This window comes from uncultured Roseobacter sp. (assembly GCF_947495025.1).
In the GTDB taxonomy this organism is placed as follows: Bacteria; Pseudomonadota; Alphaproteobacteria; order Rhodobacterales; family Rhodobacteraceae; genus Roseobacter.
In genome coordinates this window covers 854,861-912,293 of sequence record NZ_CANLXG010000001.1, presented here as the reverse complement: position 1 = coordinate 912,293, position 57,433 = coordinate 854,861, and the positions used below count along the sequence as shown (strand labels likewise).

At 60.0% G+C, this 57,433-nt stretch carries 51 protein-coding genes and 2 riboswitches (2 of these 53 cut by a window edge); of the genes, 20 read left to right on the top strand and 31 right to left on the bottom strand.

Features of this window, described 5'->3' with window-relative positions:
• Positions 1–185: the 5' portion of a LacI family DNA-binding transcriptional regulator gene (locus Q0792_RS04395; RefSeq protein WP_298836803.1), read on the bottom strand. It extends 844 nt beyond the left edge of the window; only the first 185 of its 1,029 coding nucleotides appear in the window; the start codon lies at positions 183–185; the stop codon falls past the left edge of the window.
• A 96-nt stretch (positions 186–281) separates the two neighbouring features.
• Between Q0792_RS04395 and Q0792_RS04390 the strand changes: the two genes are divergently transcribed.
• Genes Q0792_RS04390 through Q0792_RS04370 form a run of 5 tightly spaced genes read left to right on the top strand, consistent with a single transcriptional unit; the run spans position 282 to position 6,213 of the window.
• Positions 282–1,793, top strand: coding sequence for a tripartite tricarboxylate transporter permease (locus Q0792_RS04390; RefSeq protein WP_298836801.1), 1,512 nt, complete (start codon positions 282–284; stop codon positions 1,791–1,793).
• Positions 1,790–2,260: a tripartite tricarboxylate transporter TctB family protein gene (locus Q0792_RS04385; RefSeq protein WP_298836799.1), complete on the top strand. Its 471-nt coding sequence runs from the start codon at positions 1,790–1,792 to the stop codon at positions 2,258–2,260. Before Q0792_RS04390 ends, Q0792_RS04385 begins: the two co-directional genes overlap by 4 nt.
• Before the next feature lie 39 nt (positions 2,261–2,299).
• Entirely contained in the window at positions 2,300–3,268 is a 969-nt protein-coding gene (locus tag Q0792_RS04380) for a tripartite tricarboxylate transporter substrate binding protein (protein WP_298836797.1), read from the top strand.
• A gap of 57 nt (positions 3,269–3,325) precedes the next feature.
• The gene (locus tag Q0792_RS04375; protein WP_298836795.1) at positions 3,326–4,729 is read left to right on the top strand and encodes an aldehyde dehydrogenase family protein; all 1,404 of its coding nucleotides are present in this window, start codon (positions 3,326–3,328) and stop codon (positions 4,727–4,729) included.
• Positions 4,726–6,213 (top strand): class I adenylate-forming enzyme family protein, encoded by a 1,488-nt coding sequence (locus Q0792_RS04370; protein WP_298836793.1) that lies wholly within the window; start codon positions 4,726–4,728, stop codon positions 6,211–6,213. Before Q0792_RS04375 ends, Q0792_RS04370 begins: the two co-directional genes overlap by 4 nt.
• 4 nt (positions 6,214–6,217) lie before the next feature.
• Here the strand turns inward: Q0792_RS04370 and Q0792_RS04365 are convergent, their stop codons facing one another.
• The 5 genes from Q0792_RS04365 to Q0792_RS04345 all read right to left on the bottom strand — a co-directional run bounded on the left by Q0792_RS04365 (position 6,218) and on the right by Q0792_RS04345 (position 11,272).
• The gene (locus tag Q0792_RS04365) at positions 6,218–6,949 is read right to left on the bottom strand and encodes a cytochrome b561 domain-containing protein (RefSeq protein WP_298836792.1); all 732 of its coding nucleotides are present in this window, start codon (positions 6,947–6,949) and stop codon (positions 6,218–6,220) included.
• A complete protein-coding gene (locus Q0792_RS04360) occupies positions 6,949–7,821 on the bottom strand; it encodes a carbohydrate ABC transporter permease (protein ID WP_298836790.1) in 873 nt (290 codons plus the stop codon). The genes Q0792_RS04365 and Q0792_RS04360 overlap by 1 nt, the downstream gene beginning before the upstream one ends.
• Positions 7,821–8,738: a carbohydrate ABC transporter permease gene (locus tag Q0792_RS04355; protein ID WP_298836788.1), complete on the bottom strand. Its 918-nt coding sequence runs from the start codon at positions 8,736–8,738 to the stop codon at positions 7,821–7,823. Before Q0792_RS04355 ends, Q0792_RS04360 begins: the two co-directional genes overlap by 1 nt.
• 78 nt (positions 8,739–8,816) lie before the next feature.
• Positions 8,817–10,154: an extracellular solute-binding protein gene (locus Q0792_RS04350; RefSeq protein ID WP_298836786.1), complete on the bottom strand. Its 1,338-nt coding sequence runs from the start codon at positions 10,152–10,154 to the stop codon at positions 8,817–8,819.
• A 35-nt stretch (positions 10,155–10,189) separates the two neighbouring features.
• Positions 10,190–11,272, bottom strand: a complete 1,083-nt coding sequence (locus Q0792_RS04345) for an ABC transporter ATP-binding protein (RefSeq protein WP_298836784.1) — start codon at positions 11,270–11,272, stop codon at positions 10,190–10,192.
• A 195-nt stretch (positions 11,273–11,467) separates the two neighbouring features.
• Here Q0792_RS04345 and Q0792_RS04340 point away from each other — a divergent pair, with 195 nt between their 5' ends.
• Positions 11,468–12,481 (top strand): LacI family DNA-binding transcriptional regulator, encoded by a 1,014-nt coding sequence (locus Q0792_RS04340; protein ID WP_298836782.1) that lies wholly within the window; start codon positions 11,468–11,470, stop codon positions 12,479–12,481.
• A 102-nt stretch (positions 12,482–12,583) separates the two neighbouring features.
• Positions 12,584–15,124 (top strand): EAL domain-containing protein, encoded by a 2,541-nt coding sequence (locus Q0792_RS04335; protein WP_298836780.1) that lies wholly within the window; start codon positions 12,584–12,586, stop codon positions 15,122–15,124.
• Positions 15,125–15,322: 198 nt separating this feature from the next.
• Here Q0792_RS04335 and Q0792_RS04330 read toward each other — a convergent pair whose 3' ends face one another.
• From Q0792_RS04330 to Q0792_RS04320, 3 genes are read right to left on the bottom strand one after another with little or no spacing between them, the layout of a single operon-like run.
• Entirely contained in the window at positions 15,323–16,648 is a 1,326-nt protein-coding gene (locus tag Q0792_RS04330) for an HlyD family type I secretion periplasmic adaptor subunit (RefSeq protein ID WP_298836778.1), read from the bottom strand.
• A 1-nt stretch (position 16,649) separates the two neighbouring features.
• Positions 16,650–18,740 carry an ABC transporter transmembrane domain-containing protein gene (locus tag Q0792_RS04325; protein WP_298836775.1) on the bottom strand — a complete coding sequence of 697 codons (2,091 nt, stop codon included), beginning with the start codon at positions 18,738–18,740 and terminating at the stop codon, positions 16,650–16,652.
• A complete protein-coding gene (locus Q0792_RS04320) occupies positions 18,740–20,419 on the bottom strand; it encodes an ABC transporter transmembrane domain-containing protein (RefSeq protein ID WP_298836773.1) in 1,680 nt (559 codons plus the stop codon). Before Q0792_RS04320 ends, Q0792_RS04325 begins: the two co-directional genes overlap by 1 nt.
• Positions 20,420–20,641: 222 nt before the next feature.
• Between Q0792_RS04320 and Q0792_RS04315 the strand changes: the two genes are divergently transcribed.
• Positions 20,642–23,233, top strand: a complete 2,592-nt coding sequence (locus Q0792_RS04315; RefSeq protein ID WP_298836771.1) for a PA14 domain-containing protein — start codon at positions 20,642–20,644, stop codon at positions 23,231–23,233.
• A gap of 201 nt (positions 23,234–23,434) precedes the next feature.
• On the opposite strand, the gene Q0792_RS04310 is transcribed toward Q0792_RS04315, so the two are convergent.
• Positions 23,435–24,322: a LysR family transcriptional regulator gene (locus Q0792_RS04310; protein WP_298836769.1), complete on the bottom strand. Its 888-nt coding sequence runs from the start codon at positions 24,320–24,322 to the stop codon at positions 23,435–23,437.
• Positions 24,323–24,421: 99 nt separating this feature from the next.
• Between Q0792_RS04310 and Q0792_RS04305 the strand changes: the two genes are divergently transcribed.
• Positions 24,422–25,498: an SMP-30/gluconolactonase/LRE family protein gene (locus tag Q0792_RS04305; protein WP_298836767.1), complete on the top strand. Its 1,077-nt coding sequence runs from the start codon at positions 24,422–24,424 to the stop codon at positions 25,496–25,498.
• A gap of 3 nt (positions 25,499–25,501) precedes the next feature.
• A complete protein-coding gene (locus tag Q0792_RS04300) occupies positions 25,502–25,819 on the top strand; it encodes a muconolactone Delta-isomerase family protein (RefSeq protein WP_298836765.1) in 318 nt (105 codons plus the stop codon).
• A gap of 45 nt (positions 25,820–25,864) precedes the next feature.
• Here Q0792_RS04300 and Q0792_RS04295 read toward each other — a convergent pair whose 3' ends face one another.
• Entirely contained in the window at positions 25,865–26,773 is a 909-nt protein-coding gene (locus Q0792_RS04295; RefSeq protein WP_298836763.1) for a LysR family transcriptional regulator, read from the bottom strand.
• Between the two features lie 187 nt (positions 26,774–26,960).
• On the opposite strand from Q0792_RS04295, the gene Q0792_RS04290 reads away from it, so the two are divergent.
• The 5 genes from Q0792_RS04290 to Q0792_RS04270 all read left to right on the top strand — a co-directional run bounded on the left by Q0792_RS04290 (position 26,961) and on the right by Q0792_RS04270 (position 32,431).
• The gene (locus Q0792_RS04290; protein WP_298838610.1) at positions 26,961–27,974 is read left to right on the top strand and encodes a D-cysteine desulfhydrase; all 1,014 of its coding nucleotides are present in this window, start codon (positions 26,961–26,963) and stop codon (positions 27,972–27,974) included.
• Between the two features lie 34 nt (positions 27,975–28,008).
• Complete coding sequence (locus Q0792_RS04285) at positions 28,009–28,974, top strand: glycine betaine ABC transporter substrate-binding protein (protein WP_298836760.1); 966 nt, start codon at positions 28,009–28,011, stop codon at positions 28,972–28,974.
• A 99-nt stretch (positions 28,975–29,073) separates the two neighbouring features.
• Positions 29,074–30,129 (top strand): glycine betaine/L-proline ABC transporter ATP-binding protein, encoded by a 1,056-nt coding sequence (locus Q0792_RS04280; RefSeq protein ID WP_298836758.1) that lies wholly within the window; start codon positions 29,074–29,076, stop codon positions 30,127–30,129.
• A complete protein-coding gene (locus Q0792_RS04275; protein WP_298836756.1) occupies positions 30,126–31,682 on the top strand; it encodes a proline/glycine betaine ABC transporter permease in 1,557 nt (518 codons plus the stop codon). Before Q0792_RS04280 ends, Q0792_RS04275 begins: the two co-directional genes overlap by 4 nt.
• Positions 31,679–32,431, top strand: a complete 753-nt coding sequence (locus tag Q0792_RS04270; protein WP_298836755.1) for an alpha/beta hydrolase — start codon at positions 31,679–31,681, stop codon at positions 32,429–32,431. The genes Q0792_RS04275 and Q0792_RS04270 overlap by 4 nt, the downstream gene beginning before the upstream one ends.
• Here the strand turns inward: Q0792_RS04270 and cobF are convergent.
• The 7 genes from cobF to cbiE all read right to left on the bottom strand — a co-directional run bounded on the left by cobF (position 32,407) and on the right by cbiE (position 38,563).
• Entirely contained in the window at positions 32,407–33,147 is a 741-nt protein-coding gene (gene cobF, locus Q0792_RS04265; RefSeq protein ID WP_298836753.1) for a precorrin-6A synthase (deacetylating), read from the bottom strand. The genes Q0792_RS04270 and cobF overlap by 25 nt on opposite strands.
• Positions 33,148–33,210: 63 nt before the next feature.
• Positions 33,211–33,888 (bottom strand): energy-coupling factor ABC transporter permease, encoded by a 678-nt coding sequence (locus Q0792_RS04260; RefSeq protein ID WP_298836751.1) that lies wholly within the window; start codon positions 33,886–33,888, stop codon positions 33,211–33,213.
• Positions 33,889–33,943: 55 nt separating this feature from the next.
• A riboswitch (cobalamin riboswitch) is annotated at positions 33,944–34,125 on the bottom strand.
• 57 nt (positions 34,126–34,182) lie between these two features.
• Positions 34,183–34,902 (bottom strand): uroporphyrinogen-III C-methyltransferase, encoded by a 720-nt coding sequence (cobA, locus tag Q0792_RS04255; protein WP_298836749.1) that lies wholly within the window; start codon positions 34,900–34,902, stop codon positions 34,183–34,185.
• The gene (locus Q0792_RS04250; RefSeq protein ID WP_298836747.1) at positions 34,899–36,215 is read right to left on the bottom strand and encodes a cobyrinate a,c-diamide synthase; all 1,317 of its coding nucleotides are present in this window, start codon (positions 36,213–36,215) and stop codon (positions 34,899–34,901) included. Before Q0792_RS04250 ends, cobA begins: the two co-directional genes overlap by 4 nt.
• Positions 36,208–37,002 (bottom strand): precorrin-4 C(11)-methyltransferase, encoded by a 795-nt coding sequence (gene cobM / locus Q0792_RS04245; RefSeq protein WP_298836744.1) that lies wholly within the window; start codon positions 37,000–37,002, stop codon positions 36,208–36,210. The genes Q0792_RS04250 and cobM overlap by 8 nt, the downstream gene beginning before the upstream one ends.
• The gene (locus tag Q0792_RS04240) at positions 36,999–37,367 is read right to left on the bottom strand and encodes a cobalamin biosynthesis protein (protein WP_298836742.1); all 369 of its coding nucleotides are present in this window, start codon (positions 37,365–37,367) and stop codon (positions 36,999–37,001) included. The genes cobM and Q0792_RS04240 overlap by 4 nt, the downstream gene beginning before the upstream one ends.
• Positions 37,364–38,563 (bottom strand): precorrin-6y C5,15-methyltransferase (decarboxylating) subunit CbiE, encoded by a 1,200-nt coding sequence (gene cbiE / locus Q0792_RS04235; RefSeq protein ID WP_298836740.1) that lies wholly within the window; start codon positions 38,561–38,563, stop codon positions 37,364–37,366. Before cbiE ends, Q0792_RS04240 begins: the two co-directional genes overlap by 4 nt.
• On the opposite strand from cbiE, the gene Q0792_RS04230 reads away from it, so the two are divergent.
• A complete protein-coding gene (locus Q0792_RS04230; RefSeq protein WP_298836739.1) occupies positions 38,562–39,317 on the top strand; it encodes a cobalt-precorrin-6A reductase in 756 nt (251 codons plus the stop codon). The two genes, cbiE and Q0792_RS04230, sit on opposite strands and share 2 nt — an antisense overlap.
• Here the strand turns inward: Q0792_RS04230 and cobJ are convergent.
• From cobJ to Q0792_RS04195, 7 genes are read right to left on the bottom strand one after another with little or no spacing between them, the layout of a single operon-like run.
• The gene (gene cobJ, locus Q0792_RS04225) at positions 39,290–40,042 is read right to left on the bottom strand and encodes a precorrin-3B C(17)-methyltransferase (protein WP_298836737.1); all 753 of its coding nucleotides are present in this window, start codon (positions 40,040–40,042) and stop codon (positions 39,290–39,292) included. The two genes, Q0792_RS04230 and cobJ, sit on opposite strands and share 28 nt — an antisense overlap.
• On the bottom strand, positions 40,039–40,764 hold the full coding sequence (locus Q0792_RS04220; RefSeq protein ID WP_298836734.1) for a precorrin-2 C(20)-methyltransferase: 726 nt from the start codon (positions 40,762–40,764) through the stop codon (positions 40,039–40,041). Before Q0792_RS04220 ends, cobJ begins: the two co-directional genes overlap by 4 nt.
• Positions 40,761–41,390: a precorrin-8X methylmutase gene (locus Q0792_RS04215; RefSeq protein WP_298836732.1), complete on the bottom strand. Its 630-nt coding sequence runs from the start codon at positions 41,388–41,390 to the stop codon at positions 40,761–40,763. Before Q0792_RS04215 ends, Q0792_RS04220 begins: the two co-directional genes overlap by 4 nt.
• 1 nt (position 41,391) lies before the next feature.
• Positions 41,392–42,531, bottom strand: coding sequence for a precorrin-3B synthase (locus Q0792_RS04210; protein ID WP_298836730.1), 1,140 nt, complete (start codon positions 42,529–42,531; stop codon positions 41,392–41,394).
• Positions 42,528–45,788 (bottom strand): cobaltochelatase subunit CobN, encoded by a 3,261-nt coding sequence (gene cobN, locus Q0792_RS04205; RefSeq protein ID WP_298836728.1) that lies wholly within the window; start codon positions 45,786–45,788, stop codon positions 42,528–42,530. The genes Q0792_RS04210 and cobN overlap by 4 nt, the downstream gene beginning before the upstream one ends.
• Before the next feature lie 6 nt (positions 45,789–45,794).
• On the bottom strand, positions 45,795–46,847 hold the full coding sequence (gene cobW / locus Q0792_RS04200) for a cobalamin biosynthesis protein CobW (protein ID WP_298836725.1): 1,053 nt from the start codon (positions 46,845–46,847) through the stop codon (positions 45,795–45,797).
• Positions 46,840–47,217 carry a DUF1636 domain-containing protein gene (locus Q0792_RS04195; RefSeq protein WP_298836723.1) on the bottom strand — a complete coding sequence of 126 codons (378 nt, stop codon included), beginning with the start codon at positions 47,215–47,217 and terminating at the stop codon, positions 46,840–46,842. The genes cobW and Q0792_RS04195 overlap by 8 nt, the downstream gene beginning before the upstream one ends.
• Positions 47,218–47,305: 88 nt before the next feature.
• A riboswitch (cobalamin riboswitch) is annotated at positions 47,306–47,499 on the bottom strand.
• An 86-nt stretch (positions 47,500–47,585) separates the two neighbouring features.
• Here Q0792_RS04195 and cobO point away from each other — a divergent pair.
• Complete coding sequence (gene cobO / locus Q0792_RS04190; RefSeq protein ID WP_298836721.1) at positions 47,586–48,194, top strand: cob(I)yrinic acid a,c-diamide adenosyltransferase; 609 nt, start codon at positions 47,586–47,588, stop codon at positions 48,192–48,194.
• A gap of 444 nt (positions 48,195–48,638) precedes the next feature.
• Here cobO and Q0792_RS04185 read toward each other — a convergent pair whose 3' ends face one another.
• The 5 genes from Q0792_RS04185 to Q0792_RS04165 are packed head-to-tail and all read right to left on the bottom strand — an operon-like array spanning position 48,639 to position 53,084.
• Entirely contained in the window at positions 48,639–49,370 is a 732-nt protein-coding gene (locus Q0792_RS04185; RefSeq protein WP_298836719.1) for an MBL fold metallo-hydrolase, read from the bottom strand.
• Positions 49,371–49,373: 3 nt separating this feature from the next.
• Entirely contained in the window at positions 49,374–50,414 is a 1,041-nt protein-coding gene (locus Q0792_RS04180; RefSeq protein ID WP_298836717.1) for an ABC transporter ATP-binding protein, read from the bottom strand.
• Positions 50,411–51,181, bottom strand: coding sequence for an ABC transporter permease (locus Q0792_RS04175; protein ID WP_298836715.1), 771 nt, complete (start codon positions 51,179–51,181; stop codon positions 50,411–50,413). Before Q0792_RS04175 ends, Q0792_RS04180 begins: the two co-directional genes overlap by 4 nt.
• Positions 51,181–52,032, bottom strand: a complete 852-nt coding sequence (locus Q0792_RS04170) for an ABC transporter permease (RefSeq protein ID WP_298836713.1) — start codon at positions 52,030–52,032, stop codon at positions 51,181–51,183. Before Q0792_RS04170 ends, Q0792_RS04175 begins: the two co-directional genes overlap by 1 nt.
• Entirely contained in the window at positions 52,029–53,084 is a 1,056-nt protein-coding gene (locus tag Q0792_RS04165) for an extracellular solute-binding protein (RefSeq protein WP_298836711.1), read from the bottom strand. The genes Q0792_RS04170 and Q0792_RS04165 overlap by 4 nt, the downstream gene beginning before the upstream one ends.
• A gap of 121 nt (positions 53,085–53,205) precedes the next feature.
• Here Q0792_RS04165 and Q0792_RS04160 point away from each other — a divergent pair, with 121 nt between their 5' ends.
• Positions 53,206–53,823, top strand: a complete 618-nt coding sequence (locus tag Q0792_RS04160) for a TetR/AcrR family transcriptional regulator (RefSeq protein WP_298836709.1) — start codon at positions 53,206–53,208, stop codon at positions 53,821–53,823.
• Positions 53,824–53,850: 27 nt separating this feature from the next.
• On the opposite strand, the gene Q0792_RS04155 is transcribed toward Q0792_RS04160, so the two are convergent.
• Positions 53,851–54,633 (bottom strand): GntR family transcriptional regulator, encoded by a 783-nt coding sequence (locus tag Q0792_RS04155; RefSeq protein WP_298836707.1) that lies wholly within the window; start codon positions 54,631–54,633, stop codon positions 53,851–53,853.
• A 138-nt stretch (positions 54,634–54,771) separates the two neighbouring features.
• Between Q0792_RS04155 and Q0792_RS04150 the strand changes: the two genes are divergently transcribed.
• On the top strand, positions 54,772–54,966 hold the full coding sequence (locus tag Q0792_RS04150; RefSeq protein ID WP_298836705.1) for a hypothetical protein: 195 nt from the start codon (positions 54,772–54,774) through the stop codon (positions 54,964–54,966).
• Between the two features lie 141 nt (positions 54,967–55,107).
• Positions 55,108–57,433, top strand: the 5' portion of a protein-coding gene (locus tag Q0792_RS04145; RefSeq protein WP_298836703.1) for a DUF3604 domain-containing protein. It continues 2 nt past the right edge of the window; 2,326 of the gene's 2,328 nt are visible here — the first part of the coding sequence; it begins with the start codon at positions 55,108–55,110; only part of the stop codon is in view: it crosses the right edge, with 1 base visible at position 57,433.

Sequence of the window (57,433 nt, the reverse complement as noted above, 5' to 3'; positions counted from 1 at the left end):
TGCATCGTCTGTGCGGCGCGGTTGCGGATATACCCGAGTTCACGGACCGCGCGATCAATCTTTTTGCGAGTCGCGGGTTTGACCTGGTCGGGGTGATTGAAACTGCGTGAAACCGTGGAAATCGATACGCCGGATCGCCTGGCAACTGCGAATATATCAACTTTTTTCGGTTTATCTTCAGGCATATGAGGGGTGTTTTTCAGCGCTTTATGAAAACATTTGCAAAACTATTTTCATTGCTTACGGTTTTGAGTCAAGAGCGGGCATCCGCGGGGGGCGCAGTGGAATTCATCTTTTACTTCGGGGACGTTTTCACGCCTGTGAATTTTGGCCTGCTGTTGCTCGGCACCATCGGCGGGCTGATCCTGGGGGCAACACCCGGGCTGTCACCGACAATGGCCGTGGCACTTCTTATCCCGTTTACGTTTCAGCTGGAAGCGGCGCAGGGTCTGATCCTTCTGGGCGCGGCCTATACCTCGACAGTCGCCGGAGGCGCGGTTTCCGCAATCCTGCTGAAAATTCCCGGCGCTCCGGCCAATATCGCCACGACCCTTGACGGCCACGCCATGGCGCAGAAAGGGGAAGGTGCCCGCGCTTTGCAGCTGTCCTTTCTGGCCTCTGCTGTGGGTGGTATTTTCGGGGTGCTCCTCCTGATTTTTCTGACACCGGTGCTTGCGCGCTGGGCGCTGGCCTTCGGGCCAAGCCACCTCTTCTGGCTGGCCATTCTGGGCGTCACCGTGATCGGCTCGCTTGATTCGCGGTCGGTGGTCAAAGGGCTGCTGTCGGGCTGCATCGGTCTGTGGCTCGCGACGATCGGGTTCGATGATATCATGGGCGCTCAGAGGTTCATCTTTCACCCCTCGCTGGGGGGCGGGATCAACATCATCGCGGCCCTGATCGGGCTGTTTGCCATTCCGCAGGTGATCACGATGTTTGCGCGTGGGCGCCGGCAGGACGGTGCCGAAGTCATGAGGGTGCAGAAGCACCCCATTGGCGCGGCAGTCTCGGAGCTTCTGCGCAACCGCCGGGCTGTGGGGATCGGTACCATGACCGGTTCTGTCATCGGCCTGATCCCGGGCGTCGGCGGACAGATCGCCGGGCTTGTCGCCTATGACCAGTCCAGAAAGTTCAGCCCGGACAGGGAAAAGTTCGGCTCAGGCCACCCTGAGGGCCTGATTGCGGCCGAATCCGCGAACAACGCGATGGTCGGCCCGTCCCTTGTGCCGCTGCTGACCCTGTCCATTCCGGGCTCGCCTACTGCGGCTGTTTTACTGGGCGGACTGCTGATCCACGGCATTTTTCCGGGCACGGACCTTTTTGACAACCACCCTGATGTGGCCTGGACATTCATCAACTCGATGCTGATTGGTCAGGTGCTGATGTGCATCTTTGGTCTTTATGTAGCCGGTCTGGCCGCCAGAGTGGCACAGGTGCCGCAAAGCGTCATGGCCGCGGTGGTTCTGGGACTGGCCGTCTTTGGCAGCTATTCGGTTCAGTCCAGTATGGGGGACGTCTATGTCATGGCCGGACTGGGCGTGATGATGTATTTCCTCGAACGTTTCGGTTTCTCGGCGGCACCCCTGGTTCTGGGCCTCATTCTGGGCCCGATCGCCGAAGCGAACTTTATCCAGGGCAGCATGATCGCAAATGCGACTGATGGTGTGATGCCATATTTCTTCGGCGGATCGCTGAATATCTTCCTGATCGCCGTGGTTATTGCCTCGGTCTTTTATTCGGCGTGGATGGAACTGCGCAGCCGCCGCTACACCTCGAAAGAGGAGATCATGGCATGAGCGAAATGAGCCTGCCGCGTGTTCAGCACATTATCGGCTCGGGTATTGTGGCCGCTGTCGGGATCTGGGTGACATATGTCAGCTACACGCAGCAACCGTCCGAGGCATTTCTGTTTCCAAGGCTGATTTCGACGGTTTTTGTCGTGCTCGCCCTCTGGACGTTCTTCAAAGCCTGTCTGGGCCGGACGAGGGTAGGCAACGGGATCAGCGCGCGCCAGCTGACCAACCTGCTGCCGGGACTGGTCATTGCGCTGGTCTATATCTTCTGGGCGGCCAGAGGGCTGGGGTTCTACACTGCCACGGCAATCGCCTTTTTCATTCTGCTGAGCCTCTACGATCCCGCCCCGCACGGGCTGGTGAAGTCGTGGGTAAAGCGTGTCATCATCACGGCCTGTTTCATGGCCGTTATGTACGGTCTCTTTGCGGTGTTGCTCAAGGTATACACCCCGCGGGAGATCCTTTTCTGAACCGCGCAAAGCGGCAGAATTCTGATGGGAGGAAGAAACATGAAGAAACTACTGGCAGGGGCTGCAATCGCCCTCGCGGGTCTCTCGACCACAGCGGTCGCGGATGGCCACGCCAATTACCCGGAGCGGCCGATCATGATGATGGTCAGCTATGGCGCCGGGGGCGCTACGGACTTTCAGGCCCGTATCGTCACCATGACGGCAGGAAACGAGGATGCTCTTGGTATGCCCATTGCGATCCTCAACAAACCCGGTGCGGGGGGGCGTGTCGGCTGGAACTGGCTGGCGTCCCAGGCGGACGCGGATGGCTACACACTGGGTGCCTACAACATCCCGCATTTCATCGCGCAGTCGATCAAGGGGGGCGTCGAATATTCGGCTGACAGTTTTGAGCCGATAGCCAACTGGGGGGCGGATCCCGCCGTTCTGGTTGTGGGTGCCGACAGTGAATTCAACACTCTCCAGGATGTGGTTGATTTTGCCTCTGCCAATCCGGGGAAGCTGACAACTTCGGGTGCCGGGCTGTTTGTGGGACACCATATTGCGGCGCTGCAGATGGAAAAGGCGGGCGGCTTTTCGATGGCATATATTCCGACGAAAGGCGGTGGCGCAGCGGCAATGAAAGCCGTGATTGCCGGCGAAGTAATGGCCGGCATCAACAACCTCAGCGACGCATTCCGTGCGCGTGAAGCGGGCAATGTGAAAATTCTGGCCGTTGCCGACCTTGAACGCAACGCGTTCCTGCCGGATGTACCGACGATGAAAGAAAGCGGACTGGACGTCGATAATTCCTCGGTAAACTTCCGCGGGATCATGGTGCCCAAAGGCACGCCCCAGGGTGTGATCGACAAACTGGCGGAAACCGTACCGGCGATGTTCGAAAACACGCGGGTTGCGGGCAAAATGAAAGCGGGCGGCTCGCCCATGCATATCATGACACGCGACGAGGTGCTTGAGATGTGGGCGGCACGCGAAGTAACGCTCCGGGAACTACTCGCCGGCCTCTGATCCGGCAATGCCCCATCCCGGTGTCCGGGGTGGGGTCTGCACAACAGGAATGATACAATGAACGCTCCGGATGACCTTGCCGAAACGGACCTTGTGGTGGCGCGCGCGCGCGCAGCACAGAAGGATTACGAGGCGAACGGTTCTCAGCAAAGGTATGACAGAGCCGCACTCGCCGCCGCGTGGGCAATCATGGAGCCAGAACGCAACAGACGTCTGGCGGAGCTGTCTGTTGAGACAACCGGGCTTGGGAATGTGCCCGACAAGATTATGAAAAATCACAGGAAAACACTCGGGCTGATGCGGGATATCGCGGGTCAGAAAACCTGGGGCGTGATCAGCGAAGATGACGCGACCGGGATAACCCGGATTGCGCGGGCCATGGGTGTGATCGGGGCTGTGGTCCCCTCGACCAACCCGGCGGCGACGCCGGCCAATAATATCATCAACGCGCTGAAGTGCGGGAATTCGATTGTCCTGTCGCCGTCCCCCAAAGGGGTGCCGGCCTGCGTTGCGCTGCTGGACTGTGTGCACCGCGAGTTCCAGAAAATCGGCGAGGACTGCAACCTTGTTCAGATGATACCGGGTCAGGGCAGCAAAGAGAAAACCCAGCGCCTTCTGGAAACGGCGGATCTGATCGTGGTGACGGGATCACAGAATAACGTAAAACGCGCTTATACGTCCGGGACACCGGCGCTGGCGGTCGGGGCCGGCAACGTGACAGTCATCGTGGATGAGACCTGCGATCTCGACGCTGCTGCGGAAAAAATCCGCGCCTCCAAGACCTTCGACAATGCGACGTCCTGCTCGTCAGAGAACGCGCTGATTGTGGTCGATGCGGTTTATGATGATTTTGTCGCTGCGATGGCCCGCGCAGGCGGGGCCGTCGTGCACAATGAGGCGCGGGTTGTCGACGCTCTGTGGCCCGGCGGCCATCTGAACCGGGATGTGATCGCACAGGACGCAGACCGGATGCTTGCCGCTCTGGGCATAACAGACGACGTGCCCGCAGGAACGGAATATATCGCCGTCGAAACCACTGGCATAGGTCCGCAGCATCCCCTTTCGGGGGAAAAACTGTCCCGCGTCGCCGCGCTTTACCGTGCGGCGCATTTTGAGGATGCGGTGGCGCTGGCTGGCCGCATTCTTGCATACCAGGGGGCGGGACATTCGGTCGGACTGCACACCAGCGTGCATGACCGCGCGATTGTTCTGGGACGTGCCGTGCCCACCTGCCGTGTCATCGTCAATCAGGCGCATTGCTTTGCCACGGGCGGGGCATTCAACAACGGCATGCCGTTCTCACTGTCGATGGGGTGCGGGTCGTGGGGTGGAAACTCCATTGATGACAATCTGCACTGGCGGCACTTTATGCAGACGACAAAGATCGTGCGTGAGATCCCGGCCGATGAACCGGACCTCGAAGACATTTTCGGCGATTACTGGGATGCAGCGGGCAGATGAAAGCTGACCGCCATACACCTCCTGGCGGTACTGTGCGCGACTGGCTGGATCACCGCGCGTCGGGTGACAGGACAGCATTTGTTTTCACTGATGATAACGCGCCGCTCAGCTGGCCGGACCTTGTCGCAGCCGCCCGCCACATTGCGCTGGCGCTGACAGCTGCCGGGACACGGCGCGGCGAGAGTGTCGCGATCCTTCACCCCAACGGACGTGCGGGTGTTCTGGCGTTCTTTGGCGCCGTTTACGGCGGCTTTCGCGCCACCATGATCAACCTCGCAGCCGGAAACGACGCAATCGCATACGCGCTGGAGCATTGTGAGGCGCGGGTCGCGCTTGTCCACGACAGCGTTGCCGGGGTATTTGAGGCGACACGCCCCGCGCATATGACGCGTTTTCAGGTTCCGGAAACGTCACCTGATGCCGAACTGCACGCGGTGTCGCCCGGTGATCATGCGCTTCTGATGTATACCTCTGGTACGACGGGCCGGCCAAAGGGGGTGGTGCACACCCAGTCGAGCCTGCTGGCAGGGGGGTGGACCGCAACGGTTGCACATGATCTTTCACCTGCCGATCGCGGTTTCTGCGTTCTGCCGATCTGCCACATCAACGGGTTGTGCGTCTCCTTGATGGGTGCGCTTGTGTCCGGCGGGTCGGTTGCCATGTGCCCGAAGTTCTCCGCCAGCCGGTTCTGGGAGCAGGTGGCCGAGACAGGGGCAACCTGGTTTTCGGTGGTCCCCACGATCATTTCCCATCTGCTGCACAGCGAAACCCTTCCGGACGATGGCACCCGTACCCGGCTGAGGTTTGCGCGCTCGGCTTCCTCGGCGCTTGCACCGGATGTGCAGACTGCTTTCGAAGAGCGCTTCGGTGTCCCGGTCATTGAAACCATGGGGCTGACAGAAACGGCGGCCCAGATCCTGTCCAATCCCTTGCCCCCGGCCGAGCGCCGTATCGGATCGCCTGGCATTGCCTGGGGCAACGACGTGTCGGTTCTGACCCCGCAGATGGCTGAATGCGCACCCGGAGAGGAGGGCGAGATCGTTGTCCGCGGCCCCAGTGTCATGCTGGAGTATCTCAAGAACCCCGAGGCAACCTCGCAGACGTTCTACGGTGACTGGCTGCGTACGGGCGATCTGGGACGCAGGGATGCAGACGGTTATCTGTTTGTGACCGGTCGTCTGAAAGAGCTGATTATCAAGGGCGGTGAAAACATCGCGCCCCGCGAGATCGACGAAGCGCTTTATTCACATGGCGATGTTATAGAGGCGGCTGCTTTCGCGCGTCCCTGCAAGACTTACGGAGAACGCGTCGAGGCAGCAGTGCGCGTGCGGGACGGCTCCGGGCTGTCTGATGGCGAGCTGATCAGGATCTGCATCGAAAAACTGGGCAGGTTCAAGGCACCTGAGCGCATCCATTTTCTGTCCGAACTGCCCAAAGGACCCTCGGGCAAGATACAGCGTCTCAGGCTTGCTGATCTGATCTGACAGATCAGGCAGAGCCGGGCATGTCGTTGTTTTTCGACCGGCGTGACACCCCGAGGCCGATCGGCTTGCGCTGGTTTCCGGGCAGGCGCGGATCCGGCCCCCAGATCGCCTGATAGGTGTCGACCGCCATGCCGCGCCTTTGCAGAAACACCGATACCAGCAGAAGCGCTGCCCACCAGAGCACGAGGCTCAGCCACATCCAGTTTGGCGCATTAGCCTGCCATAACCCGGTCAGGATGGCCGCAACAGCAAAGGCAAGTGCCACGTAACCTGCTGATTTATGTATGTATTCAAAGATGAGACGGCGCGGTGTCATATCGAAATGATCGCCCCGCAGCGTGCCGTCCGGTGAAGGGTCAGTCGGGCCGCCCTTGGTGCCGCGCAGGATGCCGCCGGTGATCTGAACCAAAGCCAGAGCCAGGGCCGCCCAGCCGATCAGTGAATGCGGTCCGGGTCGGAACGTGATCGTGCCTGCGTTCAGGATAAGCCACAGGCCGACGATCATCAGCGCACATGCGGTATACTGGCAGATACGGTGCGTGTTCCACCAGACGTGGTTGTCCAGCGCACGGGGCCAGTCCTGACCGGGCAGAACCTTGAAATAGCGGGCAACAAAGATGCCAAAAGGGACCAGAACACCCCATGCCAGCACCATGGACCGTGCATGCCAGCTCAGATAGCCACCCACGTCATGGGCCACGGCAGGGTCCACAGGTGCAAGCAGCCACTCCAGCATCAGCCCTTGACCGCTCCTGCGGTCATACCCGTGATGATCTGACGCGAGGCCACAAAGGTAAAGATGATCGGCGGGATGGCCAGCAGCATGCCGGTCGCCATGATCACGCCCCAGTCGATGTCAAACTCGGTCATGGAGTTCACGATTGTCACGGGTACAGTCCGGGAATTCCGGTCGGCCAGCGCATTGGCCAGCAGAAACTCGTTCCAGGCGACGCGGAAGGTAAAGATCGCCGCAGCAGCAAGGCCCGGTTTGATCAGCGGCAGGACGACCAGAAAGAACACACCAAAGGGACCCGCGCCATCCATGCGGGCGGCTTCCTCCAGCTGGATCGGGACCTGAACGATAAAGCTCTGGAGGATCCAGATGACAAAGGGCAGGTTCATCGCGACATAGACCAAGATAATACCCGCCCGTGTCCCGTCGATCTGGAACTGGAACGTCCAGATTCCGAAGACAGGCACCAGCAGCACGGCAGGTGGCACCATGCGCATGCCAAGTGTGGCAAGCGATACCGTGTCCCGCCCCATAAAGCGGAACCGCACAAGTGCATAGGCGGCCATACAGCCGATCACCAGTGTCAGAACGGTTGAGACCAGCGCGATGATCAGCGAGTTGACCAGCGCCCGCCCGAAGGTCTTGTCGCAGTAGTCGATGTGCGGCGCCTCGTACCACAGAAAGTCGCAGAGCGCGGTTTCATAATTGCGCAGTGTGGGCATAAAGAGCAGCGACGAGGTATCCGACATGATGTCGACGTTGAGCTTGAGCGATGTCATCAGCATCATCGCAATCGGCCCGACGGACATCACCACCAGGGCGACCAGCAAGGCATAAAACGCCGGGTTCTGACGGTCATAGGTCTTGTCTGCCATTACAGATCCTCCTCGGCGGCGGCGCGCAGACGCGCGGCGCGCACCTCCATCGCCTTGTTGTAGAAGAACATGCCAAAGGTCAGGACCATCAGCAGAATGAGCAGGAAGTTCGACATGGCCGCCGCCTCGCCCAGTTCGCGGAACTCTGAGGCGGTGCGCGAGATGCGCAGCGACAGGATTTCGGTCGACAGACCCGGCCCGCCGTTGGTCAGTACCAGGATCACCTCCAGCACCTTGAAGGCGTCAATGAGGCGCAGCAGCAGTGTCACGATCAGCACAGGCAGCATCAGCGGCAGTTTGATGTAGATGACCTGCTGCCAGCCGGTGGCGCCATCAATGCGTGAGGCCTCCATCGCAGACTGGGGCAGGGACTGGAGCGCGGCCAGCGACAGGATAAAAATAAACGGGGTCCACTGCCAGACGTCGGCGATCACCACCGAGGCAAAGGCCCAGTTGCCGTCCGACAGCCATGGGACTGGGTCCAGGCCCATTGATTTCAGGGTGCGGTTAAAGATGCCGACGGTCGGGTGGTACATGTAGCGCCACATCAGACCCACAACGATGGGCGCGATCATCATCGGCAGAATAAAGAGAGTGCGCAGCAACGACATGCCGCGGATGTTCCGGTCAAGCAGCAGGGCAAGACCAACGCCAAGAAACATCTCGAGGGTCACAACGACGGCCGCGAATTTGATGGTGACCCAGAAACTTTCCAGAAAGGCAGCATCGCCCAGCAGGTTAATGTAGTTCCGAAGACCTACAAACTCGGCCTCTCCGATGCGCTGGCTGGGGTTCCAGTCCAGAAAACTGGCATAGACCATGTAGCCGATGGGGTAGAGCAGGGCGATGCCCATGATGATCGCGGCAGGGGCCAGAAAGAGATATGGCGTGAGCCTGTTGACGTTTGCGGTCTGCATGTCACGGGTCCATCGGTGCAGGGTGGGGGTGCCGGGCCGCAGATTTTACGGCCCGGCGGGGCTCCTGGGAGGGAGAGCTTACTGCCAGGTGTAGTACCCGGCCTCATCCATGATGGCGCGGGCACGTTCGGCCACACCGTTCAGCGCTTCCTGCGGTTCCAGACCCTCGGTCAGCACCTGGCTCATAGTTGTCCCGATGTCGGCATTGATCTTGCCCCATGTGGGGATGATCGGACGCCAGTCGGGGTCAGCGTACTTCAGCGCTTCGCCAAAGGTCGCGGAGTATGGGTATTTGGCGTTCAGCTCTGCGTTCTCATAGGTAGAGAAGCGCGAGGGGTTACCACCCGCCATCGCCACCATCAGATCACCCTTTTTCGAGGTCAGCCACTGCATCAGCAGGAAAGCGGCCTCTTTGTTCTGGGCGTTTTTCGGGATGGCGATGCCGAAACCACCGGTCTGGCTGCCGCGGCGGACACCTTCGGGGTGCAGCGCGTAACCGACCTTGCCGGCAACCTTGGATTTGCTCGGGTCCTCAAACCCCGCAGCAAAGGCAATGCTGTCCATGAACATCGCGGCCTGACCCTGGCTGAAGGCAGCGGCGGCTTCGGCGGGACCGAATGTCTGGCTGCCTTCGGGGCCACAGTCCACGATGGTTTTCAGAGCGTTTGCAGCTGCAACACCGGCTTCATTGTTGATGATCGGCTCCCAGCTGTCGTCGAATACCCGGCCGCCCAGCGGGGCAAGGTGCAGCAGGAATGCGTGGCTCGCCTGGTGGCCGGATGCCGCGCGGGAGGCCATGCCGCCCATGCCTGGCTCAACTTCCGGGATTTTGCAGGCCGCGTCCAGCAGGTCATCGTAGCTTTCCGGCACGCCGATGCCGTGCTTTTCAAAGATGTCCTTGCGGTAAGCGAGAACGGATGTCTCGGAGCCGAAAGGAATGCCGTAGGCCGAGCCCAGCTGCCCTGGCAGATAACCTTTCTGACCACCGGCGACGCCGATGTTCTCAACGTAACCCGAGATCAGGTCGGCCTGGTCATAGTTGGGATCCGCCAGAGCGGGGTTCATGAAGTATTTGGCCAGGTTTTCCAGCTGATCCGCATAGATGTAGTCCGCCTTGGAGAAGACCACATAGGCGATCATGTCATAGTCGCCTTCGCTCTTGGTCAGCTCCAGCGTCTGGCGCTCGCGCATCTTGAGATACTGCAGCTGGTCAACTTCGACCTCGATGCCGGTCTCTTTGGTGAACTCCGGGATCACCTTCATCATGGCGTTATAGTGGGGGTGTGCGGGCACGTTGATCACAAGCGTGGTGCCCGCGTAGGGCGCATAAGGCCCGCCATGCCCGTCAGCCAGCGCCATGCCGGCCATTGAAACGGAAACGGCTGTCCCCGTCAGGATTGATTTGAGTGATAGCATTCGTCAGTCCTCCCTGATGCTGTTCTTTTGATGTGTCAGAGCCTGAGCCCCGACGTCTTGTCGAAAATCATGAGTTCGTCCGTGAGGACGCCAAAAGTCTGGGTCCCGCCTGATCTGACTGGGGCGGCACTCTGGGTCTCGACCAGCACGTCCGTCCCGCCGCAACGTGTGACAAGAACAGACTGTGCGCCGAGGTATTCTGAAACCACGACGCGCAGCTCTATCGGAGCGCCAAGAGTGACATCCGTTGAAAAGCTCGACGGGCGCAGTCCCAGCGTAATATTGCGGTCCGGCGCATTTTTCGCTCGTGCACTGATCTCGGCATCCAGCGGCAGGTGAAACCCGTCGCCGCGAACCCACACAGCGCCCTGTTCTTCGACCAGTTCGCCGTCCAGGAAATTCATTGTGGGGGAGCCGATAAAGCCTGCCACAAACCGGTTTCGCGGCGATTTAAACAGTTCCTCGGGCGATCCCTGCTGCTGGATCAGCCCGTCGCTCATCACGACAATCCGGTCGCCCAGCGTCATTGCCTCGACCTGGTCATGGGTCACATAGACCATGTTTTTGTCGATCGTATCGCGCATCTCGGCCAGTTCGGCGCGCATTTTACCGCGCAGTTTGGCGTCCAGATTGGAAAGCGGTTCGTCAAAGAGAAAAGTACCGGCATCCCGGACCAGTGCGCGGCCCATCGCAACGCGCTGACGCTGGCCGCCTGACAGTTCGGCCGGCTTGCGGTCAAGCAGATGCGCGATGTTCAGCATTTCAGCGACACGCTGAACTTTTTCGTCAATCTCACCCTTCGGAACCCGCGCCAGCCGCAGGGCAAAGGACATGTTTCTGGCAATGTTCATATGCGGATAAAGCGCATAGTCCTGAAACACCATGGCCAGGTCCCGTTCCTTGGGGTCCAGCCGGCTTATCGGCCGCTCATCAAAGTAAATCTCGCCGCCCGAAAGCGTCTCAAGGCCCGCGAGCATGCGCAGCGTTGTGGATTTGCCGCATCCCGACGGACCGACGAGAACTGTAAATTCGCCGTCATCCAGTTCCAGATCAAACGGTGGCAGGACCTCGGTTGCGCCATAGCTTTTGGCGACCTGATCGAACACAATTCTGGGCACGTCGTTCTCCCCCCGGTGCGCATCACCGGCGCCAGGATGTTCAGGCCCGCCGGTCTCTGCAGAGTGCATGCCGGTGGCAAATTCGGGAAGGACAAAAACTGAAAACTACGTTAACGTTAACGTAAACGATACCTCAGGTATCTGATTGTACTCGCAAAAATGAAGCAGACAGGTGCCGTTATGAAAGGAGAGCCGATGCCGCGCCGCAAAGGGCCCACGAAAATAGAGGACGTCGCACGACGGGCCGGGGTCAGTGTGATGAGCGTCTCCCGCGCTATCCGCGGCGTTGAGGGCGTGTCTGAAAAGACCCGTGCCGATATCCTCAAAGTCGCCCGGCAGATGAAATATATGCCCAACAGTGCCGCGCGTTCACTGGTGGTTTCAAACTCTAATCTGATCGGGATATCATTGCCCACATTTGCCGGAGAGGTTTTCGCCGAGATCCTGAACGGGATGCGGCAGACATTCGACAGCGCCGGTTATTCCAGTGTGATCGATACAACCGAGTACGACCCGGAGGCCGAACTGGCCTGGGTTCGCAGGTTACTGTCCTGGCAACCCGCCGCCATCATCCTGACGGGCGTTGATCACCATCCTGAGACGCGGGAACTTCTGCGGGCCTCCCCCATTCCGGTACTGGAGATCTGGGATCATACGGATGATCCGATCGATATCTGCGTCGGGATTGATCATTTCAGAGCAGGTCGCATGATCGGAGACCACGCAGCGGAACTTGGATACCGGCGGCCTGCTTTTGTCAGCACGCCGCTGGGGCACGACAAACGCGCCGATGCCCGCCTCGAGGGCATACGCAGTGTATACCGTCCTGATGCGGGGTACAGGGTCGCAGCAGCGCGGCCACCGCTTGGGAATGCTTTTGTAACCGGTTTTGACGGGACAGCGACCCTGCTGGATCAGGACCAGCCGGATCTCATCTGCTATCTCAATGATCATATGGCCTTCGGGGGGCTGATGTGCTGTCAGGCGCGGGGATTGCGGGTGCCGGACGACATCGGCATCGTCGGGTTCAACGGGCTTGATCTTGCCAGTGTTCTGCCGATGAAGCTGACGACAATCCGTACGCTCAGACGTCTGATGGGCATTACCGGGGCACGTAATCTGCTGGCGCGCATAAATGGTGTGCCGACCGAACGCAGCAAGGTTCTGCCGCTGCAGTTTGAACCTGGCCAGACCACACGGAAACAGTAGTGTTCCGGCACTTTCGGGCGCAGAAAACCCTTAGACTTTTAAATGATAACCCGGTTTTAAGCGGCGGGCCGGTACCAGAAAGCAGGTATCGAGGACGCCGTTTTGAGTAACGCAGACCGCGAAAAGAGCCAGGAACGCGCGGCAGCATTGCTCAATGCTGTGGCGTTTCCTGCTTTTCTGGCAGATGCCGCGCTCAAAATACGCGAGGCCAACGCGGAAGCGGCCGAGGTTCTGGGGCTGCCATCGAGAAGCAACCTCCGGGGGGCCGACCTGAGATCGCTGTGCTGTCCGACCGCAGGATGCCCGTCGGAAACAGATCTGGCCGGTGTCTGGGATGGTACCTGCGGAGACTGCATTGCCCTTCTGGTGGGGCCGCCCGCGCAGCCTCCGGTGCCTTTTCGTGTGCGTGCCTACCGTGATGCGGATGAAGAAGGTCATCTCTTCCTGTTTCAGGCCCGAACAGAAGCCAGTAGCGAGACGGCAGCAGCACGGGTTATCGAACCCAAAGACGTCGTTGAGCCGGACGCCGACAGCCTGGCCGAAGGCGAATGGCGATGGCGAACTGCTGTGCACAGCGCAAATCAGGGTATCTGGGACCACGATTTCGAAAACGACCGGCACTACGTTTCGTCCGGCTGGCGTCAGCTGCGCGGCATGGGGCAGGACGCGCCCATTCCCACAAATAATGACACCTGGCTGGAGACGATACATCCTCAGGACCGGGACCATATTATCGAGGAATGGCGCAAGCTCGAAGCTGGTGAGACAGAGGTCATCAACTACAAATTCCGACAGCGGCACAGCGCCGGCCACTGGGTCTGGATCTTCAGCAATGGCATGGTTGTCCGGCGTGATGCTCAGGGCCTGCCTGCGCGGATTATCGGAACAGATACCGACATCTCGGACATCAAAGCGGGAGAAGCAGAGAGCCAGCATATGGCGCAACGGCTTGAAATCGCTATGGACGCTGCCGGAATGGGCCGCTGGGAATATGATGTCGGAGCAAAGTATGCATTCTGGGACGACCGTCTGCTGGAACTTTTCGGGTTGCCCAAAGGGCAGAACATCGTAGACGCGGATGCCTGGGCGTCGACCATCCACCCGGAAGACCGCGAGGCGGTCGACAGCCTGTCTCAGCAGTGTCTGCGCGAAGAGAGAGACATCGCCACAGATTACCGGCTTCTCCTCAAAGATGGTGCGGTACGCCATATCAGAACCCGCGGAAAATATGTCAAATCACCCGAGCGCGGGGCGCGGTATTATGGTGTCAATTTCGACGTTACAGCTGACTACGTGCGCGCACAGCAGCTCGAAGCCGCCAGAGCTGAACTGGAGTACGAAAGCCGGCACGACGCGTTGACCGGCATGGCGAACCGCCGGTATCTGGACGATTTTTTCAAGGCACTCATTGAGCAGACAAGCGCTGGCGGGGCGAGGATTGCAGTCCTGCATTTTGACATTGATCATTTCAAACAGATCAATGACACCCTCGGCCATGACGCGGGGGATGCCACGCTGCGTCATGCGGCACAACTGTTGCAACGACTGTTGCCGGAGAATGCGCTGGTCGCACGCGTTGGTGGGGACGAATTCGTCGCGCTGGTGCCCGACGCGCCCGACGATGATCAGCTCAGCCAGACGGCCGACAGGATCATCGCGGAAATGGCAAAGCCTTATATTTACCAGTCACAGCAGTGCAACATCGGGACGAGTATCGGCATCGCAGTGTCTGAGACCGGCCAGTCTCTTGGCCATTCATTGTTTATTGATGCTGACATTGCGCTTTATCAGGCCAAAAAAGCGGGCAGGGGCCGCCGGAGGTTCTTTGACACGGCCATGCGTGAGGAAGCAAAAAGACGTAAGAATTCCTTTGACGCGTTGCTGGCCGGATTTGATCAGGGTGAGATCACCTGTCACTACCAGCCCCAGTTTGATGCAAGGACACTGGAGGTAACCGGCCTTGAAGCGCTTGTTCGATGGGAAAGTTCTGAATTCGGCCTGCTGATGCCGGACGAGTTCCTTGGAATGGCGGAAGACATGGGGCTTGTGTCTCAGTTCGATGAGCTGGTTCTCAACAAAGCGCTTGAGGATATCGCTCAGTGGGAGGCTGCGGGGACCCTCGTGCCAAAGGTGTCGGTGAATGTGTCCGCTCACAGACTGAACGATCCGTCTCTCGGGGATCGCATCAGCAAACTTGATGTCCCGCGTGGACGGTTGTCTTTTGAGTTGCTGGAATCTGCCTTTCTCGACTCCAAAAACGATGTGATCGAGCAGAACCTGCGTCTGATAGAGCAGATGGGAATTGATATCGAAATCGATGATTTCGGGAGTGGTCACGCATCGATTGTCAGTCTGCTGCAGATCGCGCCCAGAAAACTGAAAATCGACCGCTTGCTGGTCCAGCCTATTGTGGATTCTGATCGCCAGCGGGCTCTTGTCGAAACCATCATCCAGATCGGGCGAATGCTGGAGATAGAAGTGGTGGCCGAGGGCGTTGAAACAGACAGGCATGTGTCGATCCTTCAGCGCCTCGGCTGCGGGTATCTTCAGGGATACGCGCTGGCCTATCCGATGAGCGCGCAGAAAACAGGGGCTTTTCTGCTGGAGAGACAGGACCCCGACGCACAGGCCGTTCGGGCATGACACCCTGAAATATAGCGAAATCTGTGAGTTATGCGCCGGATCCGACGGGAGGCGCAGGAAAAATACTTTGGCCTTGCCGGGTCCTGACCTTCAGCGCTTTCCAGCGCCACCCTTGTCAACCTGACAGGTCTGGCGAAAAATCGGGCTACTTTTTTGCTCAACCAGACTTTGCTCAGGTCCCCTTTTCGGGAAGCCGGTTCAACGCTCTCCGAACGCGCTTTCCAGAGACCTGTAAACCGGCTTGGCAAGGTAGGCCATCATGCTGCGCTGGTCAGTCACAACTTCCGCAACACCTGCCATGCCAACCCGTACAGGCCTTTGCAGGTTTCCCTTGCCGATTGTCAGGCTGTCCAGTGACACAATTCCCCTGAAATAGGTGGATCCGTCAGTCGGGTCAGTCACGATATTGGGGGAAAGACTTGTGATGCGGCCGGTTATTTCACCGTAACGCCGTGCATCGAATGTTGTCAGCTTGAGGGATACTCTGTCGTCCACCTGGATGTGCCCGATGTCTGCCTCGCCAATCCTCAGCTCAGCCACAAGATTTTCATTTGACCCAACGAGTTCAAACAGCGTGCTGCCTGCTTCTATCACTTCTCCGGTTTTCGGGAAATCCACAGCCTGGATGACACCTGCGACTGGTGCCCTGATAGACAACTCTTCTCTCTGGCTTTCCAGCGTAGCCAGTTGTGTTGCCAGCTGGTCCTGCTCCTGCTGCAGCGCAAAAAGCTCCGTGAGTGTCTGTTCACGCAGTGCAAGATCCCGTTCAAGCGGCTTGTCCCTCGATTCCGCGTAGTTTGCCTTGTTCGTGGCCAGTTCGATGCCGGCTTCGATCAGCCTTCCGCGCAATTCGTCGAGGGACTGCTGTTCTGCTTCCAGCCGGATCCTTGTGATGCTGCCAGACTCAAAAAGCGTTGCAAGTCTGTCGACTGATGCTTCTTTTTCTTTCACACGACCGGCCATCAGCCTCTGTGCCTCTTCCAGCTCTGTGATTATCTCTCGCAGGCTTTGTGCCCGCCCGCGCGCAATTTCCTTCTGAAGATCGTGAAGCCATACACGTGACCTTGCGTAGTCTCTCACGTCGGCAGGCGCAGTCCCGTCCCGGTCAGAAGATGCATCGGGTTCATCCAGATATGACAGTATGCTTTCCAGCGTCGTAATCCGTGAGGTCAGCGCCTGTTTCTGCTGTGTCACAAAGCGAATGTTCCGGTCCAGTTCGGGAGACTGCAGGCTCGCCAGAACCTGACCGGCTGCGACCGTCTGACCTTCTCGGACATGCACTGTCCGGACAATCCCTTCGTTGATGCTCTCAACCTGATGCGCGCGGCCCAGGGTCGTAATTTCCCCTGGTGCGCGTGCGAGTTCCGGTACAGTCGTCACGATTGACAGAACAACAGCTCCCGCAAGAAAAGCACTCAGCGTGAACACGACCATGGACGAGACCATCGGTGCCCTGTTTTTTTCGCGGAAGGACTTGCGGGCGAAAATCCCGCTTTTTGGCTGTTTGTCAGAACGGGCGGACATTTCAGTTTTCCCTGTTTGCTGCGATGAGTGCGTTGATTTTTCTGCGACCTGCCGTTCCGGTATCGTTGGCTACAATCCGCCCTCCGGACATATAGATGCATCTGTCTGCCATGTTGACGTATTCTGGTTCATTGGACGCGACGATCACCGTATGACTTCCCCGGAGGGTGTTCAGGTAGGACGAGAGCGCCTGTTTGCGCAGGTAATCAAGACCTGCGCCGGGGTCGTTCAGCAGATAGACTCTGGCTGGTCTTATAAATGTTCTGACGAGAGCGAGACCGCGCGATGTGGATGTCGGAAGAGACTGTCGGTATTTTTCAGTCAAACGGGTGTTCAGGCCATCAGTCAGTGTTTCAAGTTCTTCCTCAAGCCCCATGGCGGCGATGACACGACGAATGTCTTCTTCATGCACGGTCGGCGCTGACAGTCTGAAATTCTGCAGAAGGGTGCCGTGGAATACGTCTGGTTTCTTCTGGGCATAGCTGAAAGCCTGACGCAGGTCGTCCACGGGGATCTGGCGGATATCCATTCCGTCCAACTGCACTGAGCCGACGAGCGGCGTGTGCAGCCCCATGGTCAGTTCAAGCAGCGTCGTCTTGCCGCTGCTGCTGTTGCCCGAGACTGAAACGAATTCACCCGCAGCGATATCAAGAGAGACCTGCGAAATGGCGGGATCAGTCGCTTCCGGAAAGCGGTGCGTTACACCACTGAGGGCGACGCTGCCCTCGAACCTTTTCTGGTGAGACGAAGCCGCGCCACGAACGGTTTCCTGAGGCATTGCAAGGACACGGTCGATCTGCTCACGGCTGCGCAGGAATCCGGCAAGCTGAGGCGCGTTGGCGTACAGTGACTGCAGAGGTGTCAGCACTTTCCAGACCAGCGCCATGACTGCGATCAGCGCACCAAAAGTGATGCTGCCATTCATTGCGGATACTGTTCCCAGAACAACAGCGCCAACGCCTGCAATCATCATAACGCTCTGCCCGAATGTCTGACACAGCATCTGAAACCGCCGCGCTACCCTTGATGCCGATGCAGCCTCTTCGGCAACGGCCGCGTTTTTCTGCTTCCAGAAATCGCCCAGTCCGAGGCGGTAGATGTTGCGTTGCATACGTACGGTTTCAAACAGGATTTTCTGTTGCTTTGCCTTAACGCGGGCCGCCTGCATGTTCAGGCTTTGCTGTACGGGCATGGTCACCCATATTGCGATCGCAAAAATAACCACGAGACCCACCACAAGAAATCCGACTGGCGGGGCGAGATAGAATATCAGGCCAAGGAAAATAAGGGTGAACGGGAGATCAAGAAGGGTCACCATGCTTTGCCCGGAGAAGAAATCGCGGATCCCCTCGAACTGCTTGAAACGCGAAATCTGCTGATCGACCTCGGAACTCTTGATCTGATCCGGTGGCAGAGACAGCAGCTTGCGAAAAAGGGCAAGGCCGAGCCTGTGTTCTACTGTTTTGCCCATAAAGGAAACCGCATGGGACCGTGCCAGACGGAAGCCCGCATCTGCAAAAAGCACCAGACCCGCAGCTACCGCGAGGGAAATCACCAGCGATACGGAATCTGAGGGAATGACCCTGTCGTAGATCATCATAATCAGCAGCGGTGTTACGAGCCCCATCAGGTTTGTCATGAAAGATGCAAGCACAAGACCGGGTATCAGACCCCGGAAGCCTGACGTGATTGTCCGGAAATCATCAAAACTGAGTTGTTCGTCAGACGGTGCGAACCGTTCGATCCGGACAATTGTGCCCGGTTTCCTTTTAATCTCTTCCCAGACAGGTGTTTCCTGACCCGGGCGGATCGTCAGGAGCCCCTTGTTGCCTGCGTCAAGCACACCGGAGATATCACCGTTTTTATCGATGAAAAGAGCGGGGCAATCGTCTTTTTTTATTTCCTTCAGACTGCACTGCGCCGTTGAGACCGGGACATCCAGGTTATGCAGTGTCGCCAGAAGTTCAGTTGCCGATATGCTGGCGGCGAGGTGCGGCGCGGCTTCCGTCAGATTGCGCTCACTGCTGTGCCACCCGGCTTCCATCATCAGGCGTTGCAGCAGGCCGAGGCCCGGATGAACGACAGTTTCCATTATGCGCTCCACTTCATTTCGGCCGCGGCAGAGGCGGCATCTGCCTCTGCGTCTTCGTCCCACAGGCTGAACTCCTGTTCTTTCCGGCCGGCAAGCAGGACAGTCTGCTGTGCCAGAGCGGTGAGCTGCTCGTGCTCTGATGCAAGAACAAGGGTTGTCTGCCCCCTGAGTGCTTCAAGGCAGGTAGCAACCCGTGCAACTGCTCCATCGTCCATTGCCGATGTCGCATCGTTGATAAGCAGGATTGCCGGCTGCAGGGTCAGTGCGCGTACAAGCGCAATCGTCTGCATAAGAGCCATGCTGGACACTATCTCACCGGTCTGACCAAGTGCAGTACTGTACCCCATAGGCATTCGGTGGACGGTCTTTTCAAGCCCGAGTTGTTTCGAATACTCGAGGCTTCTTGCGATTGCGTCGCCTTCGCCAAAACAGGAGATGTTTTCAAGCAGCGTGCCGGAGAACACGACAGGGTTCTGGTCGAGGTAGGCGATCCCACCAGGTCCGCGTGCTTCCCTGAAGCTGCGCACCGGCTGGCCGTCGATCAGAATACGCCCTTCCTCCGGAGTTTCTTCTCCGAGGATCATGCGCATGAAAGCATCCCGTGCCGCGCCTTCGTCACCCACGATACTAAGTATACCTCCTGCGCTCAGGTCAAACGTAATATCCGAGAAGGCCCGTTTCTGGTCGCTCCCCGGAAAGGCGGTGACATGGTCAAAATCCAGATGGCCCACCAGGGGGGGGCTCTCTGTGGCCTCCGTGCTGCGCTGTGGCAGGTTGCCGATTTCCTCAATCCGGCTCAGAGCGGATTCGACACTCTCGGACTGAGCCCAGTGGCTGAGCATCTTGAGCAGCGGCTGCACAGTGCGTCCGTTCAACAGCATGCAGGCCGCAAGTTCCGCAATTCCGATCTGCCCCTGAATCACCAGAAATGCACCAAAAAGGCCCATAGCGGCGACGCTTGCCTGGGAAAACAAAGCTCCAAAGGACTGTGAAAGGCCTGAAAGACGGATCAGTCGTTCGCTGATGTCGACGGACTGGTTCTGAAGGACTTCGTAGCGCCGCAGGAGCTGGGGTTCCATCGTGTCGGCTTTGACCGTCAGAATCTGTGAAAGGCATTCGATCAGAAATGAATACCTGCGCCCGTCCAGGGTTTTACGCTTTCCGAATACGGGTGCCTGCGCGCGCTGAAGGACTGCCTTGAACAGGTACAGCATGGCGATGCCCGCCAGTGGTACCAGAACGAGCCAGCCGCCGATCAGCGCAATCATCAGGACGAAAATTGCCGAAAACGGCAGATCAATCGCTGACAGTCTGCCCTGGCCGCAATAATAGTCGCGGAGTTGTGCAAGGGCATTAAGCCGTTCAAAATGGTCACCGGTTGAAGTCTGATCGTAAGCGGAAGGCTCCGCGTCCAGTGATCGTTTGATGAACCGGTCGCCCAGGTCCAATTCAAACTTTTCTCCTTCGTGCCCGAGGAGGACGAGGCGCGCCCACTTGAGCGCAAAATCGAGAACGGCGACGACACACAGCCCCATGAAGAGAAGGGTCAGTGTTTCGTATGCCTCGAAAGGAATGACCCGGTCAAACACCTGAAGAACCACAAGCGGTAAGGCCAGTGCCAGCAGATTAATGCACAGAGATGACACAATAACGCTTACGCCAAACCTGGGCGGGCGCACCATTTTTTCTTTGGTCCTGGCCTCAGTCCCCACGTTCTCTGACTCCATGCTGCAACACGCCTCAGCATAGTCAGACGAGGGTAATCAAAGGTTTCACATGCCGAGTAAAATGCATATTTTTTTAATTAAAACAGAAGCTTAATTTTTTGTTTATTAAGTGTTTTCTTAAGTGGATTCCGGTATCCCTCGCTCCTGTTATTTGGTGTGCATGGAGCTTGTATTGTGGCAGACGACGATGAAAACCGCCTGGACGACAGCATATTTCTTGAACAGCACGATACCGCTTCGGACAAGGAGAAAGTGGTCGTCCAGTCGTTGAAAGGCAACGATGCGGGGCAGGAAGACCAGTCTCGCAGCGCGCTGCACTACGGTGAGCAGGAGCAGGCCGAAGCCAGCGCCAGAGCCGCGGACACGTCGTATTCACCGTCTGATACCGGTCAGCCGGCAGGCGCGTTCTCAGCCGGAAACCTTCCGGGCAACGAAGATGTCTCAGCGTCCGGCGGAAACGAAGACGGGGCCGGAGCCGCACCCTCTGGTGCTCCGGGGGATGACGCCGGTGTTGTTGCCGATCTCAGCGACTTCGCGCAGGAAGCAGGTGGCATTGACCGCCTTTCGGTGTCCGATGTGCGCTTTGAGATCAGGGACTTCGGCCTCACGGTGAAATCCGACGCTGTCTTCTCAGACGAAGAGGCTGCGGATCTGAATGTGGAGGTTTCCGCGGTGGGGCCTGATGGCACGGCTCTGACGCGCTCGTTCGATGTTGATGTGCCTCAGATCAATCCCGCACCGACCGGACTTTCTGTCAGCAACCTCGGGATAGCAACCGGCGAAGACGGCGCCGTTGTTGCGGTAATAAATCTGGAGGGGACGGGTGACTACAGTGATTATACGTTCTCTGTCTCGGATGACCGCTTTGAGGTATCCGGGCGCGAAATCCGTCTGCGCGAGGGTATTGCGCTGTCCGATGATGAGACCGGATCACTTGATCTGCAGGTGACTGCGACCTCACCCTCCGGAGCTGAACTTGTGCAGGATGTGGGTTTCGAGATTATCGACACGCCTGCTTTCAGTGGCTCGGGCGGTTTCCGGGCGAGCTATTTCGATGTGGATCACCGGTTGAGCAGGCTGGATGATATTGACTGGAACGCGCCACCCACACACGAAGAAGTGGTTTCCGACATTAACTATACCAACAGCCGCGAGTCGTTCTGGGAAGGCGGCGACAAAGATACATTCGGTGCCCGGATCACAGGCAATGTTGAGGTCTCGGAAGGCGGCGAGTTCTCCTTTTTTCTCGGTGGCGATGACGGCGTCGTATTGCTGATTAATGGTGAAGAAGTCGTTTCGGATGACAGTCTGCACGGATACCGTACGCGCAGCGGAACGATGGAACTGGAACCCGGTACGCATCATGTCGAAGTCCGTTACTTTGAGAATTACGGGCACGCGGGTCTGAAACTCGAGTGGGAAGGGCCCGGAACTGATGGTCGCGAACTGCTCACGGCGCCAGGGTTTGACGATCTGCAAACGATCAATGGCATGCCGCTGACCATAGCTCTGGAAGTTACCGATGAAGGCCAGGATGGCTCGGTATCTGTGCACGTTATTGATGGACTGCCGGAGGGAACAGCGGTGTCTGCCGGCGACGCAGTCCTTACCGCGGGTCCGGAAGGGCAGGTGGACGTAACGGGCCTCGACCTGTCCTTGCTGACGGTTTCAACACCTGTGGAGTTTACAGGGCAGGTGAATGCACAGCTTGTAACGACAACAACCTCCGAGACCGGTATTTCCGCATCATCGTCGATGAACATCGCGTTTGACGTACAGCAGGCTGATCTGCCTCTGCCCGACAATGACATGACCACCGGCTTCCGGGCCAGTTATTTTGATGTCAATCACAGGTTGAGTCGCCTGGATCAGATCGACTGGTCCTCGGAGCCCACGCATGAGGAAGTGGTTCAGGAAATTAATTATACAAACAGCCGGGAGTCTTTCTGGGAAGGCGGCGACAAAGACACGTTCGGTGCGCGGATTACCGGTGAGATCGACGTCGACGAAGGCGGCAGCTTCAAGTTTTTCCTTGGCGGCGACGATGGTGTGGTGCTTTTCATCAACGGTGAGGAAGTGGTGACAGACGATGGCCTGCACGGGTATCGGACACGCAGCGGCGAGATCGAACTGGAACCGGGCACGCATGAGGTCGAGGTCCGGTATTTCGAAAACTACGGCCACGCAGGACTGAAACTCGAGTGGGAAGGACCAGGGATTGAGGGCCGGGAACTGGTGACCGCATCCGACGAACTCAGTGTCGATCAGAACGGAATGATTGCCGTCGAACTGGATGATCCGGGTCTGTCGGATCAGGCGCATGTTGTGATCAGTGGCCTGCCAGAAGACACAATCCTCATGAGTGGAGATATGGTGGCCGTGTCAGATGGGGGCGAGGTCGATCTCGCTGGCTGGGACCTCAGTCTTCTCGAGATTGCACCGCCACCGGGATTCGAGGGCAGAATCGAGGGCGAGGTCACTACTACAGACACGGCTTTCAACGGACAGCAGGTCACCGGTACAAGCACCTTTGCGCTGGATGTCGGCGACGTTGAGAACGGCGGCAGTCCCGCTTCCGGGTTTGCAGACGATGCATGGGTTGCCGGCGGAGATGACAGCGGCCAGACGTCGTGGGTTGAAACCGCTGACAATGAACAGGCGGCCGAGGCAAATGATGATAACGCCCTGAACGAGGAAATCGCAGACAATCCTGATGCCGGTCAGAATTACGAAATGAACGACACATACGAAAGAAATGACTGGTAGACATTTGCCCGGTGGGTGGACGGGTCCTGCTCGTCGTACTGGCAGAGACAGTGGAAGCTGCCGGTAACAGGTGGCTGGCTGCTGGTTATGACGGGTTGCAGGGTGGCCTCATGATTAGTGGTGACGGTTGCCTTCCCGTCACCACGTCGGTCATAACAAGAAAAACGGGCTAAGATTTACAGCTCAACCGTCTGACCCCCGTCATGATCCCGCCCGTGCAGCAAAGCGCGCCAGAACGAATTCTGAAAAAGCATCGACTTTCCTTGATCCCCGCAGATTTGGGGGTCTCAGAACTGAAATCGGGGCTTCCGGTTTGGTCAGCACACCAGGCAGAATTTCGCACAAGGCACCTGTGTTGAGTTCGGAGGCAACGGCCAGTCGAGATTTCAGCGCGATCCCGTGGCCGTGAATTGCCGCGTCGGTCAGGCTGTCAGAATTGGAAACCAGAAGGGTTTCGCCGGGCATGAAGTTTGTCGCGCCCGGTCTGCCAAGCTCCCATTTGCGCTGCCATGGCAGGCAGACTGCGCGGTGGCTGATCAGGTCTTCTGGTCGCACCGGGGTTCCGAAAGTATCAAGGTAGGCCGCGGAGGCGCACAATATACGCTTGTTATCGGCAACTTTGCGGGCCAGCAGACTGCTGTTATGAAGCCTGCCAACCCGGATCGCGCAGTCCTGTTGCTCTTCGACCAGATTGACGTACCGGTCAGACGCGAGAAATTCATAGGTTAGACCCGGATGTTCACGCCGCAGCACATCAAGGTGCGGCAGGACAAAGCGCGACAGAATCCATGGCGCCATGGTCACACGCAGATGCCCTTTCAGCAGGCTGCCGTGCCCGCCGATTTCGGTCTCGGCGTTCATCAGTTCGTCAAGAATGCCGATGACTCTGCCGTAGAATGCCTCGCCTTCAATGCTGAGAGTGACTTTGCGGCTGTTGCGGTGAAAAAGGCTGACACCCAGATGGCTTTCCAGTTTGGACAGCCTGTGGCTGATGGTGGCCGGCGCGGTCCCCACAGATCTGGCTGCCGCGGTGATCCCGCCGCGGTCTGCTATTTCAACAAAGGTTTTCAGATCTTCGAGAGAGTACATTCAATTTTTTCTAACGATGGTTTCGAAAATCGGGCGATGCACCTGGTGTTTTTTGAATGATAGCCAGTACGGGCATCTGAACCAAGGGAGGATTTCCAGATGAAAAAACCCGTATTCGCCGCTTTCACAGTTGCCCTGTCCCTCGGGACGGCCGCAATGGCGGAAATTGAAACATATGCTGCCTTTACGTCTGACATGCCTCCGGGAAACCTTGCGATCGGGCCGGATGGCAGGATGTTCATGTCCGTGCATGAATTCTACGGCAAAAACCTGAGGATTGTCGAAGTGAGCCCGGATGGTTCCACGGTACCGTACCCCAATGTCGCCTGGGCAAACGCACCACAGGGCGATGGACCAGGGCTGAAAGGCGTCCTTGGTCTGCGGGCCGACCGGGACGGCATACTCTGGATGCTGGACGGCCAGGGAGAAAACCATACAGGCAGGATTGTCGGGTGGAACACGAAAACCGAGGCACTTCACCGCATTTTTTATATCGGCCAGCCCGCTGCGCGCCCTTCCAGTTTCCTGAATGACCTCGCCGTCGACCGTGAACACAATGCGATATACATCACGGATACAGCGAACGCAGAAACGACGGCACTGATCGTTCTGGACCTTGAAACGGGGCGCGCGCGGCGCGTGCTCGAAGCGTCGCCCTTTACGGTGCCCGAGGCAACCGACATGGTAATCGACGGACGGGTCGTGAACCTCGGCGGCGCACCTGCGCGCATCGGGGCAAACCCGATCACCATCGACCCTACAAACACCTGGGTGTATTTTGCGCCGATGACCGCGAGTGCGATGTACCGTGTGCGCACGGCTGATCTGCTTGACGAGACACTGTCGCGTGAAGACCTGGAGGCGCGTGTGGAGCGGTACGGGGACAAGCCGATCTCTGACGGATCAACGGTTGATGCCGCAGGGAATGTCTACATCACCTCCATCACCGAGGATGCCGTTGGCGTGACGCGACCGGACGGAACGTATGAAGTTCTGTACCAGCAGGACGATATGTCTTGGCCGGACGGGTTCGCTGTGGGTACCGACGGCTATGTTTATGTCACGATCAACGAGCTGCACCGCTCGCCGGTGTTGAATGACGGTCAGGATGCGACGCTGGGCGAGTTTAAAATCATGCGGTTTCCCGCACTGGGTGATGCAGTAAGTGGGAGGTAACCGATGCTCTACAGGCTTGATTTCAATGTCGAATACGATGCGACCATGCAGCAGCAGGGTCTGCTGGGCATCTGGGCCGAAGAGGCGGATGCAGCCCTTGGGGCTAAGTCTGCCGGTGTCGTAAAGGATCTGTGGAAAATCGTCGGCGAGCGCAAGGTGCTGGCCATTGTCGAGGTTGATACCCCGGATGCGCTGGACCAGATACTGTTCGATCTGCCGATTATGCAGAAAATGGGCCACCATGTGCAGGTCAGTGTGACATCCCTGCGCCGGTACGAAGACTTTGCCGCAGACGTCCGGGACCGTATCGGACGGACGTAACCCCCGTTGCAGGCCGGTGGAAACATCGGCCGGCAGCTTTCCGGATCACCCCTGTTTTCTGCGGCCCACGCTCCAGACGTCGAGGAGTGCACAGGCCATTTCGTCGGATGTGTGTCCGTACAGAGCGGTCTGGACATGTTCCTGGCCAAACCGGCCGGCCAGCGAAATCATCTGACCGCTTTCAATTTCGCGAAACGCCATGCTGAATGGCAGCCAGCCAACACCCACTCCCTGAAGAACCAGCTCCTTGACGCCGCTGGAAAGCGCTGTTTCGCACACCGGGTTTCTGGTCAGCGAGCGTGTGGAAAAGGCTCGTTCAGAAGCCTGCAGAACCTGGCCGAAATAACTCGCTTCGGGATAGATGATCGCGGGCGTATCCGGCGATACAGTCCCGTCGTCGCGCAAAGCGTATCGCAAAGGTCCACCAACAAGCGGCAGCAGTATATCCTCGCCCCAGACTTCGCGGCGGATTGTGTCGCCAAACGGCATCGGGCGCGAAACATCGGATTCGTAGCACAGCAGCAGGTCACTGTCTCCGCGCAGAAATGTGGAAACACAATCGCTCAGGTTCCCGGGGCGCAGTCTGAACCTGACAGCCGGGTAGCGCCTGCGTGCATGCAGCACCATTTCAGAGAACGCCGAAAAAACCGGCGCATGCTGTGCGGCGACAGACATAGTGGAACTGGCTGGATCAAAGGCCGAAATACTGCCGCGCAGATCCCGCAGCCGGCTCAGCAGAGCGCGTATTTCCGGTTCGTTGGCGGAAAGGGCCGGGCTGATCTCAACCGAATTGGCCCGTCGGTTCAGGATATCCGTTCCCAGCCAGTCTTCGAACCCGCGGATCCGGCGCGAAAACGCAGGCTGTGTGATGTTCCGGCGTGCCGCGGCGCGGGTCATATTGCCCTCTTCGAGAAGAACAAGAACGTCGTCCAGCCACTGAAGATCCACGTCCATCACCTTTCAGCCATACAATCTGTATGGCCAGCCTAAGATAAAAGCACTTTTTTTCCAATCTGCTATTGGGCAGGCTTTGGCTGAATGCCCAGGGAGGATTTTCGGCGTGAGTGATGAAGGTGTGATGACAGAGACTTCCGGTGCTGTGGCACCCGGACTTACGACGGGTCTGGCCAAAGAACTGTCAATTGTTCTGGCCAAGTATCCGCGGGTGCGGCTGGGGCACCTGCCAACGCCGCTGGAACCGATGGACCGTCTGAGTGAGATCCTGGGCGGGCCTCGCATCTGGGTGAAGCGCGATGATTGTACTGGATTATCCTCTGGCGGGAACAAGACCCGCAAGCTGGAGTACCTGATGGCGGATGCTCAGAAACAAGGGGCAGACACGATTGTCACGCAGGGGGCCACACAGTCGAACCATGCGCGTCAGACCGCTGCGGCTGCTGCGAAACTGGGCATGGCATGCCATATCCTGCTCGAGGACAGAACCGGGTACAACGACCCCGGCTACAATCTGAATGGCAACGTCCTGCTGGACCGGCTGCACGGCGCGACTGTCTCAAAACGTGGTGATGGCACGGACATGAATGCAGAGATGGAGGCGCTGGCTGAAAAGCTGATGTCCGACGGCAGACGTCCGTACATCATTCCGGGCGGCGGATCGAATCCCATCGGAGCGCTTGGCTATGTGAACTGCGCGCGTGAACTGGCCGAGCAGTCCGTGGACATGGGCCTGAGAATTGACGCGCTGGTCCATGCGACCGGCAGCTCGGGCACACAGGCGGGCCTTGTTGCCGGCCTCGCCGCATTGCAGAGCGAAATTCATCTGCTGGGGATCGGTGTGCGCGCACCGCAGGAAAAGCAGGAACAGATGGTGTTCGATCTGGCACAGCGGACCGCTGACTATCTGGGTACGGGGCTGCAGATTGACCGCAGCTCAGTCCGCGCCGACTGCGGCTATGTCGGACCCGGATACGGGTTGCCCACCGAAGGTATGAAAAATGCACTCCGCCTTCTGGCGACGACCGAAGGTCTGCTGTTCGATCCTGTCTACTCGGGCAAAGGCCTCGATGGACTCATTGATCTCGTCCAGAAGGGCTATTTTGGCGATATGGAAAATATTGTCTTTTTGCATACTGGAGGCAGTGCAGCGCTCTTCGGCTACCCGGACACTTTCGATCTGCCGGGCTACACAGAATAAGAAACCAAAAAAACGACCAACAAGGAGAACCTAAATGTCACTGAGAAAAACACTGATTTCAGCAACGGCGGCGCTCGCGCTGGGCGCTGCACCGGCGCTTGCGGCAGAGGAAGTTAAGATCGGCGTGCCGTCCTGGACCGGCGCTCAGGCGATCGCGCACCTTCTGGCGGCTGTTGTGGAAATGCGCATTGGCGGCAAAGCCGAAATGGTGCCCGGCAACAATGCCACCATTTTCCAGGCCATGGATCAGGGCAAAGGCGACATCGACGTACACCCTGATGTCTGGCTGCCAAACCAGGAAAGCTTTACCAAAAAGTATGTGGACGAGGCCGGTACTGTGACCCTGTCCTCCAACCCGTACGAAGGCAACCAGGGCTTCTGCGTGTCCAAAAACTTTGCCGAGGCGCAGAACATCACGGATATTGCCGATCTGGGCCGCCCGGATGTCGCCGCGCTGATGGACAGCGATGGCAACGGCAAAGGCGAGATGTGGATCGGTGCGCCGGGCTGGGCCTCCGCAAATGTGAACGAGGTCAAGGTACGGGATTACGGCCTGCTCGACTTCATTGAGCCTGTGCGCGCAGAGGAAAGCGTAAAAACAGCCCGCGTAAAGGACTCCATCGCCAAGGATGAGGGTTATGCGTTCTATTGCTACAAGCCGCATGCGATCTGGTTCCAGTTCGACGTTGAGATGCTGAGCGAACCGACGTTTGATCCGGCCAAGTATGTGATGGTGCAGCCATCGGATGATGCGGACTGGTACGAGAAGTCTTCAGTTGCAACCAAAGACGCACTGAAGAACGTCCAGATTGCATGGTCGAACTCGCTCCCGGAACGGTCCCCTGCGATTGCGGAGTTCTTTGCCAACTTTTCGCTGACCGCGGATGATGTCTCTGGTTTCGCTTATGAAATCAGCGGCAATGGTCGTGATCCGGCAGAAGTGGCGCGCGAATGGGTTGAGGCAAACCCGGAGCGTGTCGACGCCTGGCTGGGCCTTTGATCCGCGGATCTGACTGAAAACTGGCTGGTCCGGCGCCTTGCCGGGCCCGCCTCTCTGCCGATCCGGTCTCACCCTGCATGATGGAAGAGAAGGTCAGTCATGAGCGACGACACCGTTATCAAAATCTCAAATGTCTGGAAGATTTTTGGTGCAAAGCCTGAAATCGCGCTGCAGGCGATCCGTGACCGGGGGCTGAGCAAAGCCGAGGTGCTGGCCGAATACAACTGCGTGGTTGGTGTGGCCGATGTCAGCCTGTCTGTGAACAGGGGCGAGATCTTTTGTATCATGGGGCTGTCGGGCAGTGGGAAATCGACCATGGTGCGCCATTTCAACCGCCTTCTGGAACCAACAGACGGTAAGATCGAGATCGAAGGCACCGACGTCATGGCGCTGGGGACACAGGAACTGCAGACCTTCCGGAACAACAAGATCGGTATGGTTTTTCAGAACTTTGCGCTGATGCCGCACAGATCTGTGCTCGACAACGTGGCGATGCCGCTGGAAATCCGGCAGGTCAGCAAAAACGAGCGCATGCGTCAGGCGGCAGCGATCCTCGATATCGTGGAGCTTGGTGCCTGGGGGTCGAAGTTTGCGCACGAACTTTCCGGCGGTATGCAACAGCGCGTCGGACTGGCCCGGGCTCTGGCCGCCAATCCGGATGTTCTGCTCATGGACGAGCCGTTCTCGGCGCTGGATCCGCTGATCCGGCGGCAGTTGCAGGATGAGTTTATCCGCCTCAGCAAAATCCTGAAGAAAACCACAATCTTTATCACGCATGACCTTGATGAGGCAGTGCGGATCGGGAACCGGATTGCCATCATGCGCGATGGAAAGGTCGTTCAGATCGGGACGGCCGAAGATATCGTGATGAACCCGGCCGATGACTATGTGGCGGATTTCGTCGCGGGGATATCCCGCCTCAAGGTGGTACGCGCCCATGCGGTAATGAAGCCGATCGCCGAATACGTGGCCACACATGGTCCGTTGCCGGCGGATGCGCCCCGGGTCAACGAGGGCGAAAACCTCAGCACGCTGATCAATCTGGCAATCGACAACAGCAGCGCCATTCTGGTGGAAGACGGCGGCAGGGATGTTGGTGTCATTACCCGTGCTGACCTTCTGCGCACTGTGATTGAAGGAACGGAAGTATCATGAGCACCTCAGATGTGAATCCGCATGGTGTAAACCCGCTGGAAGACACCGAGAGCGAAGCGGCTCTGGCCTATGCTGAAGAGCGGCGCGAAAACATCCGGACGTTTGTCAGAACCAGTCCGGATTATTACATCGCCAACTTCGACAGGATCGGCGAATCCTCAAGATTTACCGCGACGTTCAACCTCATGGCGGGCATTTTTGGTCCTGTCTGGTTTGGTGCGCGTGGGCTGTGGACCTGGGCATTGCCGTTTCTGATCCTTGAAACTCTGGCTCTGGTGCAGATTGCCCGTGGGCTTTTCGGGGACCTGGCAGCTGATGCTATGGCACGTATCGCCTCGATCGAAGGAACACTGGATCTCCGCCGCAGGCAGCTTGAAGCAGCGATTGAAGCCAACTCGGACAAGGTGGATGTCTATACCCGCACGGTGGAGTCGCTGGAGGCCAACATCGGCGGCATCCGCGCCGAAGCCGAAGCCATGGCCGCAGAAGGCCCCGGGATCGCCCTCACAGGTCTGGCCATCCTTGTGGTGGCCAAGGCAATTCAGGCTGTCGTCGCCAACTGGGCGCTCGAGGGGCGGTTCTCTGACTGGTTGTCCGACCGTACCATCCGCTCGGCCATGCCAGTGCGGGAGATCGTTTTCAGTGCGGTTTTCATGGCGCTGATCGTGACAGCGGCAATGATACACTACAGCTTTCCGGGGCGCTTCTCGCTGCTCAGCGAGTTCCCGACAGATCCCAATATCCGCCTGACGGGCATTCAGTGGGTCGAAGACTTCATCGCCTGGTGTGTGCGCAACAGCGAAGCCTTTTTTGACGTGCTGACCTTCGGTATCCGGGGGCTCCTGGATGCGCTGGAAGTCATTCTGGTTCAGACACCCTGGATCGTAATCGCCAGTCTGATCGTTCTGCTGACATGGCTGACGGCGGGTATCAGGACGGCGATCTATTCGGGCGCCTTTCTGTCCTACATGGGGCTTCTGGGCTTTTGGGAAGCGGCGATGACAACGCTCGCGCTGCTGGGAACAGCAGCCTGTCTGTCGATTGCCATCGGCATTCCGCTGGGCATGTTTGCGGCCCGCAGACCGAGGTTTTATTCCTTTATCCAGCCGATCATGGACTTCATGCAGACCATGCCCGCCTTTGTCTTTATGGTACCGGTAATCGCGTTTTTCGGCGTTGGCAAACCGGCAGCGGTCGTGGTGACGATGATCTTTGGCGGCACGCCTGTTGTCCGGCTGACGGTTCTCGGTCTGCGTGGTGTGCCGGAAAGTGTGCGCGAAGCGGCGATCAGTTTCGGGGCCAACAAATGGTACCTTCTGACGAAGGTTGACCTGCCGCTGGCAGCACCTTCTATCCGCGCCGGGATCAACCAGACGATCATGCTCTCACTGGCAATGGTCGTTGTGGCCTCGCTTATCGGGGCCAAGGGGCTTGGCGAGGATGTTCTGGAGGCGTTGCAGTATGCAAACGTCGGTCAGGGTATCCTCGCGGGCTTCTCAATCCTCTTCTGTGCGATGATCCTCGACCGGATTGTTCAGGGTCAGCGTAAATGATCCCACTGGTCCTGGTGCATGGTTTCATGGGCGGCAGCGCCCAGTGGCAGCACCAGATACCGGCCTTCAGTGCCGGGCGGGAAGTCTTTGCCGTTGATCTGCCGGGTTTCGGGGCGCGCAACCGGTCTCCGGCGGTGACATCTGTAAACGGGTTTGCCGAAGATGTGCTGGCAGGTCTGGATGCCGCGGGCATCGGTCAGTTTGACCTGCTGGGGCATTCGATGGGCGGAATGATCGTTCAGCAGATGATCCGCCTTGAACCCCGGCGGGTGAACCGGCTGGTCCTGTATGGAACGGGTCCGCGGGGGCGCTTGCCGGGGCGGTTCGAGACCATTGCAGAAAGCAAGGCGCGCGCGGAATCTGAGGGCATTCAGGCTAGCGCCAGGCGTATTTCAGCAACCTGGTTTGAAGACCGCGAGGCGGCGGCAGAATACCCGGCATGTGCGGAGATTGCAGAACGTACCGGTCTGCTGGCGTTTCAGGGCGGACTGACAGCCATGGATGCCTGGGATGGCGCAGACTGGCTGAAGGACATCGCAGCTCCGACGCTGATCCTGTGGGGAGATGGCGACCGGACCTATCAGTGGGCGCAGGTCGAAGAGCTCTGGCGCAAAATCCCCGATGCCAGGCTGGCCGTGGTTCCCGGCTGTGCCCACGCTGTGCATCTGGAGAAACCCGGCATTTTCAGTCAGCTGGTGCTGGATTTTCTGGGCAATGACACCTCTCAGCCCGGTCGGCGCAGCAGGTAGGTGTCCATGATCCAGCCGTGGCGGGCCCGCTCGGCCGCCCGCAGCGCGACGATCTGATCAGCTGTTTCTGAAACCGGGCCGGCCAGCGTGACCTGTTCTGGCATCCCCAGAAAGGCGCCCCACCAGATATAGCAGTCATCGGTCCGGGCCTGACGGAAACTGCACTGGCCATCGAGCATGACAAAGACAGAGGAAGACCCGACTGGCATGCCGTTTTCGCGCAGCTGCTGACCGGTTGTGATCGTCACCGCGCCGTCTATTGTGTTGAAAGGCACGGCGTGGGCGGCGGTCAGTGCCTGCAGAGCCGTGATGCCAGGCACCACACGCAGGGCCGGTACGGGGGTCAGGCGCTGTGCGATCCGCAGGGTACTGTCATAAAGGCCGGGATCACCCCAGACCATCAGGGCAACGGGTCCGTCGACTGTCGTCTCCCGCAGGGTCTGCTGCCATATTTCGGCGATTTCGTCATGCCAGCGTTCCACCCGTTCCAGATAGGGCAGGCTTTCGTCGCGCACGGGCATGTCAAAAGGCAGGACCGCCGCCCCGGAGCCGGTCGAGGCCAGCAGGCTGGCGCGCAGAGTTGCGAGATCATCCTTGCCCGGACCTTTGCGCGGCAGCAGGATCGCTGCGGCATCTCTGAGTGCGCTGCGCCCCTCTAGCGTGAGATGGACCGGAGAACCCGTACCGATGCCGACCAGCCACAGATCTTTGATCATCTCAGAACTCCGGACGCAAAAAGACCCGGCGCCCTGTGTGGGTGCCGGGTCTGATCAGCTGTTTCAGGCGGCGTTGTAGAGGCGCTGCGTGAAGAGGCCGGCAGCAGATGCGCCGCGGATCGCCTTGGCACCGGCAAGAGCTGCCAGATCGGCAACCGGCTCGATCAGAAGCACAAGGGCGTAAGCCGCCGCAAACGTGCCAACCGATGCGAATGTGTCCACAGTGACGCCCTGACCGTAAAAGACCCAGAAGGCGACCCATGCGATAACGCCGCCCTGATACATTGCCGAAAGTTTCAGGACATGCGCATAGCTGAGATCAACATAGGCGCGGTCCTCGGGGATCAGACGTCTGGACAGTGCTGTAATCGCCAGAAGCGGCACCAGCAGTGTGGTGACGTTCACGAAATACATCGGCAGATCGGTGGGCGCAAAGAACGTCCCCTGGATCAGCAGGCCGAGCGCAAGACCGATCGCTGCGGGTGCTGCGCCCATCAGCAGGAAGAGCGTGGTGCCCAGGATGAAGTGAACTTCGGAGACGCCAACAGGGAAGTGCGGAAGTACCTCAAAGAAAATGAAAACGCCGATTGTCGCCATCGCGGCACGGCCGGCAAAAGAGACGATGTTGCTGCGGCCGAGGTCCTCGACTGCCAGCCTGGCGCTGTAGGCTGCTGCACCGGCGGCTGTTGTATACGCGAGAGCCATCTTTGCGCCATCGACGATACCGGGTTCGATATGCATGGGTAGTCCTTTCTGTGTTTGCTACCCCTCCGGTAGCATGGGGCCGGTGGCCCCGGCGTTAAATCTGACCTTCGGCAGGTCTCCTGACTTGCGGGTCGTTGCGCGCCGGCCTTCCCAGTCAGACAGACCAGTGGTTTTCCATTGCGCTAACCGCTTACAGTTGCGGGGGCAGTCCGGGCCTCTCACCCGGTTCCCTATTCAGCTGCATGCCGCAGCACCGAAAGCAATTTAACCATAACAGGTGCGCTTTGCCGTACAAGACCAAAGGCGACCTCAGATGTCTCGTCCGCGAACTCAGATGCCGGCAAGCGGACCATAAAGAATAAGGGCAGGTTTCGACCCGATGTCCTGTGACAGGCTGGCGGACAGTTCCGCGACGGTGCTGCGTGTTACCTGCTGTTCCGGTGTGCCCACAGCTTCGGCCAGGATGGCCGGGGTGTCTGCTGGCAGGCCTCTGTCGGTCAAGGCCGTACACAGCGCCGGAAAGGTGCGTTTGCCCATAAAAATAACGGTACAGGCCGTAGGGTCTGCGAGTGCCGCAAGGTCCAGATCCCCGGGCAGGGCACCGCTGGCATCATGCCCGGTGACGAACTGTACGCGGCGTGCCGTCAGGCGGCGCGTCAGCGGGATACCGCAGGCGGCGGCAGCGGCAAAGGCAGAGGGAACGCCGGGAATTATCTCGTATTCGATGCCTGCATCACGCAGGGCCACGAGCTCCTCTTCCAGCCGCCCGAAGAGGCCACTGTCTCCGGACTTGAGGCGCACGATTCTGCCGCCCTCACGCGCATAGTCGACCAGCAGCCGGCTGACGTGATCCTGACGTGGTGAGGGGCGGCCCGCGCGCTTGCCGACACCCACAAGATCCGCACCCGGCCGGGCATGGGTCAGGATCGGGCCCGACGACAGGTCGTCAAACAAAACCGCATCAGCGCGTCTGAGGCGGTCCACCGCCTTGAGAGTAAGAAGCTCAGGATCGCCCGGGCCCGAGCCCACAAAGGAAACAAAGCCGGTCATGCCGCCTCCGGCGTAATCAGATGAAAGAACGTGCCGGTGACATGACCCCGGTGCGACCCCGTCTCGGGGACCGGGTTGCCATCTGCGTCGGCAACATCTGCCAGCGGCGCGTCCGGCTGCTCCAGAATCGTCGAATAATGAAACTCGTGACCGCGCAGGGGCTGGCCGGGCACGAACCCCGGCATGGCAGACTGCAGTACCGCGCGGCGGTACCCAAGGTGAAATTTCCGTTTTTCGTAGGATGTCACGAGGCCCAGCAGGCCGGCCATCCCGTGGCGGGTACCTTCCTTGTCGATCAGCGCGCTGCCAAGAGCCATGTATCCGCCGCACTCGCCATGCACGGGGCGTGTTTCAGCGTGTGTGCGCAGGCCTGTCAGAAACCGATCAGCGGATGCGATTTTGCCGGCATGCAGTTCGGGGTACCCGCCGGGCAGCCAGACAAGGTCAGCATCTGCCGCCGGTGCTTCATCCGCCAGCGGTGAAAAGGGCAGAATTTCGGCGCCAGCATCCCGCCAGCCCTGCAGCAGATGCGGGTAGGTAAAGGAGAATGCAGCGTCACGGGCAAGAGCAATGCGCTGTGCCGGCGGCGCGGGCAGGGTGCCGGTTGGCAGGGTGTTGTTGCCTGCCGCCGCCTTGCGGATCGCGTCGATATCCACGTGTTCGGTCAGAAAGCTGGCATATCCGGCGATGGCGGCTTCCAGATCGGGGTGTTCCACAGCCTGGATCAGTCCCAGGTGTCTTTCGGGTAATGCGAGATCTCCCCGGCGCGGCAGTACGCCCAGCACCCGGATGCCGGCCTTGTCCATGCCAAGGCGGGCAAGACGCTCGTGACGGGGGCTGGCAACACGGTTCAGGATCACGCCGGCAAAGGGCAGATCCGGTGCGTAGGCGCGGAAGCCGAGGGCCGTGGCGGCAGCAGATTGCGCCTGGCCGCTCACGTCGATGACCAGCACGACGGGCCAGCCCATCCGTGTCGCCGTTTCCGCGCTTGAGCCAAAACCGGTCTGGCCGCGTGTCGCGACCCCGTCATAGAGACCCATGGACCCTTCGGCGACACAGATATCCGCGCCCTGCATCTGGCCCGCGATACCGTCCAGAAGGCCGTCATGCATGGCCCAGGTGTCAATGTTGAATGACGCCCGGCCAGAGGCCGCCCGGTGAAAGGCAGGGTCGATATAGTCAGGGCCGGACTTGTAGGGCTGCACCTGCAGGCCGCTGTCGCGCAGGGCGCGTAAGAGGCCCAGCATAACAGTTGTCTTGCCGGTGCCGGATGAGGGCGCAGAGATCAGAATGCCGGGAGGTGTTTCAGTCATCGCCATGTTTCCATTCAGACCAGGGGCTTTCAGCCGTTTGCGGGCGGTAACGGCGGTCGTAGTCCGCCGAATAGAGGCAGCTTTCCTGAAAACCTTCGCCACTGACCGCCGGACCCACAAAAATGAGTGCCGTGCGGGTGACAGACGGGTCCATTTCCCGCCCGATCGTTGCGAGTGTCGCCCGGATGATCCGCTCATCAGGCCAGGTCGCCCGGAAGACGACGGCGACGGGACAGTCGGGGCCGTAATGCGGTGTCAGCTCCGCGACCACGCGCGCCAGTTTGCCGATCGACAGATGCAGCGCCAGCGTTGCGCCGGTTGCGCCGAAGCCAGAGAGCGTTTCACCGTCCGGCATCGAAGAGGCGCGTCCCTGTGTGCGTGTCAGCACGACCGATTGCGACAGGCCGGGCAGTGTCAGCTCCTGCCCGAGACTGGCGGCGGCGGCGGCAAAAGACGGGACACCCGGTGTGACTGTGAACGGAATGTTCAGCGCCTTGAGGCGGCGTATCTGCTCGCCCATGGCGGACCAGACGGACAGATCACCGGAATGCAGGCGCGCCACGTCGAGGCCTTTTTGATGCGCGGTGGCAATTTCGGAAATGATTGCATCCAGATCCATCGGTGCGGTGTTCACGATCCGGGCATCAGCCGGGCAATGACCTAGGATGGCTTCGGGTACCAGTGAGCCGGCGTAGAGACATACCGGACTGCCCGCGATCAGATCGCGCCCCCGAAGGGTCAGCAGATCGGCCGCACCGGGCCCTGCGCCAATAAAATGCACGGTCATTTGTCTGTTCCTTCTGCCAGCGCGCAGGTCGCCATACCATCCTGTGAGACGACGCGCGGGGCAAGCAGCCGCGCGCCGCTGCCCGCTGCGGCCAGGGCGGCGGCCTCTGCCACGGATCCGGTACCGCGCGCTGCGTCAGATGCCGCTGAGTGTGTTGAGGTCTGTTGCCGTGCAAGCGTATCGGGGTCAACCGGGATGATCCGCAGACCAAGGTCCGCGGCGAATCCTGCAAACGCGTCGCTGCGTGCCTTGTCGGCGGCTGTCGCCACAGCATCGGGGCGTGCGGTTGCGACACAGGCACCGAGTGCGGCGCGCAGGCTTTCCGGTGTTGCCGTGCTGCGAAAACCGAATCCTGCAACAATCACAGCCTGCCGCTCCACTGCACAATCGGGTAAGCCGCTTCCCAGCCGCGTTTTTCTCCCAGCGCCCGTACCGCCGACATTTCTATGCGGATGAGCTCGCCACCCCTGCGCGCATGCAGGTCAGCCAGCAACGCTTCGGCCTCCATCGTGACAGCATTGGCCACAACACGCGTCCCTGACGGCACTGCCTTGTCCAGAGCATCCAGCAGATCTGCAGACAGCCCGCCACCAACAAAGATGGCATCGGGAACGGGCAGATCCTCCAGCGCTCCGGGCGCTTTTCCCTGGGTGATCGTCAGCCGGTCTGCGCCGAGCGCCGCTGCATTCGCGCGGATCAGGGCAATTCTGTCGGCGCGCGGTTCGATCGTGATCGCCTCGCAGCGGGGATGCGCCAGCAACCATTCAATCGCGATCGTGCCGGACCCGCCACCGATGTCCCACAGCCTTTCGCCCGGGCAGGGCGCGAGTGCCGACAGTGTCATGGCCCGCACGGCGCGTTTCGTCATGACCCCGTCAGATTCGTAAAACGCATCATGCAGGCCGCTGGTGGCAGGAATACGCGGCCCGTCGCCCGCGACGTCGATTGCTGCACAGACAGGATGAGACCATGGCCCGCCGGTTGTCTGATCTGCCGTCATGTGCGTGATGCGTTCGGATGGCCCGCCCAGGGCTTCCAGCACGGTCAGTGCGGAGGCGCCAAAGCCCACTTCTGTAAGCCAGGCGGCCAGGTCGCTTACCGCCTCTCCGTCTCTCAACAGCACCAGCAACCGCGCCCCCGGGTGCAGAGATGTCCGCATGCGCGTGAAAGGTGCGGCGTGCAGTCCGAGACAGATTGTCCGTTCCAGCGGCCAGCCCAGTGCAGCCGCCGCCCGCGAAAATGTTGATGGGGCCGGGATTGTGCGCAGGGCGTTCCGCCCGAAATGGCGCACCAGAACAGAGCCCGCACCGTACCAGAACGGATCACCCGAAGCGAGCACGACGACATTCCGCCCGCTGAGTTCCGACAGCATCCCGAGACCATCTGCAAAGGGCACCGGCCATGCAATCTGCTTTGCCGTCAGGTCCGGCAACAGTGAAAGGTGGCGTGGCGGTCCCATGATTATTTCTGCGCTTTGCAGAGCAGCGAGGCTTGCAGGGGTCAGCCCTTCCGGTCCATCCTCTCCCAGTCCGACGATTGTTATCCAGGGGGTCTCAGTCATGACGCCGAACCTGCTGATCCTTGGCGGCACGACCGAAGCCGCGCGTCTGGCACAGGCCGTGTCGGACGCCGGCCTTCAGGCGACTGTTTCGCTGGCTGGTCGCGTCGAACGCCCCGCGCGCCAGCCTCTGCCCGTGCGCATCGGTGGTTTTGGCGGCGCAGAGGGACTGGCCCGGCATCTCAGAGAGCATCGCATCACCCATCTTGTCGATGCCACACACCCTTTTGCGGCTCAGATGAGCCACAACGCAATGGTCGCGGCGCAGAACGCTGACGTGCCGATGGTCGCGCTCACCCGGCCGGGTTGGAAGCGTGTTGCCGGAGACGACTGGCACACTGTCGACAGTATCGCAGGTGCGGTGCGTGCGCTTGATCGACCTGCCGCGCGCGTGATGCTGGCTGTCGGCCGGATGCATCTTGCCGAATTTGCGCCCAATCTGCAGCATTTCTATCTGTTGCGCCTGGTTGATCCGCCCGCACAGGACCTGCCGTTTCCCGACGCGCATGTGGTCGTTTCGCGTGGCCCGTTCACCGCAGAAAATGACCAGGCTCTGATGCAGGCCCATGGCATTGATCTGGTGGTGTCGAAAAACTCCGGTGGAACAGGTGCTTATGCCAAAATTGCTGCCGCGCGCAGTCTTGGTCTGCCGGTGATCATGATCGACCGTCCGGCCCTGCCAGAGCGGACCGAACTTTCCAGCCCGGAGCAGGTGCTTGACTGGCTGTCTCATGCAGGCACCGATCTGGGTGTGTAAACAAAGGGTGCGCCGTCGCGCCGGATCATCCTTGTGCGTGAAGATCCGACAAGCACGACAGTGCGCATATCCGCCATCTCCGGGGTCGCACCGGCCAGTGTTTCGACGCGGACAACCTCGTCCGGCGTGCTGACCGCGCGGGCAAAGATCATCAGCCGTCCGGGCTCACAGACCGCGCGCAACACATCCAGAACACGCGCAAAGCCTTCGGGGCGGGATTTGGAGCGCGGATTGTAGAACCCCATCGCAAAATCGCCCTCGGCTGCCAGACGCAGGCGTTTTTCGATCAGCGGCCAGGGTTTCAGGTTATCGCTGAGGTTGATCGCACAGAAATCATGCCCGAGCGGAGCGCCCGCGGCAGCAGCGGCGGCCAGCATTGCGGTGATCCCCGGCAGCACCTGAATGTTCAGGTTCCGCCAGGTGTCCGGCCCGCTTTCCACCGCTTCAAAAACGGCTGAGGCCATTGCAAAAACGCCCGGATCACCCGAGCTGACGACGACCACCCTCTTACCTGCTTTCGCCATTTCCAGCGCGTGGCAGGCACGATCCAGTTCGACGCGGTTATCGCTTTCATGAAGCGTCAGACCGTCGCGTGGCGGTATACGCCGCACGTAAGGGATGTAGCCTACCACATCCGTGGCCTGCGCCAGGGCTGCACTGACTTCGGGCGTTACCATGGCGTCTGCGCCAGGCCCGAGGCCAGCAATCACCACAGATCCGCTCATGGCCTGCGCCCCTGTCCGTGCACGATGATGATCGAAAAATAGGGGAGCGTTTCGCCGGTATATTCGCGCAGCGGGCATACGTTCTGGCCTGCCATGCTGGCATATTCCACCAGAACTGCGCGGTCGGTCTTGCCGGCGGCATCCAGTGCGCGGCGTACTTTGGGAAGATTGCGGCCGATTTTCATAACCACAAGCGCATCGGCCCGTGTCATGGCATCGGTCAGCGTTTCTTCATCCAGCGTACCCATCACCGTAGACAGAATGTCGTCACCCCATGTGATCGGCGCGCCGGTGGCCGTCCAGGCAGCAGACATACCGGTGATGGCCGGAACCACCTCCACAGGGATCCGGTCTTTCAGGCGGGTATAGGCGTGCATGAATGAGCCATAGAAAAAAGGGTCGCCTTCGCAGAGTACAACGACGTCTTCGCCGCCCTGCACAGTGGCTTCGAGTCGCGCGCAGCACGTGGTGTAAAAGGCAGACAATATCTCGTTGTAGCGCGGATCGCTCAGCGGAATTTCGGTTGTGACGGGGTATTCCATGGCAAAGGTTTCCACATCCTCGCGGAACATGCCTTCAACGATACTGCGGGCGCGACCGGCGCGGCCGGCCTTGCGAAACCATGCAATATGGCGCGTTGTGCGCACCAGGCGGTCAGCGCGCACGCTCATCAGTTCGGGATCACCGGGGCCAAGTCCCACACCGTAGAGTGTACCGGTCATTCTGAGCGGCTCGCGATCGCGTTGACGGCGGCGACTGTGATGGCGCTGCCGCCAAGCCGGCCGTTCACAATGATTGAGGGGACGGGCTGGGCCTGCCACAGCGCTTCTTTGCTTTCGCGCGCGCCGACAAATCCAACCGGGCAGCCGATGATGGCCGCAGGGCGCGGGCAGTCCGGGTCCTCCAGCATCTCGAGCAGATGAAAAAGTGCTGTAGGTGCATTTCCAATGGCCACGAGCGCCCCGCCGAGCCTGTCGCGCCAGAGCTCGAGCGCTGCGGCAGAGCGCGTGGTGCCCATGTCGCGTGCCATGTCCGGCACACGCGGGTCGCGCAACGTGCAGATCACATCATTGTCCGCCGGCAGGCGTTTTCGGGTCACGCCCTCGCTGACCATATAGGCGTCGCAGAAGACGGGCGCGCCGTTTTCAAGGGCGGCGCGTGCCGTAGCAACCATACCGTCAGACACCTGAACGTGCTCTTCAAGACCGACCATGCCCGCGGCGTGGATCATGCGCACCACGACCTGTTCTGCATCCTTGTCAAAGTGTTCAAGGCGGGCTTCGGCGCGGATCGTTGCAAAGCTTTCCAGATATATCGCTGCACCGTTCTTCTCGTATTCATAGGGCATTTTACTGTGCCACTTCCTTCAAAATATCGTCCTCGGACAGGCCGCGCCGGTGCGGCTCATCCCATGCTGTGCCATTCCTGACAAGATCGAAAGCGCCCATCGCGCCGGCGACGGTGATGTCCGCGGGGGCGGGATGTGCGCATCCCTTGGCACAGCCTGACACATGCAGGCTCTGCCCCGGAGCCAGAGCGGGCGCCAGCTTTCGCGCCAGAGCGCGCGTGGCTACCTGCGCCTGTGTGCAAAAGGGCGCGCCGGGACAGGCACTGACCCGCAGTGCCGGGTCACCCGGTGCGCTGATAAAGGGCGTTTGTTCAGGTATGACAGTGTTTTCAAGAGCAAAGAGCCGCCAGGGTGTCGTGCGCAACCCGGTTGGGCCGGACGTGCGCAGCAGGTCGTGCAACACGGCGGCATCGATGGCACCAAAAGCGGCGCCAAAAAGAGCGAATGTGCCTCGTTGCCCGGGCTCGGGCAACGGGCCGTCAGGGGCCGGATCGGTTCCGCGGAACTGTCCGGGCAGTTCGGAATTCGTCAGGTGTTTTTTCATGCGCCCGGCATCCGCGCCTCCGGAACGGACAAACCAGTTTGCCAGCTCCAGAAGCGCGTCCGGTGCGTCCGCTTCGGTCACGGCCACGCCCTGGCTGGCACCGTCCGCGCGCAGGACAAGCGATCCGTCGAGGCTGCGTTCCAGCCGGAAATCTGCCGGGGCCGCGCTCAGGCTGCGGGTTTCCGCGACATCAATGGCGATCCCCATCTTGGCGGGCAGCAGTGGCAGTTCCGGCAGGCGGGTCATCAGCGCTGTGTGCAACCGGTCGGTCAGATCACCCGCCTGCCAGAAGGGCGCGCAGATGATGTTCCGTCTGGCCTCAAGCTCCGGGCCGGGGTCAAGCAGCCCGGCATCAGACAGTTCAGCAATCAGACCCTGATGCCGGTCCGTCGAAACGCCTCTGATCTGGAGATTGGCGCGCGAGGTCAGATCAATGATCCCGCTCCCGAAAGACTTCGCCAGATCCGCAAGCCTGAGCCCCTGGTCCCGGGTCAGCCGGTTCAGATGCGGGCGTATCCGCACAACAAGCCCGTCGCCGGACATCATCGGCCGCCAGGCCCCGGGGCACCAGCCCTTTATCTTGGGGATTGCACTCATTCGGCGGCCTGCAGGGCGGCAAGGATCGAGTTGCGGCGGGATTTCCACAGACCCGCGGCATGCAGTGCGGCAAACCTGTCTTTCATCGCCGCCAGTGCTTCGGGGTTTGCGTCGCCGATGAACCCTGCCACATCCGGATCGCCCAGCGTAGCGTCGAAATAGAGGTCGAAAAGATGTCCCTGCACCACGTCGGCCAGTTGTGCAAAGGCCGCCATGTTTTCCAGCGTCGCGGCAATTTCAGCAGCACCCCGGAACCCGTGCCGCCGCATGCCCGCAATCCATCCGGGTTGCGTGGCACGACCGTGTACTACGCGGGCGACCTCCTCGGCCAAAGTCCGGCTGCGCGGGATTTCCATATCGGTGGCGTCCATGTGAAAAAGCCGTGCTGCACCTCCTGTGACAGCCTGGGCTGCGGCAAAACCGGCCTCGTGCGTGGCATAGTCGCTGGCCAGCAGAATATCCGTCTCTGGCAGGTCCTGAAGATGCAGAAAGGCAGAGGCTTCGGAGACACGCGTGCGCACAGCATCCGGCTCATGCGTGATGTCGGCACCGTCAATCGCCCAGGAAGACGCCGCCAGCCAGGCCTCTCCTGCAGCTTTTCGCGCAGCATCGGAATAGTCTCCGATCAGCGGGTCCATACCGACCCCGAAACTGCCAGGGGCAGGGCCGAAAACACGGGGGCCGGCGGCAGCAACATAGGGGTTCCAGTCGTCCGCCTCGTCGCGCGCGGCAAGGACCCGCACCGCCTGGGCATAAAGCGCCGTCAGCGTCTGAAACACATCCCGGAACAGGCCCGATACACGCAGGGTGACGTCGACACGCGGGCGGTCCAGCTCGGTAATCGGGACAACCTCGATACCGGAAACGCGTTCTGATGCCTCGTCCCAGACCGGCCGCACACCCATCAGGTCCAGCGCCATCGCGAATTCCTCGCCGGCGGTGCGCATTGTCGCGGACCCCCAGAGGTCGACAACCAGCGACCGGGGCCAGTTGCCCTCGTCCTGAAGATAACGGCGTACAAATTCCGCAGCCAGCTTTCGGCCCTGTGCGAAGGCGGCGCGCGTCGGGACCGACCGCTGGTCCACGGTATAAAGGTTGCGCCCGGTCGGCAGAACATCCATCCGCCCGCGCCAAGGCGAGCCGGAAGGACCGCCATCGATACGGCGCCCGTCGAGGGCGGCGATCAGGCTGTTGCGTTCGGCACTGGCGGATGCTGCGGTGTCGAAATGCGCGCCAGAGGGCGGTGTCCGTCCCCAGATATGCAGCCCGTCGCCGAACTGGCTGTCCTTGACGTCACAGACAAACCGGTCGATCCGCGTGATGGCCTCGGCTGGACAGCCTGCAGCGTCCAGTCCGAGATCGTCCTCCACACCCAGGGCGCGCGCCTCCTCCCGGATGTCGTCCTGCAGGCGGTCGCGCCGCTTCGGGTCCAGACCGTCAGCGTTGGAAAATTCATCCAGCAGGGCCTCCAGCCGGGACAGACGGGCAGGGGTCGCGGCCTGCGCCATGGGCGGCGGAATATGCCCGAGCGTGACGGCCCCGATGCGCCGTTTGGCCTGAGCGGCCTCACCCGGATCATTTACGATGAACGGGTAGATGACCGGGGTTGCGCCCGTCAGAACCTCGGGCCAGCAGTCGCCGGACAGCGCCGCCGATTTGCCCGGCAGCCATTCAAGTGTCCCATGTGCGCCGATGTGCACGATGACATCCACCTGGCTGCGCAGCCACAGGTAAAAACCTACGTAGTCATGGCAGGGAACGCGCGACAGATCGTGGTATTCATCACCACGGTTGAGCGGATTGCCGCGTTCGGGCTGCAGCCCGATGATCACATTTCCGCGCCGGAAAGCGCGCATTGTCATCGGACCGTCATGCTGGCCCCAGGCTTCTTCAAGCTCACAACGCGGCGCTGCTGGCAGCTCCGAGAGGGCGGCGGCGTATTCTGCTGCGGGCCAGCTTTCATGTGCGGTGTCGATGTCGGCCGGTGAAACGCCGCCATCCGTCAGATAGCCTGCCGTTCTGAGATCTTCCAGAATGGCATCTGCCGACGCGATGGCATCGAGGCCAACGGCATGCGCCGTGTTCCAGTCACGCCCGGGATACGTGGACAACAACAGACCAACGCGTCGTTCCCGGGGCGGTTTTGCCGCCAGCGACGTCCAGGCTTTCACGCGTTTTGCCACGGCGCGGATACGTTCCTTGTGGGCCTTGTGGACGAAGCGCGAGAATTCGAGATGCGGATCGCGCGGTTGTGGTTCCTTGAACGACGCGACACCGGCGAAAATACGACCATCCACCTCGGGCATCACTACATGCATGGCCAGATCAGCAGGCGACAGCCCGCGTTCGGCTCCGGCCCAGGCCTCCTCGCGCGAGGTGGCCAGCGCCACCTGAAAGACCGGCACCTCTGCGGCGTCGAGAGGTGAGCGGCCCTGAGCGCCCTGGCCGGAAAAAGAGGTGGCATTGACGATCGCTGCAGGTTGCAGGTGCGCGCACTGCCGCCGCAGCCATTCGGCTGCACCCGGTGCTTTCAGAGAGGGGGCAAACAGGCCCATCACCGAAAAACCTTCGGCCCCGAGCACTGTAAAGAGCCCCTCGACGGGTGCGAGATCAGCGGCGACCAGGTACGAGCGGTAAAAGACGACCAGGACCAGCGGCTTTGATGTTTCGCGGGCCAGCACCGGGCAGGTCACCCCGTGTTCCGGCGTCCAGCCACCCACAACGGGCAGGGTTTTGGCGCCACGTACGGGACCGGCATAAAGACCGGATGCCAGCGCCATCTGCGCCAGAGCAGCCTGCCAGGCGACAACCCCGCCGGTATCGCAAAGATGCTGCAGGCGGCGCAGGGTCGAAACGGGCAGGGTCGACACCGCATCCAGGCGGTCATCGGTGCGTCCGTCGGCCGGCAGAACGGCAAGCGCGATGCCTTTTTCCCGCGCCAGCGCCTCGATCTGTTGCAGACCATATGGCCAGTAGGGCACACCGCCAATCAGCCGGATCAGAATGCCTTTTGCGCCGCTGAGGGTCTGGTCCACGTAGGTATCGACGGACAGCGGGTGTTTGAGCGCTGCAATATTGGCAAGCCTCAGACCCGGCAGCCGGCCCTCGGGGCCGCCGCCGCGATGCCAGGCTTCCGCGAGGGCGCCAAGATCAGAATCCGACAGGCTGAGCACCACCAGATCTGCAGGCGACTGCCCCAGATCTGTTGGCGTCTCTGTCTCTTCCAGACCGTGGCTTTCGCGGAAGACAACATGCATGGGCTGTTACTCGGCAGCCTCACGGGCGGGCGACAGAACGGCACGGATTGCATCCATACTGATATCGTCATGCTCGCCGATCACCACCAGCCGGCCTGCGCGGGGGCGGTCGCCCCAGGGCTGGTCGTACTGGTGACGCACACGGGCTCCCACAGCCTGTACCAGCAGACGCATCGGTTTGCCGGCAACAGCGGCATAGCCCTTGACCCGCAGCACGTTCTGGCTGCGCGCCAGGTCCTCGATGCGGGCGACCAGCTCGGCAGGATCTGTGATCTCGGGGATGTCTATAACGACCGAGTCAAAATCATCGTGCTCGTGATCGTCATGGCCATCGTGATGCGAGGGGCGCGCGTCCATGTCGTCTTCTGCCGCGGCCTCCAGCCCGAGGATGATGCGCGGGTCCACTTCACCTTCTGCGACCTCGACCACCGGTATGGCGCGCGGGCTTTCGGCCTCGATCACGGCGCGGGCCTTTGCGACACCTTCCGGACCGGCGAGATCGGGCTTGGTCAGCAGGATAATGTCAGCGCAGGAAATCTGGTCCTCGAAAACCTCAGACAGCGGCGTTTCGTGGTCAATGCTCTCATCCGCCAGACGCTGGGCATCCACAGCGGCGACATCTGTCGCAAACCGGCCGGCGGCTACCGCTTCGGCATCGGCAAGCGCGATCACCCCATCCACGGTGATCTTTGAACGGATATCCGGCCAGTCAAACGCCTTGAGCAGAGGTTTCGGCAGGGCCAGCCCGGAGGTTTCGATGATGATATGTTCGGGACGCGGCTCCAGCGCCATCAGCGCCTCGATCGTCGGAATAAAATCATCAGCAACCGTGCAGCAGATGCAGCCGTTCGCCAGTTCCATGATGTTTTCCGCCGGGCAGTCCGGGATGGCACAGCTTTTGAGGATATCGCCGTCCACGCCCACGTCGCCGAACTCGTTTACAACCACCGCCAGACGTTTGCCGCCTGGGTTTTTGATCAGGTTCGAGATCAGTGTGGTTTTGCCCGAGCCCAGAAAGCCCGTTACGACGGTCACAGGAAGTTTTGCCAGATCAGCCATTGTTGTCCTCCAGCGGCGGAATGCGCGCGATACAGTTACGTTTGAAATGTTCCGGGCGCGTGCGCCACGGGATCAGACCATCACCGGCCTCATGATAAAGGGCAGCGCCCTCCAGCAGCGTGTCCAGATGCGACGTCTCGTGCAGATTTCCGTACACATAGGTCCATTTTGCGGGCCCGCCGCGCAGCGCAACGGAACAGCCGTGATCGCAGTTCTGCAGGCATTCGGCGGCTTTGAGCACGACACCATCGGGCATCCCCCGCGCCTGCAGCTCTTCCATCAGGCGGGTGCCGGGACGTTCGCCGTCACCGGTCACCTCTGTGCCGCGTTTGCATTTGATGCAGACAAGCAGTTCGGTGGTTTCAGTCATGCGAATACCTCCCCGAAGGGCGGCATTCCACTGGCGTGGCAGCTGGGTACATCATCTCTCTCTTTCCTCCGGGACACCCCGCCCGGGCTGATTTGCGTTACGCGATGGCAGGTCTCCTGGCTTGCGGGTCGATGCGCTCCTGCGCCTTCCCGGTCCGGTCGGACCAGTGGCATGGTGCAGGCACGCTCTCCGCTTACAGTTGCGGGGGCAGCCACGGTATTTCACCGCGTTCCCTTTTGCGTTCCGGTGCAATCCGGAACAACCATCGAAGCATGCATTGTTCAGGCAGCGGGGGGGATGTCAATGGTTGACCATCGCTTTGCGGAATGCGTTTAGTGCGGCCCAGAACCCGCCACCGGAGAACCCCGATGACCGACGAGAACGAACGCCACGCGGAAAAGATGCGCAAGATCAAAGCCGCGCGTGACAAAATGATGGAGACCAAGACCGAAGAGAAGGGTCTGATCATGGTCCACACCGGTCCGGGCAAGGGCAAATCCTCCTCCGGGTTTGGCATGATCATGCGCTGCATCGCGCATGAAATTCCCTGTGCTGTAGTGCAGTTCATCAAAGGCAACTGGGACACCGGTGAAAAGACATTCCTGCGCGATCGTTTTGCTGATGAATGCCGGTTTTTCGTATCTGGCGAGGGCTTTACCTGGGAAACCCAGGACCGTGAACGCGATATCGCTGCGGCTCAGAACGGCTGGAAGATCGCCAGGGAGCAGATCCTGGATCCGGAGATCGGGTTTGTACTGCTGGATGAGATCAATATCGCGCTGCGCTATGATTATCTGGATATTGATGAGGTCGTGGCCTTTCTGCAGAATGAAAAGCCGCATATGACGCATGTCTGTCTGACAGGCCGCAACGCCAAGCCTGAGCTGATTGAGGCGGCGGACCTGGTAACCGAAATGACGCTGCTGCGGCACCCGTTCCGGGACGGGGTGAAGGCCCAGAAAGGCGTTGAGTTCTGACCTGAGATCTTTGGTGCGATGCGGCTGCACCCCGGCCTTCGTGAAAGTACGCGACACTGATGGTGTCCGAAGCGTTGCCCCAGAGCCGCAGTGCGGGGTACAGGCCGATGAACGGCAGATCATTCGGGCCTTCATGCAACGCGCCGGTAGACATGCATGCCGCCGATCCTCCTCCGTACTTCGCTTCCCGGGCTGGCACTCATCAGACAGATCGCCCGATCCGGCCTCAGCGCATCATGGCGATCCTGCCAGTGGCTGAAGGCATGCCCTCCTGCCGGCAGGTCTCGCGCGGCATGACCCCGGCGCGCGCAACCGGACAAGAGATCTGACGCGCTCCGTCGCTTGAAGCAGACCAAACGGGGACGCCGTGGATTGAGCCCGTAAGCAGTCTGCAGCGGTTTAACCCCGCCGCACAGAAGTCTGAAGAGTAACCCTTTTCAGGGTTTATGCTTTCTCTTTTCCATCCAGCCAGGCACGTATGATCTGCCGATGTCGCTCCTGACCGTAGCTGCCGAAATGGCCGCCGTGAACGGTGCGGACGGGCAGATCGAAAAGCCGGACCATTGACCGGTAATAATCGCCTGCGTCGGCGTGATAGGTATCTTCGATCAGAGGGCCATCATACACGATGTCGCCGGAAAACAGCGTGGCGGTTGCCGCCTCCCACAGTGCAATGCCACCGGGGGAATGCCCGGGTGTATGGATGACCTCAAAATGCCGGTCACCCAGATCAATGATGTCGCCATCGTCGAGCAGCCGGGTCGCCGGCGCCGGTGGCACCGTATACTCAGCAGACGTATAGGGCAGAGGGGGCAGGCCGTCGAAGATGTCGTCTGTGACATACGGATCGGCGAGTGTTGCCGCGTTGTTCGGATCAGCCAGGATACCGGCCTCAAGTCTGTGCACGCAGCGGTCTGCGAATTCATGATGACAACCGATATGGTCAAAATGGGTGTGGCTGGCCACTGCCGTCAGGCTGCGTTCTGTCACCAGCGGGACCCACTTGCGCAGTGACACCACGCCCATGCCACTGTCGACCAGCATGTCCCTGTCCCGCCCTCTGACATGCCACATGTTGCAGCGGTAAAAGGCCTGAATAAACGGCTCGTCGATCAGCGTGATGTCGTCCGCCCGACGTTCTGTACGATACCAGTCCTGTGGTCTGACGCGTTCCATGCTTTACTCCTCGACCGGGAACATAATGACGGCGGCCAGATCTGCCGACAAACTGAGTGTGTCGCCCTGAGACACTTTTGTGTCCGGTGGCAGGTGAGCTGTCAGTATGCGACCCGGGGCCGCTTCAGGTTCAAGGTGCACGCGGATATGGGTGCCGAAAAACGCCACATCGCGCAGGATCGAGGGACCAGTTGAAAGAGGGCCGTCTGTGGTGCTCAGGGCCTCGGGCCGGACACAGACGACAACACGTGATCCTTCGGGGCCATCCGCAGGAATATCTCCGAAAGGCGTCAGGGCCTGACCACCCGAAAGCCGCGCGGGAATATGGTTCATCTCGCCCATGAAATCCGCGGAAAACAGCGAGGCAGGCGCGCGGTATATCCGCGCCGGGGTGCCTTCATCCTCGATACGGCCGGCATTCATCACAACGATCCGGTCAGCGATTGCCATCGCCTCTTCCTGATCGTGTGTCACATGTACAAAGGTTGTGCCTACCTGTCGCTGGATGTCCTTGAGTTCGTCCTGCATTGCCCGGCGCAGCTTGAGATCAAGCGCGCCAAGCGGCTCATCAAGCAGCAGTACGTCCGGTCTGACCGCCAGTGCGCGTGCCAGGGCCACCCGTTGCCGCTGGCCGCCTGACAGTTCGTGCGGCCGTGCGGTCTGCGCATCGCCCAGACCGACCAGCTCCAGCATCTCGCCTGCACGTCTGTGTCGTTCTTTCCGTTTCCGGCCAGCCATACGCAGTCCGAAACCCACATTGTCGCGCAAGGACATATGGGGAAAGAGCGCGTAATCCTGAAACATTGTTGTGGTTGGACGCTGTGCGGGAGGCACACGTGTCATATCCCGGCCACCGATTATGACATCTCCGCGGGTTGGTGCGATAAACCCACCCAGCACAGAAAGCAGCGTCGTTTTCCCGCAGCCAGAGGGACCCAGCAGGGTCACATACTCGCCCGCATCAATGTTGAGGCTGACGTCAGACAAGGCCTGAAAGTCACCAAACCAGTGGCTCAGCGCATTAATGGATACAGTCGCGGTCATGGCCGTCGCTTTCGGAATACCAGAATTTCAAGGATCAGTACGGCCGTGACCGAGACGAGAAACACAATACTGCCGATCGCGTTCAGTCGCGGCGAGAGACCGGAACGCAGCATTGACCAGATCTCGACCGGCAGCGTCACATCAAAGCGGGTGAGCAGGAAGGAAATAATAAACTCGTCCCAGCTGAGCGTGACAGAGAGAAAGAAAGCCGCCGCAATCGCGGGCGCGAGCATCGGGACGGTAACAAGTGTGATGACACGAAATTCATCCGCGCCAAGGTCACGCGCCGCCCGTTCGGCGTTTTGCTGCTGGGCACCCATGGATGCATAGATAATCGCGAAACACAGAGGCAGATTGATGACCACATGACCGACCCCTGCTGTCATCAATGAAAGGCCGAGCCCGGCGCGCTGGATCACGATCAGCAGCCCCAGACCCACGATCAGGTAACTTACGGTAAGTGGTGCAATCAGCAGGCCGCGCAGAAATGCCGATCCCGGCAGAACATGCCGCGCAAGGCCATAGGCGGCAAAAAATCCAAGAACACAGGCAACCGCCGAAGACCCGGCTGCAACCATGAGCGAATGGGCGAGCGCCTGCATGACGTCGTCGTCGCCAAGGATATCGGCGTACCAGCGCAGAGAGGGCCCCTGAAACGGTGGAACAGGCAGGTTGCTCTCCTGGAAAGAGAACAGCACCAGCGCGGCGACAGGCAGATAGATAAAGACGAATGCGGCACCGAGATAAAGCCAGGGAACCAGACGCATCACAACCTGTCCAGTTTCAGCCAGCGTGCGGACAGCAGATAAACCACCGTTACAATCGCCATCAGAACGATGGCCAGTGCGGAGGCCAGCGGGAAATCCGCGCGGCGCCCGAGCTGGACCATGATCACCTGTGGTACAGTCAGTTCGGTATTGCCTCCGAGGATCTGCGGCGTGACATAGTCGCCGATGCACAGCACGAACGTCAGAAAGGCACCGGTTACGATGCCCGGCAGGGTAAGCGGCAAAATGACGTGTCGAAACGTCTGAAAGGCGGATGCACCCAGGTCCATCGCCGCCCGGCGGTAATTGGGCGAGAGCTGTATGAGATTGGCGTAGATGGTCAGCGTCAGCAACATGACAAAGAAGTGCACAAAGCCGGTGACCGTCGCGAAGCGCGTGTTGGCCAGAGTGACGGGTTCGGAAATCAGCCCGAGAGTCATCAGTGTCTGGTTTACAACACCCTCACGGGCCAGCACTAGCAACCAGGCGTATGACCGCACGACATAAGATGTCCAGAAGGGCAGGATCGCGAGCAGCAGGGCCAGTCGCTGCCACCGCGCGGGCACCCGGAAAGCAATGATCCACGCCAGAGGATAGGCCAGCACTACGGAGACGACGGTCACCGTTACAGTGATCTCAAGCGAGACCATGATCGCGCGCCACAGATAGGCCTTTTCAGCCAGCTCGGCATAGTTGGCCAGAGACAGGCCCCAGACAAGCGTCCGCCCTTCGAGCGTGGCAAGGCTCATTGCCCCCATCACCGCAAACGGCAGCACGAAAAATGCAAGTGTCCAGAGCAGGGCCGGGGCAACAAAACCCCAGCCGCGCCGTTGTTCAGCTGACCGGCTCACTGCTGGAGGGTGTCGAGCCACAGATCCTGCATTTCAATGTCGAGATCAGTGTCAGGTGCCGGATAAAGCTGGGTCCGGGCCAGATAGTCCTGCTGCTGGTCCCAGCGCAGCACAGCTTTCTGGTCGTCTGAGAGATAGTCGCCGGCCCTGGCATTCGCAGGCATTCCCCAGAAGCACGAGGACGTGGCCAGACGGGCCTGACCTTCGGGCCCGGTGATGTATTTCACGAATTCCAGCGCCATGTCCTTGTTTTCGCTGCCCTCCAGAACGCCGATGGACTGCGCCCAGCGGACGGCGCCCTGTTCCGGGATCGTCCATGTCAGTTCGGGCTGCTCTTCGGCCAGCACGGCCGTCAGCCATTCACCGCCACCCACGACAATATCGACCTCGCCGGTGGCCAGTGCCGTCTGGGCAGCGACAACGCCGGCAACAGAAGCCGCGCGGGCGCGCATTTCGCCCAGCGTGCCACCGATCGCTTCGAGCGATTCACCGTCAATACCGGCCGTCTCGATGCCGTTCGCGATCGCGGCCAGACCCATCACAGGCAGGTAATAATCATATATGCTGATCCGGCCGTCGTACTTCTCAGACCACACGCTGGCCAGATCCTGCATGTCTGCAGGGTCGACTTTGTCTGCGTTGTAAGAGATTGTGTTGTATCCGAATTTTTCCGTTACGGCATAGGTCACGCCGTCAACGATGTTGTTTTCCGCCATCACAACCTCGGGGAAAAAGTCGCCGGTCGGCAGCTCGCCGGCGGGCAGAGGAGCCAGCAGCCCGGCGTCCACGGCGCGGAACACGTCAATACCGTCGATGACCAGCACGTCCCAGTCGCCCGGGCGGGATTGTTCCAGCAGGGCAAGCGCCGCGCCCGTGCCCTCGTATTCGCGCAGATTGACCTTGACGCCGAACGCCTCCTCAAAGGGTTCGATCAGGCCGGGATCCGTGTGATCGCACCATACCAGCGCGTTGATCTCGCCCTCGGCAAAGGCCGCACCTGCCGTCAGGTTCAGCATGGTTGTCCCCATCAGGGCAATGGTCATTCGGCTCATAGTCTGTCTCCCATATTGGTGTTGGTGCTGCGCTTTGCGTACAGCTTTGGAAAAAAGTTGAAGCTATTCATTATTTCAGTCAACACTTGTCGTGAAATAAGCCGGCACACGGAGATATCAAATGTCCGGACTGCGCGAAAAACAGAAGGCGGACCGGCAGGAACGAATCCTGGGCGCTGCTGTGCGCCTGTTCCGGGCCAGCGGATACCGGTCGGTGCGAATCGAAGACATAGCCCGTGACGCGGGCGTGTCTGTCGGGACGGTTTACAATTACTATCAGAACAAGGGCGATATCCTGATCGCGGTGGTCGCTATGGAAGTCGAGGAAGTGCTGGAGGCGGGCAAGGCGATTGTTGGCGATCCGCCAGCCGGCGCGGGCGAGGCCTTGCTGGCGCTGATATTCAGCTACTACGATCATTCGCTTGAATACCTTTCCAAGGAAATGTGGCGCACGGCCATGGCGCTGTCGATTGACGCGCCCGGAACACGCAACGGGCAGCTCTACAGCGATCTGGATGACCGTCTGGCTGCTCAGGTTACCGATCTTGTATGCGCACTGCAGGCACGCGGAGAGGTGAGCGTGCATCACAACGCACCGGCCCTTGGCGCGGTGCTTTTCAACAACCTCAATCAGAATTTCATTGATTTTGTAAAGGACGACGGCATGTCGCTGGCCGCGCTGCGCGCGCGGGTTGCCGCACAGACCCGTCCTCTGGCGGCTCTGATCTCATCAGGCTGAACTGAGCTGAAACAAAAGGAAGCCGGGTCATATGCGAACCGGCCGGATATCGCGCAACTCCAGAGGGTCCGCGTCAGCAGGCACATATATCTCGTGAAACCACAGCGGTCTGTCCCCGGTCGCGAAACCGCGTATCCCGCAGCACAGGCCACGCGCCGCTGATGGCAGGCCCAGCCGCAGACAGACCGTGTCAGGAATGGCCGTGCAGACAATTCTGCTGGTGATGTACTTCGTGCCGGTCCCGAATTCCCGGCGCACAACAGCATGCAGGTGTACGCCCTCAAAGGCGTCGGGATTTCGGTCAGCAAGCGACCCGAATACGGCAGCGCCAAGGTAAAACCGGCTGAACACACGAAATCTGCCGGCCACATCGATTTCGCGTTCGATACGCACGTAGCCACTGGTGTCCTGCAAAAAGCGGTGCCATGGGCCATCGGTGCCCTCACGGTCGAGGCCTGTGACGCGGCTGTAGGCCGGATAGACCGCGTTCTGGTCCGGATCGACAAACCGGAACTGCCAGAGATCGGAAATTTCGCTGGTTTTGCCGGCAATCAGCGTGCCGCGACCTGCGCGCCTGTCGATCACGCCCAGCTCTGACAGGCTTCGCAGCGCTTTCTGCACGGTTCCCAGGCTGAAAGGCAGGGCACCGGCCAGTTCCGCTTCGTTGGGCAGACGGTCACCGGGTGACAGCGTGCCGTCTTCGGTGAGATCCAGAATGGCCTCTGTCAAAAGGCGATGCTTGGCTTCGCCGGGAGTGGTTGCAAGCCTTTCGCCCAGGCGAATTCTGATGCTCTCCAGAGTCCCGCTCATATCTGAAAAATCCACGCTTGGGCAAAGTTACTATATAGTAACTATACAAAACTGCCTTTTACTATGTAAGAATTATCAGCGGGGGCTGATGCAGCCCGCCGACCGGACATTTCGGGGGGATTTCGGCCATGAAGGTCTGTGAGCAGTTCACTGATGGCTGCAGGCGCCGGCGCGGCCGCGGTAAAGCGCCTGAGCCTGCCAGTCCTGCAACCGGCAGAACACGCACCCTGGTCACCCGTGGCTCGCCGCGCATCGGTGGATGTCGCGGACAGTCCGGGAGCAGACTGGATGGGTCTTCACGGCTTTTCGGCGGCACTGCCCGAAATCACCTAGCGCGGCGAGGAATGACTTCGGTTCTGGCTATCAGGCCGTTCGCGCAACCGGATCCGGCCACCTGTGCAATATGGAAAACCGACGGATCCTCCGGAGCCGATACCGCCTGACAGAACGCTGAAGACGCAGAAAGGAAAGATCATGTCTGACACGATGCCCACGATGACGCCACCTGAGACGCATAACGGCGCACTGCGCAATCCGATTGCACCCGAACTGCTGGGCACAGCCGTTCTGGACAAATCCGGAGCATTTGAGGCGGGCAGTCATCAGAGTTTTACACTGACCTATACCGCCGGGCGGTTCGGAATAGACGACAGCGGAAGTCTGCGTATCTGTTTCCGGTTTGCCACGGACCAGACCAATCCGCAGTTTGATGACCCCTCGGGCGCGGGTTACACCGTAGTCACTGCGTCCAACAATGCCGTGCTTCAGGCCCGGTTTGATCCCAAGGGCAACATCCGGCCCTGGGACAGAACCCTTCAGATCAAGATCGTCCGTGGTTTCATGAAAGAGGGGGACACCATCACCGTGCGGTTCGGCGTGACGGATCACGGCGGGCCCGGCATGCGGCTGCAGACCTTTTGCGAAAGCCGGTTCGAGTTCCGTGTTCTGGTGGACCCGATTGCCACCTACAACTTTCAGACGCTTCGCGAGCAGCCTGCAATTTCCGTCGTGCCGGGCCCGCCGGAAACGTGGGTGGCGGTTGTGCCGTCAACCATTGTGCCGGGAGAGCCCTTCACACTTAAGATCAAGGCAGAGGACCGCTGGGGCAATCCGACGGATCAGACATCCGCAAGGGTCGAGGCCACAGCAGATCAGCCGTTGCGCGGGTTGCCGGAGATGATTGATGTCCGGCCCGGTCCTTTTGCGACAGAGGTTTCCGGGTTGGTGGCAGAGACCGAAGGACCGCTGGCGATTTCTCTGAGAACTACTGACGGTGTCGCACTGACGACGACAAACCCGTCTGTAGTCGTGGCGGCACCGGAACGGCGCAGCTACTGGGGTGACCTGCATGGCCAGTCCGATGAAACACTCGGCACCAACAGTGCGGCTGCGTATTTCGCCTTTGGCCGGGACCGCGCCTTTCTGGATGCCTGCGCACATCAGGGCAACGATTTTCAGATGACGGATACCTTCTGGCGGGATCTGAACAGGGTCACCGCGCATTTCGATGAGCCGGGGCGCTTTGTGACTCTGCCGGGCTATGAGTGGTCGGGCAACACCGCGCTGGGCGGGGATCGCAATGTGCTCTTTCCCGTCGAGGGCAGGACGATGCGCCGCTCGTCGCATGCGCTGATCGAAGACCAGAGTGACGCAGGAACCGATTGCCACACTGCAGCAGAACTGTTCGAAGCCTTTGCGGCGCATGAGGAGTGGGACGTGATCTGTTTTGCCCATTGCGGCGGCAGATATGCGGATATCACCCAGGCGCATGACGGCCGTTTTGAAAAGTCGGTCGAGGTACATTCAGCATGGGGAACCTTTGAATGGATCGTCCAGGATGCATTCCGCAGCGGTTACCGGGTTGGCATCATCGGTAATTCCGACGGACACAAAGGGCGCCCTGGCGCAAGCTATCCCGGCGCCGGCTGGTTTGGTGCAGTCGGCGGTCTGACCTGTTTTCTGATGCCGGAGCTGACGCGCGAAGCACTTATCGGGTGTATCAACCGCCGGCACCACTATGCCACCAGCGGCGGGCCGAACGGCCGGATCCGGATAGAGCTGTCTGCGACCTTTGACGCGGAGGCGACGCTTTGTATCGACGATCCGGCACTGGTGTCCGATCCCCGGACAACCCCGTGTGACCGCGCGACGATGGGCGACATCATCCATCTTCCCGGCGGTGATGTGCACCTGAACCTGAACGTTACTGCCGGTGCCCCGATCCGCCGGATCGACGTGTTCAACGGTCTGGACCATCTGGAATGCATCCTGCCATTTGCCGGTGAAACGCCGGGCAATCGCATCGGTGTGCTGTGGGAAGGAGCAGAATACCGCGGGCGGTTCCGGGCGGTGCCCTGGGACGGGTCAGCGCATTTCGAAAACGCAAAGCCTGTATCGATTGTGCCGGTAAATTTTTTCAACCGGGACAAAACACTGGATCAGACGGATGCTCATACGCTGTCATGGCAATCGGTGACTACAGGGAACCACGCGGGCTTCGTCGCGACACTGGAGGAAGGACCATCTGCACGCATCCGCATAGAGACACCCCTGATCAGCGAAACGCTTGATTTGGCGGACATCGGCTTTGAGGACAGGGTGCTTGATGCGTCTGATATCCTGCCGCGGGGCATCCGGCTTTTCCGTCTGCCGGATGAAAACACCCACAGGACCGTCCGGCTGCAGCGTCGCCTGACACCCCGCGCGGGACAGGATAACCCCTTCTACGTGCGGGTCACGCTGGAAGACGGCACGCAGGCCTGGACAAGCCCGGTCTATGTTCTGCGCAGTATGGACGGCT

Coding starts and splice junctions, on each gene's coding strand:
- Q0792_RS04350 (WP_298836786.1), bottom strand. CDS start 10,154: ATGCTATCACTCAAATCAATCCTGACGGGGACAGCCGTTTCCGTTTCA.
- Q0792_RS04270 (WP_298836755.1), top strand. CDS start 31,679: ATGATCCCACTGGTCCTGGTGCATGGTTTCATGGGCGGCAGCGCCCAG.
- Q0792_RS04195 (WP_298836723.1), bottom strand. CDS start 47,217: ATGACTGAAACCACCGAACTGCTTGTCTGCATCAAATGCAAACGCGGC.
- cobM (WP_298836744.1), bottom strand. CDS start 37,002: ATGACCGTGCATTTTATTGGCGCAGGGCCCGGTGCGGCCGATCTGCTG.
- Q0792_RS04185 (WP_298836719.1), bottom strand. CDS start 49,370: ATGGAACGCGTCAGACCACAGGACTGGTATCGTACAGAACGTCGGGCG.
- Q0792_RS04250 (WP_298836747.1), bottom strand. CDS start 36,215: ATGACTGAAACACCTCCCGGCATTCTGATCTCTGCGCCCTCATCCGGC.
- Q0792_RS04370 (WP_298836793.1), top strand. CDS start 4,726: ATGAAAGCTGACCGCCATACACCTCCTGGCGGTACTGTGCGCGACTGG.
- Q0792_RS04280 (WP_298836758.1), top strand. CDS start 29,074: ATGAGCGACGACACCGTTATCAAAATCTCAAATGTCTGGAAGATTTTT.
- cbiE (WP_298836740.1), bottom strand. CDS start 38,563: ATGACTGAGACCCCCTGGATAACAATCGTCGGACTGGGAGAGGATGGA.
- Q0792_RS04180 (WP_298836717.1), bottom strand. CDS start 50,414: ATGACCGCGACTGTATCCATTAATGCGCTGAGCCACTGGTTTGGTGAC.
- Q0792_RS04175 (WP_298836715.1), bottom strand. CDS start 51,181: ATGCGTCTGGTTCCCTGGCTTTATCTCGGTGCCGCATTCGTCTTTATC.
- Q0792_RS04360 (WP_298836790.1), bottom strand. CDS start 7,821: ATGGCAGACAAGACCTATGACCGTCAGAACCCGGCGTTTTATGCCTTG.
- Q0792_RS04275 (WP_298836756.1), top strand. CDS start 30,126: ATGAGCACCTCAGATGTGAATCCGCATGGTGTAAACCCGCTGGAAGAC.
- cobJ (WP_298836737.1), bottom strand. CDS start 40,042: ATGAGCGGATCTGTGGTGATTGCTGGCCTCGGGCCTGGCGCAGACGCC.
- Q0792_RS04220 (WP_298836734.1), bottom strand. CDS start 40,764: ATGACCGGTACACTCTACGGTGTGGGACTTGGCCCCGGTGATCCCGAA.
- Q0792_RS04230 (WP_298836739.1), top strand. CDS start 38,562: ATGACGCCGAACCTGCTGATCCTTGGCGGCACGACCGAAGCCGCGCGT.
- Q0792_RS04330 (WP_298836778.1), bottom strand. CDS start 16,648: ATGTCCGCCCGTTCTGACAAACAGCCAAAAAGCGGGATTTTCGCCCGC.
- Q0792_RS04355 (WP_298836788.1), bottom strand. CDS start 8,738: ATGCAGACCGCAAACGTCAACAGGCTCACGCCATATCTCTTTCTGGCC.
- Q0792_RS04210 (WP_298836730.1), bottom strand. CDS start 42,531: ATGAGTGCAATCCCCAAGATAAAGGGCTGGTGCCCCGGGGCCTGGCGG.
- Q0792_RS04305 (WP_298836767.1), top strand. CDS start 24,422: ATGAAAAAACCCGTATTCGCCGCTTTCACAGTTGCCCTGTCCCTCGGG.
- cobO (WP_298836721.1), top strand. CDS start 47,586: ATGACCGACGAGAACGAACGCCACGCGGAAAAGATGCGCAAGATCAAA.
- Q0792_RS04340 (WP_298836782.1), top strand. CDS start 11,468: ATGCCGCGCCGCAAAGGGCCCACGAAAATAGAGGACGTCGCACGACGG.
- Q0792_RS04365 (WP_298836792.1), bottom strand. CDS start 6,949: ATGCTGGAGTGGCTGCTTGCACCTGTGGACCCTGCCGTGGCCCATGAC.
- Q0792_RS04165 (WP_298836711.1), bottom strand. CDS start 53,084: ATGAGCCGAATGACCATTGCCCTGATGGGGACAACCATGCTGAACCTG.
- Q0792_RS04310 (WP_298836769.1), bottom strand. CDS start 24,322: ATGTACTCTCTCGAAGATCTGAAAACCTTTGTTGAAATAGCAGACCGC.
- Q0792_RS04295 (WP_298836763.1), bottom strand. CDS start 26,773: ATGGACGTGGATCTTCAGTGGCTGGACGACGTTCTTGTTCTTCTCGAA.
- cobN (WP_298836728.1), bottom strand. CDS start 45,788: ATGCATGTTGTCTTCCGCGAAAGCCACGGTCTGGAAGAGACAGAGACG.
- cobW (WP_298836725.1), bottom strand. CDS start 46,847: ATGGCTGATCTGGCAAAACTTCCTGTGACCGTCGTAACGGGCTTTCTG.
- Q0792_RS04325 (WP_298836775.1), bottom strand. CDS start 18,740: ATGGAAACTGTCGTTCATCCGGGCCTCGGCCTGCTGCAACGCCTGATG.
- cobA (WP_298836749.1), bottom strand. CDS start 34,902: ATGACCGGCTTTGTTTCCTTTGTGGGCTCGGGCCCGGGCGATCCTGAG.
- cobF (WP_298836753.1), bottom strand. CDS start 33,147: ATGATCAAAGATCTGTGGCTGGTCGGCATCGGTACGGGTTCTCCGGTC.
- Q0792_RS04160 (WP_298836709.1), top strand. CDS start 53,206: ATGTCCGGACTGCGCGAAAAACAGAAGGCGGACCGGCAGGAACGAATC.
- Q0792_RS04155 (WP_298836707.1), bottom strand. CDS start 54,633: ATGAGCGGGACTCTGGAGAGCATCAGAATTCGCCTGGGCGAAAGGCTT.
- Q0792_RS04285 (WP_298836760.1), top strand. CDS start 28,009: ATGTCACTGAGAAAAACACTGATTTCAGCAACGGCGGCGCTCGCGCTG.
- Q0792_RS04215 (WP_298836732.1), bottom strand. CDS start 41,390: ATGCCCTATGAATACGAGAAGAACGGTGCAGCGATATATCTGGAAAGC.
- Q0792_RS04300 (WP_298836765.1), top strand. CDS start 25,502: ATGCTCTACAGGCTTGATTTCAATGTCGAATACGATGCGACCATGCAG.
- Q0792_RS04375 (WP_298836795.1), top strand. CDS start 3,326: ATGAACGCTCCGGATGACCTTGCCGAAACGGACCTTGTGGTGGCGCGC.
- Q0792_RS04380 (WP_298836797.1), top strand. CDS start 2,300: ATGAAGAAACTACTGGCAGGGGCTGCAATCGCCCTCGCGGGTCTCTCG.
- Q0792_RS04385 (WP_298836799.1), top strand. CDS start 1,790: ATGAGCGAAATGAGCCTGCCGCGTGTTCAGCACATTATCGGCTCGGGT.
- Q0792_RS04260 (WP_298836751.1), bottom strand. CDS start 33,888: ATGCATATCGAACCCGGTATCGTCGATGGCGCAAAGATGGCTCTCGCG.